53 protein-coding genes (1 of these 53 only partly in view) are annotated in these 56448 nt (G+C 72.9%); 15 read left to right on the forward strand and 38 right to left on the reverse strand.

What is annotated here, in order from left to right; all coding sequences use genetic code 11:
• Nucleotides 1-69: 69 nt before the first annotated feature.
• Nucleotides 70-1458: a sensor histidine kinase gene (locus ABZ806_RS09200; RefSeq protein ID WP_500216358.1), complete on the reverse strand. Its 1389-nt coding sequence runs from the start codon at nucleotides 1456-1458 to the stop codon at nucleotides 70-72.
• A gap of 261 nt (nucleotides 1459-1719) precedes the next feature.
• On the opposite strand from ABZ806_RS09200, the gene ABZ806_RS09205 reads away from it, so the two are divergent.
• Nucleotides 1720-2970, forward strand: coding sequence for a serine/threonine-protein kinase (locus ABZ806_RS09205; RefSeq protein WP_500216359.1), 1251 nt, complete (start codon nucleotides 1720-1722; stop codon nucleotides 2968-2970).
• Between the two features lie 25 nt (nucleotides 2971-2995).
• Here ABZ806_RS09205 and ABZ806_RS09210 read toward each other — a convergent pair whose 3' ends face one another.
• A complete protein-coding gene (locus ABZ806_RS09210) occupies nucleotides 2996-4114 on the reverse strand; it encodes a PP2C family protein-serine/threonine phosphatase (RefSeq protein WP_500216360.1) in 1119 nt (372 codons plus the stop codon).
• Nucleotides 4115-4255: 141 nt separating this feature from the next.
• Between ABZ806_RS09210 and ABZ806_RS09215 the strand changes: the two genes are divergently transcribed.
• On the forward strand, nucleotides 4256-4471 hold the full coding sequence (locus ABZ806_RS09215; protein ID WP_500216361.1) for a hypothetical protein: 216 nt from the start codon (nucleotides 4256-4258) through the stop codon (nucleotides 4469-4471).
• A 176-nt stretch (nucleotides 4472-4647) separates the two neighbouring features.
• On the opposite strand, the gene ABZ806_RS09220 is transcribed toward ABZ806_RS09215, so the two are convergent.
• From ABZ806_RS09220 to ABZ806_RS09255, 8 genes are all read right to left on the reverse strand, one after another.
• Nucleotides 4648-5124 carry a ribose-5-phosphate isomerase gene (locus ABZ806_RS09220; protein ID WP_500216362.1) on the reverse strand — a complete coding sequence of 159 codons (477 nt, stop codon included), beginning with the start codon at nucleotides 5122-5124 and terminating at the stop codon, nucleotides 4648-4650.
• Nucleotides 5125-5179: 55 nt separating this feature from the next.
• The gene (locus tag ABZ806_RS09225; RefSeq protein ID WP_500216363.1) at nucleotides 5180-6166 is read right to left on the reverse strand and encodes a hypothetical protein; all 987 of its coding nucleotides are present in this window, start codon (nucleotides 6164-6166) and stop codon (nucleotides 5180-5182) included.
• Nucleotides 6167-6211: 45 nt separating this feature from the next.
• Entirely contained in the window at nucleotides 6212-7171 is a 960-nt protein-coding gene (locus ABZ806_RS09230; RefSeq protein ID WP_500216364.1) for an ATP-binding protein, read from the reverse strand.
• A gap of 199 nt (nucleotides 7172-7370) precedes the next feature.
• Nucleotides 7371-8123, reverse strand: a complete 753-nt coding sequence (locus ABZ806_RS09235; protein ID WP_500216365.1) for an energy-coupling factor ABC transporter ATP-binding protein — start codon at nucleotides 8121-8123, stop codon at nucleotides 7371-7373.
• The gene (gene cbiQ / locus ABZ806_RS09240) at nucleotides 8120-8884 is read right to left on the reverse strand and encodes a cobalt ECF transporter T component CbiQ (protein ID WP_500216366.1); all 765 of its coding nucleotides are present in this window, start codon (nucleotides 8882-8884) and stop codon (nucleotides 8120-8122) included. Before cbiQ ends, ABZ806_RS09235 begins: the two co-directional genes overlap by 4 nt.
• Nucleotides 8884-9252, reverse strand: a complete 369-nt coding sequence (locus ABZ806_RS09245) for a PDGLE domain-containing protein (RefSeq protein WP_500216367.1) — start codon at nucleotides 9250-9252, stop codon at nucleotides 8884-8886. Before ABZ806_RS09245 ends, cbiQ begins: the two co-directional genes overlap by 1 nt.
• 13 nt (nucleotides 9253-9265) lie before the next feature.
• Nucleotides 9266-9940, reverse strand: a complete 675-nt coding sequence (locus ABZ806_RS09250) for an energy-coupling factor ABC transporter permease (protein ID WP_500216368.1) — start codon at nucleotides 9938-9940, stop codon at nucleotides 9266-9268.
• A gap of 160 nt (nucleotides 9941-10100) precedes the next feature.
• Nucleotides 10101-10715, reverse strand: coding sequence for a mycothiol-dependent nitroreductase Rv2466c family protein (locus tag ABZ806_RS09255; RefSeq protein ID WP_500216369.1), 615 nt, complete (start codon nucleotides 10713-10715; stop codon nucleotides 10101-10103).
• Nucleotides 10716-10891: 176 nt separating this feature from the next.
• Here ABZ806_RS09255 and pepN point away from each other — a divergent pair, with 176 nt between their 5' ends.
• Complete coding sequence (gene pepN, locus ABZ806_RS09260) at nucleotides 10892-13426, forward strand: aminopeptidase N (protein ID WP_500216370.1); 2535 nt, start codon at nucleotides 10892-10894, stop codon at nucleotides 13424-13426.
• A 176-nt stretch (nucleotides 13427-13602) separates the two neighbouring features.
• The gene (locus ABZ806_RS09265; protein WP_500216371.1) at nucleotides 13603-14598 is read left to right on the forward strand and encodes a hypothetical protein; all 996 of its coding nucleotides are present in this window, start codon (nucleotides 13603-13605) and stop codon (nucleotides 14596-14598) included.
• On the opposite strand, the gene malQ is transcribed toward ABZ806_RS09265, so the two are convergent.
• Nucleotides 14579-16570, reverse strand: coding sequence for a 4-alpha-glucanotransferase (malQ, locus tag ABZ806_RS09270; protein ID WP_500216372.1), 1992 nt, complete (start codon nucleotides 16568-16570; stop codon nucleotides 14579-14581). The genes ABZ806_RS09265 and malQ overlap by 20 nt on opposite strands.
• A gap of 28 nt (nucleotides 16571-16598) precedes the next feature.
• The gene (locus tag ABZ806_RS09275) at nucleotides 16599-18023 is read right to left on the reverse strand and encodes an amidase (RefSeq protein ID WP_500216373.1); all 1425 of its coding nucleotides are present in this window, start codon (nucleotides 18021-18023) and stop codon (nucleotides 16599-16601) included.
• Between the two features lie 225 nt (nucleotides 18024-18248).
• Here ABZ806_RS09275 and ABZ806_RS09280 point away from each other — a divergent pair, with 225 nt between their 5' ends.
• The 3 genes from ABZ806_RS09280 (at nucleotide 18249) to ABZ806_RS09290 (ending at nucleotide 21753) form a co-directional block, all read left to right on the forward strand.
• Nucleotides 18249-19112, forward strand: coding sequence for a nuclease-related domain-containing protein (locus ABZ806_RS09280; protein ID WP_500216374.1), 864 nt, complete (start codon nucleotides 18249-18251; stop codon nucleotides 19110-19112).
• Nucleotides 19113-19438: 326 nt separating this feature from the next.
• Nucleotides 19439-21301, forward strand: coding sequence for a dihydroxy-acid dehydratase (ilvD, locus tag ABZ806_RS09285; protein WP_500216375.1), 1863 nt, complete (start codon nucleotides 19439-19441; stop codon nucleotides 21299-21301).
• 104 nt (nucleotides 21302-21405) lie between these two features.
• Nucleotides 21406-21753: a DUF1330 domain-containing protein gene (locus ABZ806_RS09290; RefSeq protein WP_500216376.1), complete on the forward strand. Its 348-nt coding sequence runs from the start codon at nucleotides 21406-21408 to the stop codon at nucleotides 21751-21753.
• Here ABZ806_RS09290 and ABZ806_RS09295 read toward each other — a convergent pair.
• The gene (locus ABZ806_RS09295; protein ID WP_500216377.1) at nucleotides 21750-21962 is read right to left on the reverse strand and encodes an FmdB family zinc ribbon protein; all 213 of its coding nucleotides are present in this window, start codon (nucleotides 21960-21962) and stop codon (nucleotides 21750-21752) included. The genes ABZ806_RS09290 and ABZ806_RS09295 overlap by 4 nt on opposite strands.
• A gap of 81 nt (nucleotides 21963-22043) precedes the next feature.
• Entirely contained in the window at nucleotides 22044-22544 is a 501-nt protein-coding gene (locus ABZ806_RS09300) for an HNH endonuclease (RefSeq protein WP_500216378.1), read from the reverse strand.
• Between the two features lie 275 nt (nucleotides 22545-22819).
• Here ABZ806_RS09300 and ABZ806_RS09305 point away from each other — a divergent pair, with 275 nt between their 5' ends.
• Together ABZ806_RS09305 and ABZ806_RS09310 are read left to right on the forward strand one after the other, a co-directional pair.
• The gene (locus ABZ806_RS09305; RefSeq protein WP_500216379.1) at nucleotides 22820-24931 is read left to right on the forward strand and encodes a prolyl oligopeptidase family serine peptidase; all 2112 of its coding nucleotides are present in this window, start codon (nucleotides 22820-22822) and stop codon (nucleotides 24929-24931) included.
• The gene (locus tag ABZ806_RS09310; RefSeq protein ID WP_500216380.1) at nucleotides 24928-25695 is read left to right on the forward strand and encodes a class I SAM-dependent methyltransferase; all 768 of its coding nucleotides are present in this window, start codon (nucleotides 24928-24930) and stop codon (nucleotides 25693-25695) included. The genes ABZ806_RS09305 and ABZ806_RS09310 overlap by 4 nt, the downstream gene beginning before the upstream one ends.
• Nucleotides 25696-25850: 155 nt before the next feature.
• Here ABZ806_RS09310 and ABZ806_RS09315 read toward each other — a convergent pair whose 3' ends face one another.
• Together ABZ806_RS09315 and ABZ806_RS09320 are read right to left on the reverse strand one after the other, a co-directional pair.
• The gene (locus tag ABZ806_RS09315) at nucleotides 25851-26441 is read right to left on the reverse strand and encodes a GNAT family N-acetyltransferase (RefSeq protein WP_500216381.1); all 591 of its coding nucleotides are present in this window, start codon (nucleotides 26439-26441) and stop codon (nucleotides 25851-25853) included.
• 6 nt (nucleotides 26442-26447) lie between these two features.
• Nucleotides 26448-28085, reverse strand: coding sequence for an NsdA family TPR-like regulatory protein (locus tag ABZ806_RS09320; RefSeq protein WP_500216382.1), 1638 nt, complete (start codon nucleotides 28083-28085; stop codon nucleotides 26448-26450).
• Nucleotides 28086-28472: 387 nt separating this feature from the next.
• Here ABZ806_RS09320 and ABZ806_RS09325 point away from each other — a divergent pair, with 387 nt between their 5' ends.
• The 4 genes from ABZ806_RS09325 to ABZ806_RS09340 all read left to right on the forward strand — a co-directional run bounded on the left by ABZ806_RS09325 (nucleotide 28473) and on the right by ABZ806_RS09340 (nucleotide 32187).
• A complete protein-coding gene (locus ABZ806_RS09325) occupies nucleotides 28473-28772 on the forward strand; it encodes a hypothetical protein (RefSeq protein WP_500216383.1) in 300 nt (99 codons plus the stop codon).
• Between the two features lie 313 nt (nucleotides 28773-29085).
• Nucleotides 29086-30141: a mechanosensitive ion channel family protein gene (locus ABZ806_RS09330; protein WP_500216384.1), complete on the forward strand. Its 1056-nt coding sequence runs from the start codon at nucleotides 29086-29088 to the stop codon at nucleotides 30139-30141.
• 49 nt (nucleotides 30142-30190) lie between these two features.
• The gene (locus ABZ806_RS09335) at nucleotides 30191-30577 is read left to right on the forward strand and encodes a globin (RefSeq protein ID WP_500216385.1); all 387 of its coding nucleotides are present in this window, start codon (nucleotides 30191-30193) and stop codon (nucleotides 30575-30577) included.
• Between the two features lie 32 nt (nucleotides 30578-30609).
• Nucleotides 30610-32187, forward strand: coding sequence for a glycoside hydrolase family 13 protein (locus ABZ806_RS09340; RefSeq protein WP_500216386.1), 1578 nt, complete (start codon nucleotides 30610-30612; stop codon nucleotides 32185-32187).
• 90 nt (nucleotides 32188-32277) lie between these two features.
• On the opposite strand, the gene ABZ806_RS09345 is transcribed toward ABZ806_RS09340, so the two are convergent.
• The 10 genes from ABZ806_RS09345 to ABZ806_RS09390 form a co-directional block, all read right to left on the reverse strand.
• Entirely contained in the window at nucleotides 32278-33687 is a 1410-nt protein-coding gene (locus tag ABZ806_RS09345) for a S28 family serine protease (RefSeq protein WP_500216387.1), read from the reverse strand.
• A gap of 134 nt (nucleotides 33688-33821) precedes the next feature.
• Entirely contained in the window at nucleotides 33822-34415 is a 594-nt protein-coding gene (locus tag ABZ806_RS09350) for a GNAT family N-acetyltransferase (protein WP_500216388.1), read from the reverse strand.
• A complete protein-coding gene (locus tag ABZ806_RS09355) occupies nucleotides 34412-34843 on the reverse strand; it encodes an acyl-CoA thioesterase (protein WP_500216389.1) in 432 nt (143 codons plus the stop codon). The genes ABZ806_RS09350 and ABZ806_RS09355 overlap by 4 nt, the downstream gene beginning before the upstream one ends.
• Nucleotides 34844-34900: 57 nt before the next feature.
• Nucleotides 34901-36229, reverse strand: a complete 1329-nt coding sequence (locus tag ABZ806_RS09360) for an enolase C-terminal domain-like protein (RefSeq protein ID WP_500216390.1) — start codon at nucleotides 36227-36229, stop codon at nucleotides 34901-34903.
• Nucleotides 36226-37734, reverse strand: a complete 1509-nt coding sequence (locus ABZ806_RS09365; RefSeq protein ID WP_500216498.1) for an aldehyde dehydrogenase (NADP(+)) — start codon at nucleotides 37732-37734, stop codon at nucleotides 36226-36228. The genes ABZ806_RS09360 and ABZ806_RS09365 overlap by 4 nt, the downstream gene beginning before the upstream one ends.
• 108 nt (nucleotides 37735-37842) lie before the next feature.
• A complete protein-coding gene (locus ABZ806_RS09370; protein WP_500216391.1) occupies nucleotides 37843-38520 on the reverse strand; it encodes a hypothetical protein in 678 nt (225 codons plus the stop codon).
• On the reverse strand, nucleotides 38517-39047 hold the full coding sequence (locus ABZ806_RS09375; protein ID WP_500216392.1) for an RNA polymerase sigma factor: 531 nt from the start codon (nucleotides 39045-39047) through the stop codon (nucleotides 38517-38519). Before ABZ806_RS09375 ends, ABZ806_RS09370 begins: the two co-directional genes overlap by 4 nt.
• A 648-nt stretch (nucleotides 39048-39695) precedes the next feature.
• A complete protein-coding gene (locus ABZ806_RS09380; protein WP_500216393.1) occupies nucleotides 39696-39959 on the reverse strand; it encodes a DUF397 domain-containing protein in 264 nt (87 codons plus the stop codon).
• An 85-nt stretch (nucleotides 39960-40044) separates the two neighbouring features.
• Nucleotides 40045-40308 carry a DUF397 domain-containing protein gene (locus ABZ806_RS09385; protein WP_500216394.1) on the reverse strand — a complete coding sequence of 88 codons (264 nt, stop codon included), beginning with the start codon at nucleotides 40306-40308 and terminating at the stop codon, nucleotides 40045-40047.
• Between the two features lie 11 nt (nucleotides 40309-40319).
• Nucleotides 40320-41168 carry a helix-turn-helix domain-containing protein gene (locus ABZ806_RS09390; protein ID WP_500216395.1) on the reverse strand — a complete coding sequence of 283 codons (849 nt, stop codon included), beginning with the start codon at nucleotides 41166-41168 and terminating at the stop codon, nucleotides 40320-40322.
• Between the two features lie 155 nt (nucleotides 41169-41323).
• Between ABZ806_RS09390 and ABZ806_RS09395 the strand changes: the two genes are divergently transcribed.
• The gene (locus ABZ806_RS09395) at nucleotides 41324-41632 is read left to right on the forward strand and encodes a hypothetical protein (protein WP_500216396.1); all 309 of its coding nucleotides are present in this window, start codon (nucleotides 41324-41326) and stop codon (nucleotides 41630-41632) included.
• Between the two features lie 148 nt (nucleotides 41633-41780).
• Here the strand turns inward: ABZ806_RS09395 and ettA are convergent, their stop codons facing one another.
• The 12 genes from ettA to ABZ806_RS09455 form a co-directional block, all read right to left on the reverse strand.
• Entirely contained in the window at nucleotides 41781-43445 is a 1665-nt protein-coding gene (ettA, locus tag ABZ806_RS09400) for an energy-dependent translational throttle protein EttA (protein WP_500216397.1), read from the reverse strand.
• A 66-nt stretch (nucleotides 43446-43511) separates the two neighbouring features.
• Complete coding sequence (locus ABZ806_RS09405) at nucleotides 43512-44804, reverse strand: sensor domain-containing diguanylate cyclase (protein ID WP_500216398.1); 1293 nt, start codon at nucleotides 44802-44804, stop codon at nucleotides 43512-43514.
• 473 nt (nucleotides 44805-45277) lie between these two features.
• The gene (locus tag ABZ806_RS09410; protein ID WP_500216399.1) at nucleotides 45278-45739 is read right to left on the reverse strand and encodes a single-stranded DNA-binding protein; all 462 of its coding nucleotides are present in this window, start codon (nucleotides 45737-45739) and stop codon (nucleotides 45278-45280) included.
• An 84-nt stretch (nucleotides 45740-45823) separates the two neighbouring features.
• Nucleotides 45824-47527, reverse strand: a complete 1704-nt coding sequence (locus ABZ806_RS09415) for a GTPase family protein (protein WP_500216400.1) — start codon at nucleotides 47525-47527, stop codon at nucleotides 45824-45826.
• Entirely contained in the window at nucleotides 47524-49497 is a 1974-nt protein-coding gene (locus ABZ806_RS09420; RefSeq protein ID WP_500216401.1) for a GTPase family protein, read from the reverse strand. The genes ABZ806_RS09415 and ABZ806_RS09420 overlap by 4 nt, the downstream gene beginning before the upstream one ends.
• Nucleotides 49494-50732: a uroporphyrinogen-III C-methyltransferase gene (cobA, locus tag ABZ806_RS09425; protein ID WP_500216402.1), complete on the reverse strand. Its 1239-nt coding sequence runs from the start codon at nucleotides 50730-50732 to the stop codon at nucleotides 49494-49496. The genes ABZ806_RS09420 and cobA overlap by 4 nt, the downstream gene beginning before the upstream one ends.
• A 128-nt stretch (nucleotides 50733-50860) precedes the next feature.
• Nucleotides 50861-51937, reverse strand: a complete 1077-nt coding sequence (cobT, locus tag ABZ806_RS09430; RefSeq protein WP_500216403.1) for a nicotinate-nucleotide--dimethylbenzimidazole phosphoribosyltransferase — start codon at nucleotides 51935-51937, stop codon at nucleotides 50861-50863.
• 16 nt (nucleotides 51938-51953) lie between these two features.
• Nucleotides 51954-52967, reverse strand: a complete 1014-nt coding sequence (gene cobC, locus ABZ806_RS09435) for an Rv2231c family histidinol phosphate aminotransferase CobC (protein ID WP_500216404.1) — start codon at nucleotides 52965-52967, stop codon at nucleotides 51954-51956.
• Nucleotides 52964-53620: a precorrin-8X methylmutase gene (locus ABZ806_RS09440; RefSeq protein WP_500216405.1), complete on the reverse strand. Its 657-nt coding sequence runs from the start codon at nucleotides 53618-53620 to the stop codon at nucleotides 52964-52966. Before ABZ806_RS09440 ends, cobC begins: the two co-directional genes overlap by 4 nt.
• Nucleotides 53621-53673: 53 nt before the next feature.
• A complete protein-coding gene (locus ABZ806_RS09445) occupies nucleotides 53674-54906 on the reverse strand; it encodes an SAM-dependent methyltransferase (RefSeq protein ID WP_500216406.1) in 1233 nt (410 codons plus the stop codon).
• A gap of 153 nt (nucleotides 54907-55059) precedes the next feature.
• Nucleotides 55060-55545: a hypothetical protein gene (locus tag ABZ806_RS09450; RefSeq protein WP_500216407.1), complete on the reverse strand. Its 486-nt coding sequence runs from the start codon at nucleotides 55543-55545 to the stop codon at nucleotides 55060-55062.
• Nucleotides 55542-56177, reverse strand: coding sequence for a GNAT family N-acetyltransferase (locus ABZ806_RS09455; protein WP_500216408.1), 636 nt, complete (start codon nucleotides 56175-56177; stop codon nucleotides 55542-55544). Before ABZ806_RS09455 ends, ABZ806_RS09450 begins: the two co-directional genes overlap by 4 nt.
• A gap of 60 nt (nucleotides 56178-56237) precedes the next feature.
• Between ABZ806_RS09455 and ABZ806_RS09460 the strand changes: the two genes are divergently transcribed.
• Nucleotides 56238-56448, forward strand: the 5' end (the start) of a protein-coding gene (locus ABZ806_RS09460) for a TetR/AcrR family transcriptional regulator (RefSeq protein WP_500216409.1). Its footprint extends 386 nt past the window's final position; the window shows 211 of its 597 coding nt (coding positions 1-211); its start codon is at nucleotides 56238-56240; its stop codon lies off the right edge, out of view.

The raw sequence follows: 56448 nt of genomic DNA on the forward strand, positions 1-56448 counted from the left end.
GCCCCACCCCCCCGTTGTTTGTGGGTGTCTTTTTTTTTTAGCCCCGGAAAAATAAAACCCCCCCGCGCCTCAACAACGAAGAGGGGGGCGGGGGTTAGGGGGGTCGCGGGGGATGCGTAGGACGAAGCGGGCGCCTTGGGTGCTGTCGGCTGCCACGAGCGTTCCGCCGTGGGCGCGGGCTATGTCGCGGGAGATCGTCAGGCCGAGCCCGGTGCCGGAGCGGTCGCGGGCCAGGCTCTCGGGGAGCCGGTGGAAGCGCCAGAAGACGCGCTCGCGGTCCTCGGGCGCGATGCCCGCGCCGTCGTCGCGGACCTCCAGCACGGCGTCCGGCCCGTCGGCCGCCACCGTCACCCAGATCCGCGACCTCGTGTGCCGCTCGGCGTTGTCCAGGAGGTTCGTCAGGACCCGCACCAGGTGGTGCGGGGTGGCCCGCACCATGACGCCGGCGGCCGTGTCGACCTCGACGGGGACGCGCCGCGACCGCCGGCTCGCCTCCGCGCGCACCAGCTCGCCGAGGTCGACGCGCCTCCGCTCGACGTCCACGCCGGCACCGAGCCTCGCCAGGACGAGCAGGTCGCTGACGATGCCCTGCAGCCGGTCGGCGTCGCCGAGCGCCGCCCGCGCGACCGCCGGCCAGTCCTCGTCCTCCGGATGCTCCAGCGCGACCTCCAGCTGGGCGCGCAGCCCGGTCAGCGGGCTGCGCAGCTCGTGCGAGACGTCCGCGACGAAGGCGCGCTGCCGGGACAGGACGTCCGCCAGCCGGTCCAGCGTCACGTTCACCGACGTGGCCAGAACCGACACCTCGTCGTTCGGGCCCGGGACGCTGACCCGCCGGTCGGTCTCGCCGCCGGTGATGTCGGCCAGCTCGGCGCTCATCACCCGCACCGGCCGCAGCGCACGCCGCACCGACAGCGACACGATCCAGCCGACCGCGGCGGTCGCGAAGAGCGCCATCGCCAGCAGCAGGGCCATGAACCGGCCCTTGTACTGGGTGAACTCGTTGATGGGCGCACCGGCGTGCATGATCCGGACGCCGTCGCGGGTCCGCACCAGCTCCGACACGAGGTAGACCTCGGCCTTCCCTCGCACGTGCACGGTGCGGAACTCCGGCCGGCCCTCCGCCCGCGGCGCCGGCACCTTCAGCGGCCCGCGCCCGGACAGCGACTCGCTGGAGGCGAGCACGGCGCCCTTCCCGTCCACCACCTGCAGCAGCGTGAAGTCGGGATCCTGGACGTGCAGGGTCCCGCGCGGGTCCGTCTCCCGGACGATCGTGGACAGATCCGAGATGACCAGCGTCCCCTGGCCGTGCAGCCCGTCGTACACCGCGTGTCGGACTACCTGGTAGAACCCCGTGATGCCGACGGCGAGGAGCAGGCCGACGATGAGCGTCGCGGCGGCGGTCACGCGGGTCCGAACCGACCAGCGCGACGGCGACAGCGCGCCCCCGAGTCTCCGCACCCCGGCGCTCCTCCCCTTCCGGCCCGCGCGTGGCGTGTCCGGCGCCGCGATCGGGCCGCCGCACGCGCGTCCCGGCACCCGGGGGACCGGCGCAGACAAGGTTCTTCCTGGTCACGACTCCCCGAAACCTCACCGCGGGCGGGCGCCGCCGCAGCGGCGTACCGGAGGGCGTTCGCGCACTTCATCGCGGATCCCGCCCATAATCCGCCGCCGAACGGGGATGGACGGACGGGAACTGACCGAGGGAGCCAGGAACACCGCATGGACGGAGACATCAGGCCGCTCGAACCCGCCGACCCGCGCGAGGTCGCCGGGCACACGCTGCTGGGCCGGCTCGGGTCGGGCGGCATGGGGACGGTCTACCTCGGCGCCGACCCGGCGTCCGGCGGGCGCGTCGCGGTGAAGACGATCCACCCGCACCTGGCCCGCGACCCCGTCTACCGCCGCCGGTTCAAGGACGAGGCGTACCTCGCGAGCCGCGTCGCGTCGTTCTGCACCGCGCGGGTCCTCGCGCACGGCGAGGAGGGCGGCCGCCCCTACCTCGTCACCGACTACGTCGGCGGCGTCTCGCTGCACAGCCGGCTCGCCGCCGAGGGCCCGCTGCCGCCCGCCGACCTGCACGGCGTCGCCATCGGCGTCGCCTCCGCGCTCGCCGCCATCCACGCCGCGGGGCTCGTGCACCGCGACCTGAAGCCCGCCAACGTGATGCTCACGCTGTCCGGCTGCCGCGTCATCGACTTCGGCATCGCCAGCGGGCAGGACGAGACGAGCGGCGCCGACGCGTCCGGCAAGGTGCTCGGCACGCCCGGCTGGATGGCCCCCGAGGTGCTCGTCGGCGGCCCCGCGACCCCGGCCGCCGACATCTTCGCCTGGGGCTGCCTCATCGCGCACGCCGGGACGGGGCAGATGCCGATCGGCGGCGACCCCGCGACGCTCCGCATCGGGGACCCCGACCTGACCCGGCTGCCCGAATCGCTGGTGCCCGCCGTCCAGGCCGCGCTCGCACCGGACCCCGTACACCGTCCCACCGCGCCCGACCTGCTGCTCTCCCTCGTCGCGCAGCCGCCGCCGCACCGGCATATCGGCGGCTGGCCGGAGGCGGACCCGGCGCCGCGGCCGCAGCGGCCCGCCGACCCGGCGCCGTCCGCCCCGCCCCGCTGGGAGGAGACCGAGACCAGGGCGTTCACCCCGCCCGGCATGGCCATGGGCGCCATCGCGCCCACCCTCCGGACCCGGCTGCTGGCGGGCGTCGGCGCCGCCGCCGGGACGCTGCTGATCGGCGCCATCATCAGCGGCTTCACCCAGGGCAGGAGCGACTCGCCGGCGGCACCGGCCACGGCGGCGCCGGCGAGCCCCGCGGCGCCGGCCGCGCCGCCGAAGAGGACGGGCGCCGTCAGGCCGGCGGTGGCCAAGCGGCCGCCGGTGAAACCGCCCAAGCAGAAGCACCGGCCCAAGCACCAGGTCAAACAGGGCAAGCACGGCAGGCACAAGGGCGGGCACCGGCGGGGTTAGGGCGCCCGCGCGGCGGACGTGCCGGTCAGGTGCGCCAGATGAGCACGAGCGCGCAGTCGTCGTCGCGGGTCGCCGACATCGTCTCGACCAGCTCGCGCGCGCCGCTGCCGAAGCCCTGCGGGACGAGCCGCTCCGCCTCGCCGAGCAGCCGGTCGATCCCGGCGTCCAGGTCGCTGCCGGGGGACTCCACCAGCCCGTCGGTGTAGAGGAGCAGCGCGTCGCCGGGGCGCAGCTTGCCCGTCTCGGGGACGCAGTTCAGGTCGGGTACCACGCCGAGCACGACGCCCTTGGCGGAGCTGACCCGCCAGTCGCCGCCGCTCGCGTCGAACTGGACCGCCGGCGGATGCCCGGCCGACTCGACCGTGTACTCCCCCGACGCCAGGTCGACGACGACGTGCACGGCCGTGACGAACCCCTCGTCCCACCGCTGCCGCTGCAGGTAGGCGTTGCAGGCGGGCAGGAAGCGGTCGCTCTGGATCGATCCAAGAAGCCCGCCGAAGGCGCCCGACAGCATCAGCGCCCGGGTCCCCGCGTCGGTGCCCTTCCCGGAGACGTCGACGAGCGCCACCTCCAGCGTGTCGCCGTCGCAGGACGACACCACGAAGTCGCCGCCGAACGACGACCCGCCGGCCTGCAGCATCACGACCTGCGTCTCCCAGCCGTCCGGCAGCTCGGGCATCTCGCCCTGCCGCCGCAGCCGGTCGCGCAGCTCCAGCAGCATCGAGTCGCCGCGCAGGCCCTGCACGCCGAGCTGCTGCCGGGTGCGGGCCAGGGTGAGCGCGAGCACCGCCGTGATCGTCAGCGTGGCGATCATGCCGGGGCCGATCGCGGCGACCTCCTGCCAGGCGTTGTAGGCCGCCATCACGACGACGACGCCGAGCAGCGCGAGCAGGCTGCGCACCTTCAGCAGCAGCCCGCCGCCGAGCACGATCAGCACCAGCGCGCCGGACGGGGCCAGCCCGCGCGAGTCGCTGGTGGTGGCGAGCCCGATCGCGATCGCCAGTACCGCGAGGACCGCGAAGACGTTCCGCTCCCTGGTCAGCTTCCCCTGCCGGGCCAGCCGGTACAGCGCCACGAGCACCGGGATCCGGCGCAGCACGGCGCGGACCCGCGGCGGAAGGAGCTGCACCAGTCGTTGAAGCATGACTCCGGCACTGTACCGAGCAATCGGCCCCGCCGGTCGCTATCCGGGGACCCGGTGACTCCTTGCAACGGTCCAGCTCCGTTTTATATGGGTATGTGTCACCCCGGGGACAGGTGGTTCCGCGGTGAGAGGAGACGGCGCATGGTCCAGTCCGGGATGCGGATCACGGTGGACGCGGCGATGCGCGCGCGGGACGTGGCGCGTCCCCGCCCCGGCGGCGGGGAACCGCCGGCCGACGACCCCGGTCCGGGCAGGGCCGCCGAGCCCGCCCGGCGCACCAAGGCCGAGAAGAACGCGCGGCGCCGCCAGGGCAAGCGCGGCGCCGCCGCCCGCAGACCTCCCGAGAACGACCGCTGACCGCCGCCCGCGGACCCGCGGAGAACGGCCGCTGACCGCCGCCCGCAGACCTTACGAGAACAGCCGGTGACCGCCGCCCGCAGACCCGCCGGGAACGGCCCGGTGACCGCCGCCCGCGGATTTGCCGGGAACGGCCGGTGACCGCTGCTCCCGGCCCCCGGCGCCGGCGGGGGCTCTCAGCCCTCGCGCGGGAGCGGGGGGAGTTCGCCGGTGTGCTCGTAGGCGCTGAGCATCCTGATCCGGCGGGTGTGGCGCGGCTCCTTGGAGTAGTGCGTCCCGATGAACAGCTCGACGAACCGCGCCGCGGTGTCCAGGTCGTGCTGGCGGGCGCCGAGCGCGATGACGTTGGCGTCGTTGTGCTCGCGGGCGAGCCTGGCGGTGTCCTCGTTCCAGACCAGCGCGGCCCGCACGCCCTTGACCTTGTTGGCCGCGATCGCCTCGCCGTTGCCGGAACCGCCGACCACGATGCCGAGCGTGCCCGGCTCCGCGGCCGTCCGCTGGGCGGCCCGCAGGACGAACGGCGGGTAGTCGTCCACGGCGTCGTACGCGAACGCGCCGCAGTCGACGGCCTCGTGCCCGTTCTCCTTCAGCCAGGAGACCAGGTGCTCCTTCAGCTCGAAGCCGGCATGGTCGGTTCCAAGAAACACGCGCATGCGGAAAGTCTCGCAGGTCGCCGGGCGCCGCTCGCGCGGGGGTCGGGTCGCCGGGTCAGGCGTCCCCGCCGTCGCGCTTGCGGTCGATGATCGTCCGGTCGGCGAGGCCGAGTTCGTCGTCCTGCGGGGCGTCCTGCGCCGCGTCCGCGGGCGCGTCCCGCTTCGGCTCCTCCGGCGCCTCGGGGGCCTCGGAGGCCGCGGGCGGGGCCTGCTCGGGCGCCGGCGCGGACGGCTGCGGCGGCACGGGCGGCGCACCGTACTGCTGCGGCTGCGGCTGCTGGGGCTGGGCGTGCTGCGGGTACTGCGGCTGCTGGTACGGCTGCTGCTGGTACTGCTGCTGGACGGGCTGCTGGGGCATGCCGCCCCAGGGCTGCTGCGGCTGGGCCTGCTGCGGGACGTACGGGACGGCCTGCTGCTGCACCGGCTGCCCGTAGGGCTGCTGCACCGGCATGGCCGGCTGCTGCGGCGCGTACTGCCCCGGCTGCCCCGGCTGCCCCGGCTGTCCCGGCTGACCTGGCTGCTGCGCCGCCGCGCCGCGGGTCATGAAGAAGCCGAGCAGCATGCCGAGTCCCGCGAGCCAGCCGTAGGCGAAGCCGAAGCTCGCTCCGCGCGTGAGCGCCCCGAAGATGAACGGTCCGCTGCCGCTGCTGATGTCCAGCACCCAGCGCAGCATGACGCCGATCACGAACCCGGCGATTCCGCCCGCGACGACCGTGGCCCACCAGCCGGTCACGACCGCGCCGATCGCGCCGCGCCGGGGGTCGACGGCGCGGGCGCCCGCCACCGCGAGCAGGATCAGCAGGACGAAGAACAGCACGACGCCGATGTCCAGCACGGCGACGTACTTCCAGGCGTAGTGGCCGGGGGTCAGCCTCCACGAGGGGAAGAGCAGCCAGGACAGCGGCGGTGCGATGCCCTCGTCCCAGTGGAGCCCCGTGTCGTTGATCGCATCGATGACCCACTGGTTGCCCAGCAGGATCGAGATGAGGGCGATGGGAACCACCGCGCCGCCCGCCATGACCAGCATTCGCCGCATCGTCATGGCGGGCAGGGTAGTGGTGATCGCTGCCCGCCGGTAGGGCCGGGGCTACCGCGCGTAGGCGGTGCCGGCCGCGGCCGGGAAGCGGAAGTCCGGGTCGACCTGCGCTTCCAGGTCCTCGCCCGCGGCGCGGCTGGCCCAGCGCCGCGCGTTCTTCACGTGGAACTCGACGGCCTGCCGCTGGAACGTGTCCCAGTCCTTGACGCGTCCGTCGACCTCGGCGCGCATGCGGTCGAGGGCGGCGGTGTTGCCGTCCTCCAGCGCGACGCCGCCGCGGCCCTGCTCCAGCGCCCGGACGGCGGCGGACTGGCCGAGCCAGGTCAGCAGGTCGTCGCCGACGTGCTCGCGCAGGTAGGCGACGTCCTCCTCGCTCTGGACCTTGTTGCCGACGACGCGGATGGCGACGTCGTAGTCGCGGGCGTACTCGGTGTACTGCCGGTAGACGCCGACGCCCTTGCGGGTGGGCTCGGCGACCAGGAACATCAGGTCGAACCGCGTGAACAGCCCGGAGGCGAACGTGTCGGCGCCGGCGGTCATGTCGACGACGACGTACTCGCCCGGCGCGTCCACGAGGTGGTTGAGGTACAGCTCCACCGCGCCGGTCTTGGAGTGGTAGCAGGCCACGCCGAGGTCGTCGTCGTTGAACGGCCCGGTGGCGAGCAGCGTGACGCCGCCGACGTCCTCGCCCGCCTGGTGGAACGGGTCGTCGCCGCGGAACCGCAGCAGCCGCGAGCCGGCGCCGGGCGGGGTCGTCTTGGCCATCGCGGACGCGGACGAGATGCGCGGGTTGTCGCCGCGCAGGTGCTCCTTGAGCTGCGGGAGCCGGTCGCCGAGCGCGGGGACCTTCGCGGCGCGGGCCTCGTCCAGGCCGAGCGCGACGCCGAGGTGCTGGTTGATGTCGGCGTCGATGGCCACCACCGGCAGCCCGCGCCCGGCCAGGTGCCGGACGAACAGCGACGACAGCGTGGTCTTGCCGCTGCCGCCCTTGCCGACGAACGCAACCTTCACGAATGCCTCATTTCGGGTATGAAAACCGTTACCAGTGTCGAGACGTCGAGTCTTGCGAAGGCGGCGCGGGGAGGCAAGCGGAACGGCCGAAGAGGGCCCGACCGGATCGCCGTTCCTGTGGGGGGCGCCCCCCACGCCCCCCGGCAAGGGCCGCTGACCGCCGCCCTCCGCTCCGCTGGAGCTCCGCTCCAGGCGTCGGTCAGCGGACGGCGGCGGCCGGGTCGAAGCCGAACGGGAGCTCCAGCCGGTGGGCGGCCAGCAGGCCGGCATCCATGAGCAGGTCCCGGGTGGGACGGTCGGCGGTGATGACGCCGCCCGACAGGATCACCGCGCGCGGGCACAGCTCCGCCGCGTACGGGAGGTCGTGCGTGACCATCAGGACCGTCACGTCCAGGCTCAGCAGGATCTCGGCCAGCTCGCGGCGGCTCGCCGGGTCCAGGTTCGAGGACGGCTCGTCCAGCACCAGGATCTCCGGCTCCATCGCGAGGACGGTGGCGACGGCGACGCGGCGGCGCTGCCCGAAGCTGAGGTGCTGCGGCGGCCGGTCGGCGACGTCGGCCATGCCGACGCGGTCCAGGGCGTCCATGACCCGGCGGTCCAGGGCGGCGCCGCGCATGCCGAGGTTGGCGGGACCGAACGCGACGTCCTCCCGGACGGTCGGCATGAACAGCTGGTCGTCGGGGTCCTGGAAGACGATGCCGACCCGGCGGCGGATCTCCCGCAGCGCCTTCTTGTCCTTCGGGTCGACCGCGAGCCCGCCGACCCTGACCGCGCCGAGGCCGCCGTGCAGGATCCCGTTCAGGTGCAGCACCAGCGTGGTCTTCCCGGCGCCGTTCGGCCCGAGCAGCGCGACCCGCTCGCCGCGCCCGATCGTCAGGTCGACGCCGAACAGGGCCTGCGTGCCGTCCGGGTACGCGTACGCCAGGCCCTCCACCTCGAGCGACGGGGTCATGGCACCATCCAAGCAGCCAGGGCGACGAGGGCGGCGGCCGAGGGCAGGACGGCGGCGGCGGTCCACTGCGCGGCGGACGCGCCGACGTCGTGCAGCACCGGCATCCGGCCGTCGTAGCCGCGGCTCACCATCGCCAGGTGGACCCGCTCCCCGCGCTCGTAGGAGCGCAGGAACAGCGCGCCGACCGACTTGGCGAGCACGCCCGTCGCGCGGAGGTCGCGCGCCTCGAAGCCCCGGGACGCGCGCGCCACCTTCATCCGCTGCAGCTCCGCCGTGACGACGTCGCCGTAGCGCAGCATGAACGTGGCGATCTGCGTGATGAGCTGCGGCATCCGCAGCCGCTCGATGCCGAGCAGCAGCAGCCGCGGCTCGGTGGTCGCGGCCAGCAGGATCGAGGCGACGACGCCGAGCGTCCCCTTGGCGAGGATGTTCCAGGCGCCCCACAGCCCGCTCTCGCTGAGCCGCAGCCCCAGCACGGCGATCTTCTCGCCCTCGGCGACGAACGGCATGAGGAACGCGAACGCGACGAACGGCACCTCGATGACGATCCGCCGCGCCACCGTCCCGAACGGGATCCGGGCTACCGCCGCGACGGCCGCGAGCAGCAGCGCGTACACGGCGAACGCCCAGATCCGCTCGCGCGGCGTGGCGACGACCAGCAGCACGAACGCCAGGACGGCGACAAGCTTGCACTGCGGCGGCAGCCGGTGCACCGGTGAGGCGCCCGGCACGTAGAGCCGGTGCGCGTGGCCCGCGCCCATCAGCCCTTCCGCGCCGGCTCGGCCGGCGCCTTCCCGTCCTCGGACCCGCCCTCGGCCTCGGCGCCGGACCCGGCCCCGGAGCCGCGCCGCCGGACGCCCCAGAACAGCCCGCCGCCGACGAGCAGCACCAGGCCCACGCCGATCACCCCGGACAGCCCGCCGGACAGCCGGGCGTCCTCGACGCCCTTGACGCCGTAGTCGCCGAACGGGGAGTCCTTGAGCGAGTGGTCCTTCTCCTTGGCGCTGATGCCCTTGTCGGCGGCGACCTTCTCCAGCCCGTCGGGGTCGCCCGAGGCGTAGTAGCTGACGACGCCCGCGAGGACCAGCGAGACGAGCAGGAACCCGATGAAGAAGCGCTTCGTGGTCATATCGGTTCCCCTCTCAGGCGCGGGACGGCTCGGTGTCGGTGCTCTGCCCGGCGGTGCGCAGCTCCAGCGGCTTCAGCAGCCCGCGCGCCCCGTAGACGAGGTCGGGCCGGACGGCGAGCACGCTCGACACGGTCGCGGCGGTGATCAGCGCCTCGCCGATCCCGATCAGGACGTGTACGCCGATCATCGCGGTGGCGACCTTGGCGATCGACACGTCCGCGGTACCGCCGACCGCGTAGATCAGCGTGAACACGACGGCGGCGGCCGGAACCGAGACGACGGCCGCGACGAACGACGCGGCCGACACCGACGTCCTCGTCTTGGGCAGCACCCACAGCAGCAGCCGGAACAGCCCGTACCCGACCACGACCGTGGTGAGCGCCATCGTGGTCACGTTGACGCCGAGCGCGGTCAGGCCGCCGTCCGCGAACAGGAGCGCCTGCATGAGCAGGACGACCGAGACGCACAGGACGCCGGTGTACGGCCCCACGAGGATCGCGGCGAGCGTCCCGCCGAGCAGGTGCCCGCTCGTCCCGGACGCGACCGGGAAGTTGAGCATCTGCGCGGCGAACACGAAGGCGGCGGTCAGCCCGGCGAGCGGCGCGGTGCGGTCGTCCAGTTCGCGCCGGGCCCCGCGCAGCGCGATCCCGACCCCGGCCACCGCGACCGCACCGGCCGCGACGGACACCGGGGCATCGATAAAACCGTCCGGTACATGCACGTCTTCACCTTCCCTGCCCGATTGCACCAGCAGGACCAGTTTGGCGGCACATAGCTAGTAGTTGCAAGATGGTCGCAATAGCAAGCCCGATGTGACTCGCGGGCCACCCCGCGCGGAGCCGGCCGGCTCAGTCGAAGCTCGGGTCGACCGTCCGCGTGCGCTTGAGCTCGAAGAAGCCGGGCGTGGAGGCGACCGCGACGACGCCGTCCCAGAGCTTGACCGCCGCCTCGCCGCGCGGGATCGGGGTCACGACCGGGCCGAAGAACGCGCTGCCCTCGACCTCGATGACCGGGGTACCGACCTCCTGGCCGACGCGGTCGATGCCGTCCTGGTGGGACGCGCGCAGAGCCTCGTCGAAGGCGGTGGAGTCGGCGGCGTCCGCGAGCGCCGGGTCCAGGCCGGCGGCGGTCAGCGCCGCCTCGATGAGGGCGCGGTCGAGCTTCTGCTTGTCGTGGTGGCGGCGCGTCCCCATCTCGGTGTAGAGCCGTCCGAGCACCTCGGAGCCGTACTTCTGCTCGGCGGCGATGCACACGCGCACCGGACCCCAGGCTTCGGCGAGCATCTTCCGGTAGTCCTCCGGGATGTCCTTGTCCTCGTTGAGGACGGCCAGGCTCATCACGTGCCAGCGGACCTGGATCGGACGCTGCCTCTCCACTTCCAGGACCCAGCGGGACGTGATCCACGCCCAGGGGCACAGGGGATCGAACCAGAAGTCCACCGGGGTCGGTGCGTTTTCAGTCAACGTCGCCTCCTAGAGCGAAACGGCTGCCTTAGACCGACAACCGGGGTGTACCCGTTCCGATTCCCGGGACGGGAGGGCATCGAAGCCCGCACCTTAGGCCGTGGCGGGCGGACCCGAACGGCGTCCGGTTGGTAGACATGACTTCATCAAGCGAATAAGCCGACCAAGGAGTTCATGTGGCAGGCAACCTCACGCGCGACGAGGCGCGGGAACGGGCCCGGCTGCTCACCGTCGAGTCCTACACGGTCGAGCTGGACCTCACCACGGGCGCGGAGCGGTTCGGGTCGACCACCGTGGTCAGGTTCGGCAGCGCCGAGACGGGCGCGGACACGTTCATCGACCTGCACGGCGCCATCGTGCGGGAGGTGACGCTGAACGGGAAGGCCCTCGACCCCTCGTCCTATGACCCCGGGAAGGGCCGCCTCCCGCTGCCGGGCGTGGCGGCGGAGAACGAACTGCGCGTCGTGGCCGACTGCGAGTACTCGCGCTCGGGCGAGGGACTGCACAGGTTCGTCGACCCTGTCGACGACAGCGTGTACCTCTACTCGCAGTTCGAGACGGCCGACGCGCACCGCATGTACACCTGCTTCGACCAGCCCGACCTGAAGGCCACCTTCGAGTTCACCGTGAAGGCGCCGCAGGACTGGGAGGTCGTCACCAACGAGCCGGCCGAGTCCGCCGAGGGCGGGACGTGGCACTTCCTGCCGACGCCGCAGATCTCGACCTACATCACGGCGCTCATCGCCGGGCCGTACCACGTCGTCCGGGACGAGTACCGCCGCGCGGACGGCACCGTCATCCCGCTCGGCGTGTACTGCCGCGCCTCGCTCGCCGACCACCTCGACACCCCCGCGATCGTGGACGTGACCCGGCAGGGGTTCGGCTACTTCGAGAAGGTCTTCGGCCGCCCCTACCCGTTCACCAAGTACGACCAGCTGTTCGTCCCCGAGTTCAACGCGGGCGCGATGGAGAACGCGGGCGCCGTCACGTTCCTGGAGGACTACGTCTTCCGGTCGCGCGTCACCGACGCCGCCTACGAGCGGCGCGCCGAGACGATCCTGCACGAGATGGCGCACATGTGGTTCGGCGACCTCGTCACCATGCGCTGGTGGGACGACCTGTGGCTGAACGAGTCGTTCGCCACCTACATGAGCGTCCTGTGCCAGGCCGAGGCCACCAAGTGGACGGGCTCGTGGACGACGTTCGCGAACCTGGAGAAGGCGTGGGCGTACCGGCAGGACCAGCTGCCGTCCACGCACCCGATCTCCGCCGACATCCCCGACATCCGCGCGGTCGAGGTGAACTTCGACGGGATCACCTACGCCAAGGGCGCGTCCGTCCTGAAGCAGCTCGTCGCCTACGTCGGCCTCGACAACTTCCTGGAGGGCGTGCGGCGCTACTTCGACCGGCACGCGTGGGGCAACACCGTCCTGGCGGACCTGCTGGGCGCGCTGGAGGAGACGTCCGGCCGCGACCTGGCGTCGTGGTCGAAGGAGTGGCTGGAGACCGCCGGCGTCAACACGATGCGGCCCGAGTACCAGGTGGACGGCGACGGGAACTTCACGTCGTTCACGGTCCTGCAGGAGGCCAAGGCCGACTACCCGACGCTGCGCTCGCACCGCCTGGCGATCGGGCTGTACGACCTGACGGCGGAAGGGCTGGTCCGGCGTGAGCGGGTCGAGCTGGACGTCGTCGGCGCCCGCACCGACGTCCCGCAGCTCGTCGGGAAGAAGCGGCCCGACCTCGTCCTGGTCAACGACGACGACCTGACCTACGCCAAGATCCGGCTGGACGAGCACTCGCAGCGGACGCTCATCGAGCACATCGGCGACATCCGGGAGAGCCTGCCGCGCGCACTGTGCTGGTCGGCGGCGTGGGACATGACCCGCGACGCCGAGATGGCCACCCGCGACTACGTCCGGCTCGTCGCGAAGGGCATCCGCGGCGTCACCGACATCTCGGTCACGCAGACGCTGCTGCGGCAGGCGCGCACCGCCGTCCAGCAGTACGCGGACCCGGCGTGGCGCACCGACGGCCTCGCCCTGCTCGCCGGCACGCTGGCGGAACTGGCGCGCGAGGCCGAGCCCGGCTCGGACTTCCAGCTCGCCTACACGCAGGCGTTCGCCGCGTCGGCCGTGTCCGGCGAGCACCTGGCGTTCGTCCAGGGCCTGCTGGACGGCTCGCAGGTGCTCGACGGCCTCACCGTCGACACCGACCTGCGCTGGACGCTGCTGCGCCGCCTCGTCGTCACCGGCCGCGCGGGCGAGGCCGAGATCGACGCCGAGCACGAGCGGGACCGCACCGCCGCCGGCGAGCGGCACGCCGCCGCCTGCAAGGCCGCGATCCCGACCGCGGCGGCGAAGGCCGCCGCGTGGGAGCGGGTCGTGTCCGGCGACCTGCCGAACGCCGTCTACCGGTCGACGCTCGGCGGCTTCGTGGAGCCCGACCAGGTCGAGCTGCTGCTCCCCTACACCGACCGGTACTTCGCCGAGGTCGGCCGCGTGTGGAAGGAGTGGACGAGCGACATGTCGCAGACGTTCGCCGAGGTCGCCTACCCGTTCCTGGTGATCGAGCAGTCCACGGTCGACCGCACCGAGTCCTACATCGCCGAGCAGCACCCGCCGGCGGCGCTGGCCCGGCTGCTGTCGGAGGGCCGCGACGGCGTCGCCCGCGCGCTGCGCGCCCGCGCCAAGGACGCCGCCTCCGCCTGACACCCGCCCACGAACCCCGTGACCATGCAACCATCGCATGGTCACGGGGCCGGGCTGGAGGACGGTCGCCGAGCGGAGCTCGTCCGTTGGATGGCGGCGGGTGGGGGCTGGAGGACGGTCGCCGAGCGGAGCTCGTCCGTTTGAATGGCGGCGGGTGGGGGCTGGAGGACGGTGGTATGGAGACCGCACATGACGTGCTGACGGCGCTCGCGCGACGGTACGCGTTCGGCGACCTGGAGGCGCTGATCACGCAGGGCACGCTCGCCGCCGACGGCCGCCGGGCGGCGGTCGCGGCGCTGTGCGCGTTCGGGCAGCGCGTCCTCGACCTGGACGCCGAGGACTTCGGCATGCCGGAGGCCGTCGGCGAGGTCCCGCGCGACCTGCTCGACCGGGCCCGCGCCAGCCGGATGCCGCAGGCGGCCCGGGAGCGCCCGCGCGGCGCCCTGGCGAGCCTGCGGCCCGCCTACGCGCTGCTGCTGGAGGTCATCGCGATCCGCTGGTACCGGCGCGACATGGCCGCGCTGGTGGCGGCCGTCCACATCGCGAGCGAGTACCTGCCGATGCTGGCCTGGGAGCCCGTCCTCGGGCACGCCGGCGACCCGGCCCTCATCGGCGCGTCGGTGACCGGCGCGGGCAGCCGGTTCGGCGTGCCCGTCGAGCCGGGCTCGCCGCGGATGTGCGACCACACCCGCCCGGAGCGGTCCGCCTGCGAGCGGACGCTCCGCGTCGCGAAGGAGCCGGGCCCCGGCTGGCGCGCCTACCTCGACCGGCAGCACAGCCAGGTCGCGTCCGCGCTGGGCGACTGCGCCGCGCGCTGCCGCACGCCCTGCACGGTCGTGACCCGGCTGGACGACGCGGTGCGCGCCGATCTCACCGAGCGGTGCAGGCTGGCCGCCGACTTCACCGACGGCGCCCTCGTCAAGCTGCGGCACGCGGCGCCGGTCGGGCACGGGTTCGGCGTCCCGTCTCCGGAGGAGGTCCAGACGGCGTGGACCCGCGCCCGCAAGTCGCTGTCCCACCAGCCGCTCGGCCGCAAGGCACTGGCGGACGCCGACGGCTCCTACCCGCTGCCCGGCCTGCCCGCGCTCTTCTCGGCGATCGCGGACGCCGACCTGCGTCCGGACACGCTGCTGCACGACGTGACCGAGCGGATCACCGCCACGCTGACCTGATCGCGTCCGGGAGGTCCTCCAGAAGGACGGGCATCCCGGCCGAGTCGGCCAGGGGGACGCGCCAGTTGGGGTACTCGTCGGTGGTGCCCGGTTGGTTCTGGGTGCGGCGCTCGCCGACCGCGTCGGCGAGGGAGATGCCCGTCAGGCGGGCGGGGGTCCGGTCGAGGAACGCGTGCAGGGCGGCGACGATCTGCTCGTCGTGAACGGTGGAGCCGTCGGCCAGGGCCCGCATGACCTCGGCGGGCGGGGCGGGCAGCAGGTCCTCCTCGTGGAGCAGCACCAGCCAGTCGTTCAGCCGACGGCGGTGGTCGTCCTCCTCGTCCTCGCGGGGACGGGTGAGCAGGCCCAGCCGGTCGCGGAGCGCGATGTGGTCGCCGTGGACGAAGCCGACGATGGGCGGCATGTCATGCGTGCCGACCGTGGCCAGGGACAGTTCGCGCCACTCGTCCGGAGGCTTGGGGCGCCCCCCGGCGTCGCGTTCGAACCAGAGCAGGGACGTGCCGAGGATGCCGCGGTCGGACAGGCCGTCCCGGAGTTCGGGTTCGACGGTGCCGAGGTCCTCGCCGACCACGACGGCGCCGGCGCGCTCGGCCTCCCAGGCGAGGCAGCCGAGGAGCGCGTCCCGGTCGTAGCGGACGTAGGTGCCGTCGGCCGGCGAGCCGCCCTCGGGCACCCACCACAGCCGCGACACCTGCATGGCGTGGTCGAGGCGCAGCCCGCCGCCGCGCCGGAACGCGGCCGCGAGCATCTCCCGGAACGGGACGTAGGCGGCGCCGGCGAGGCGGTGCGGATGCCAGGGAGGCTGGCCCCAGTCCTGGCCGCGCTGGTTGAACTCGTCCGGCGGCGCGCCGACGCTCATGCCGGGCGCGAACAGGTCCCGGTAGATCCAGGAGTCGGCGCTGCCGTGCGCGACCCCGACCGCCAGGTCGTGGACGATCCCGACCGGCATCCCCGCGTCCCGGGCCGCCCGCTGCGCGGCCGCCAGCTGGCCGTCCAGGCGCCACTGGAGCCAGGTGTGGAAGTCGACGCGGCCGGCGAGGCGAGCGGCCTCGGCGGCGACGGCGGCGCCGCCGGCGTCGTGCAGCCCGGCGGGCCAGCGGCGCCAGTCCGGGCCGTGCTCCTCGGTGAGCGCGCACCAGGTCGCGAACGCGGTCAGCGCCGTCCCCTCCCGGGCGCGGAACGCCTCGTAGTCGCGCTGCGCCTCGGTGCCGCGCGGGAGGCGGTGCAGGGGTTCGAGCGCCTGGAGCTTGGCCGTCCAGACCGCGTCCCGGTCGATGGTGCCGCCGGGGATGCGCAGCGGTTCGGCGAGCGCGGCCAGGCGGTCGCGGTCTCCGGGCGGCAGCGCCGCGTACTCGGGGAGGTCCTCGACGCGCAGGTAGATCGGGGCGGCGAAGCGGCGGCTCATCGGCGAGTACGGCGACGGGCCGACCGGCGGGACGGGCTCGGCGGCGTGCAGCGGGTTGATCAGCGTGAACCCGGCGCCCAGCGCGCGGGCGCTCCACGACGCGAGGTCGGCCAGGTCGCGCAGGTCGCCGATCCCCCAGGACGCGCGGGACCGCACCGAGTACAGCTGCACGGTGAACCCGCGCAGCCGGCCGGGCACCGCCAGCCTGCGCGGGGCGACCAGCAGCGGCGCGCTCTCGGCGCCCGCGCGCAGGCGGTGCCACCCGAGCGGCAGGGCCTCCGTCGCCGGGACGGTCTCGCCGGTCGCCAGCTCGACGGCCGCGTCCGGGTATCCCGGCAGGCCGTCGCCGTCGCGGACGACGACGACCGGCGGCAGGCCGCGCGCGGTGCCGGCGGCCCGCTCCAGCTCCGTCCGGACGGCGCCCGGCGCCGACGCGTCGACCCCGAGTGCCGCCAGGACCGCGACGAGCGTGTCCGGCGCGACCGCCGCCTCCCGGCCGCGCCAGTCGGTGTAGCGGGTCGCGACCCCGTGCCGTCCGGCCAGCCTGATCAGTTCGTCGTCGCCCACGCCTGCAGCATGCCCGGGGCGGGCGGCCTCACGCCGTCCAGATCTCCGGCCTGCGGCCGATCCACGGGCGGGCCTCCTCCAGCTGCGCGGACAGCGAGATGAGCGTGCCCTCGCCGCCGAGCCGCCCGGCCAGCATGATCCCGATCGGCAGGCCCGCGTCGTTCCAGTGCAGCGGGACGTTCACCGCGGGCTGCCCGGACACGTTGTAGACGGCCGTGAACGGGGTGAAGTGGGTCTGCCGCCGGAAGTTCTCCGCCGGCTCCTGGTCGTGGAAGTGGCCGATCGGCACGGGCGGCGACGCGAGCGTCGGGTGCAGGATCGCGTCGAACTGGTCGGTGACCGGGAACGCGGCCCGCAGCGCCCCCTGCAGCGCGGCGTGCGACTGCATCAGCTGCGGCGCGGTGGCGGCCTCCCCGAGCCCGCGGAGCCAGCGGGTCAGCGGCTGCAGCAGGTGCTCGCCCTCCTCCGGGACGGGCGTCATCGTCGCCATCACGCCCCACAGCGTCGCGAAGTGCGGCAGCAGGTCGGCGCCGAGCACCTCGGGCAGGTCCACGACCTCGTGGCCCAGCTCCGCCAGCAGCTCCGAGGCGGCCTCGTAGGCGGCGGCGCAGTCCGGGTGGACCTCGACGCCCGGCACCGGCGGCCGCATGCTCCGCGCGATGCGCAGCCGGCCCGGCGCCCGGTCGGCGTGCGCGAGGAACGGCCCGTCCGCCGCGGGCGCCCGGTACAGGTCGCCGGGCATGTGGCCGGCCATCACGTCCAGCAGCAGGGCCGCGTCGCGGACGGTCCGGGCGATCGGCCCGTTCGTCGACAGCCCGAACAGGTCGGGGATGACCGGTCCGGCGGAGACCCGGCCGCGGGTCGGCTTGATCCCGAAGAGCCCGCACGCGCTGCTCGGGATCCGGATCGAGCCGCCGCCGTCGCTGCCCTGCGCGACCGGCGCCAGCCCGGACGCGACCGCCGCCGCGGCGCCGCCGCTGGAACCGCCCGCCGACCTGGTGAGATCCCAGGGCGTGCGGGCCGGGGGCGCGACGTCACCCTCCGTGTAGCAGGGCAGCCCGAACTCGGGCGTCGTCGTCTTGCCCAGCAGCACGGACCCCGCTTGCGCCAGCTTGGTCACCACATGGTCGTCGGCGAATCCGGTCAGCTCGGTGTAGGCGGCCGAGCCGAAGGTCATCCGGACCCCGTCGACCATGTTCAGGTCCTTGATCGGGACCGGGACGCCGTGCAGCGGCGGCAGGTCCGCCGGGTCCGCCGCGTCCAGCACCGCCTTCTCGGCCCGCCGCGCCTCCTCGCGGGCCCGCTCGGCGGTGACCGTCACATAGGCGCCCACCTGGGCGTTCAGCCGTTCGATGCGGTCCAGGTAGTGGTCGGTGAGCTCGACCGGAGACAGGTCCCGGGCGCGGACGGCCGCTGCCATCCGGGTGGCGCTGAGGTCATGTGTTTGTGTCACGAACCGGAACGCTAGACGCCGTGTGCGCGGGCATCAAAGAGGGCAGGGACGATAAGGCGAGGAAAGGTGGAGAGTGTCGGCGTACCCCTCCGCCGCGTAAGTTACTCACTGACCGGAGGGCGACAAAACTATTAACCCCCGATGACTAGTCGCCGACCGGCCGGATGATTACTCTGCGCTCGGAGGATCATGCCCCCGAGGGGAAAGGAACACGGAGCGTCACTCATGGCGATCATGGAGCGGGGCAACACGCAGGGAGCCAGGGGCCAGCCCCCGGCCGGAGCCGAGGCGGAGGAGGCACGTACGGAGGAGACGCGTGAGCACCACCACCAGGCTCCGGTGAAGGAGAGTCCCGACGGGCAGTCCGAGGAGCGCGCCGCCGAGCGCACCGCCGCGGTCCTGCTCGACGACCCCAAGATCCGCCGCTGGGCGTGGCGGGCCGGCGCGGCCGTCCTCGTGGGCGCCGCCGCCGCGGTCCTTTCGGGCTGGCGGCTCGGCATCGCCGTCGCGGTCCTGGTGGTCGTCGGCGACGTGGTCCGCAGCTCGCGCAAGAGCTCGTCCGTCGCCGCCTGGCAGAAGTCGTCGGCCGCCGAGCGGCGCACCGAGCGGCAGCTGAAGGCCCTGCAGCGCAGCGGCTACCTCGTGCTGCACGCGCGGGCCGTGCCGCGCGACGACGACGGCGTCAGCGACGGGCGGATCGACCACCTGGTGATCGGGCCGAGCGGCGTCTACGCCATCGACTCCGAGAAGTGGGACAAGCGCCTCCCCGTGCGCACCATGTCCCACATGAAGCTCTTCCACGGGCCCTTCAACAAGAAGGACCGGCTGGACGAGGCCCGCTGGGAGGCCCAGATGGCCAGCAGCATCCTCGCCGAGCGGGTGGGCTTCGAGGTGCCGGTGCAGCCGTCCGTGGCGATCTACGGGCCGTCCATCCCGTGGAAGGTCATGCGGGTGCGCGACGTCGACGTCTACGCGGGCAACCGGGCCCGCGCCTACCTGCGGCGGCGCCCGAAGATCCTCACCGACGGCGACGTGCGGCGCATCTTCCAGGCGGCGGAGAAGGCCCTGCCGCCCAAGTATCCCGACTGAGTCCGGCCGGCACGTCCGGCCGGTAGGGCCGAGGGCGGCCTGCTTCCCCGGGCCGCCCGCCCCGCACGGGCTCAACGGCGAGCCCCGCCGGGATCCCGCCGTGCCGGGCACCATCCACGCCGGGACGACCGTTCCCACCCGGGCCGACGCCCGCCGGGACGGCCGCGTCCCGGCTTTTCTCATGCCCGCCCGCCGGTTGGTAGCATCGAAGTCGTCACAGGCCGGCCCGCGCGACCTCCGCTGAGCCGGCCGCAGCGCCGCGATCCGCCGCTGCGGGCACGCTCCCGGAAGTTCGGCTCGGCACGTCACAGGTTGGAGAGGTCCCCATGCCACCGCTCAGGTCACGCACGGTCACGCACGGCAGGAACATGGCGGGCGCCCGCGCCCTCATGCGCGCCAGCGGCGTCGAACGCGAGGACTTCGGCAAACCGATCGTCGCGGTGGCCAACAGCTTCACCCAGTTCGTCCCCGGCCACGTCCACCTGGACGAGGTCGGCAAGGTCGTCGCGGGCGCCGTCCGCGAGGCCGGCGGCGTGCCCCGCGAGTTCAACACCATCGCCGTCGACGACGGCATCGCGATGGGCCACGACGGCATGCTGTACTCGCTGCCGTCCCGCGAGATCATCGCCGACGCGATCGAGTACATGGTCAACGCGCACTGCGCCGACGCCCTCGTCTGCGTCTCCAACTGCGACAAGATCACCCCGGGCATGCTGCTGGCCGCGCTGCGGCTGAACATCCCGACCGTGTTCGTCTCCGGCGGCCCGATGGAGGCCGGCAAGCCGGTCGAGGGCGTCATGGACGGCAACAAGCTCGACCTGATCGACCCGATCATCGCCTCGGCGGACGGCTCGATCGCCGAGGACAAGCTCCTGGAGATGGAGGAGAGCGCCTGCCCGACCTGCGGGTCCTGCTCCGGCATGTTCACCGCCAACTCGATGAACTGCCTCACCGAGGCGATCGGGCTGGCGCTGCCCGGCAACGGCACCGTCCTCGCCACCCACACCGCCCGCCGCCGCCTCTACCAGGACGCCGGCCGCACCGTCGTCGAGGTCGCCAAGCGCTACTACGACGGCGACGACGAGTCCGTCCTGCCGCTGAACATCGCCACCCGCGAGGCGTTCGAGAACGCCATGGTGCTGGACGTCGCCATGGGCGGCTCCACCAACACGATCCTGCACCTGCTCGCCGCCGCGACCGAGGCCGGCGCCGACTTCGGGCTGACCGAGATCGACGCGGTGTCCCGCCGCGTCCCGTGCGTCTGCAAGCTGGCCCCCGCGACCGGCAAGTACCACGTCGAGGACTGCCACCGCGCCGGCGGCATCCCCGCCCTGCTCGGCGAGCTGAACCGGGGCGGGCTGCTGCACAGCTCCGCGCACTCGATCCACTCCGCGTCGATGGACGAGTTCGTCGCCAAGTGGGACGTCCGATCCCCCGGCGTCCTGCCCGAGGCCGTCGAGATGTTCCACGCGGCGCCCGGCGGCGTCCGCAGCACCTCGGCGTTCTCGCAGAGCGCCCGCTGGGAGTCGCTCGACCTGGACCGCGAGAACGGCTGCATCCGCTCGGTCGAGCACGCCTACACCGCCGACGGCGGCCTCGCCGTCCTGCGCGGCAACATCGCCCCCGACGGCGCGATCGTGAAGACCGCCGGCGTCGAGGAGGAGCTGTGGACCTTCACCGGCCCCGCCGTCGTCTTCGAGTCGCAGGACGACGCCGTCGAGGGCATCCTCAGCGGCAGGATCAAGGCCGGTGACGTCGTCGTGATCCGCTACGAGGGCCCGAAGGGCGGCCCCGGCATGCAGGAGATGCTGTACCCGACGAGCTTCCTCAAGGGACGCGGGCTCGGCAAGGCGTGCGCGCTGGTCACCGACGGCCGGTTCTCCGGCGGCACCTCGGGCCTGTCCATCGGGCACGCCTCCCCGGAGGCGGCGGGCGGCGGCGTCATCGCCCTCGTCGAGGACGGCGACCGCGTCGTGATCGACATCCCGAACCGCGTCCTCGAACTGGACGTCCCGGCCGACGAGCTGGAGATCCGCCGCGAGAAGCTGCTCGCCGACCTCGGCGGCTACCGCCCCCGCGACCGCCACCGCCCGGTCAGCGCCGCCCTCCGCGCCTACGCCGCGATGGCGACCTCCGCCTCCACCGGCGCGGCCCGCGACGTCTCCCAGGTGGAGCGCCTCAACGGCTGAGCGACGGGCATTACCCCCGAGGTAATCGCCTCCATTCCCCGTGCAGGGCAGAGTGGTGGTTGCCAGGCGAACAGCCCGGCAGCCACCACTCGAAGGATTTCGCGATGACCGCCTACGCACTCGCCCACCTGCGCCCCCAGCCGCCGCTCCACGACGACGTGTTCGTCTACATCGAGCGCATCCAGGACACCATGGACCCGTTCGGCGGCCGCTTCCTCGTCCACGCGACCGACACCGAGGTGATCGAGGGCCCGGTGGAGGGGGGCTACGTCCTCATCGAGTTCCCCGACATGGACAAGGCCCGCGCCTGGTACCGGTCGGACGCCTACCGGGAGATCCTCCCCATGCGCACCGACAACATGGAGGGCACGGTCGTCCTGCTGCAGGGCGTCCCGCCGAACTACGACGCGGCGGCCACCGGCAGGGCGATGCGCGCGGCCCAGAACGGCTAGGAGCAGCAGCCCCCGCCGCAGCAGCCGCCGACGGGCTTCGGCGCCGGCGCGGCCCCCCGCGACGTGCCGGTGACGGCGACCGTGGACAGCAGCTTCACCGTGTCGCCATGCCCCTCCGGGCACGGCGCCGGGTCGGAAGCGTTGATCATCGGACGAGAGACCTCAAAGGTCGACCCGCAAGCCCGGCAACGATAGTCATAACGAGGCACGCCACCAGGATAAGCCCCAACCACCGGTCACGGGCAGGCACGCGGAGGGCGCCCCAGCGCCCGGAGCGGGTCGCCCCCGGGTTATGCGGCCACGTAGGGGGCCCATTGGGGGTCGCCGTCGTGGACGAGGCCGATGAGGCGCCAGTGGGCGCCGCGGGGGACGGCGGGGGTGATGGTGAGCGTCCAGCCGAGTTCGGACAGGAGGCGGTCGGCCTTGCGGTGGTTGCAGGTCATGCAGGAGGCGACGCAGTTCTCCCAGGCGTGCTTGCCGCCGCGGCTGCGCGGGTGGACGTGGTCGATGGTCTCGGCGCGGCGGCCGCAGTAGACGCAGCGGAAGCTGTCGCGGCGCATCAGCGCGGCGCGGGTCAGCGGGACGCGGGTACGGAACGGGATGCGGACGTAGCGGCGCAGCCGGATGACGGACGGCACCTCCACCGTCATCGTCGCGGAGTGCAGCACCGCGCCCGAGGTGTCGTGGTGGACGATCTCGGCCTTCTCCCGGAGCACGAGGCAGACCGCCCGCCGCAGCGGGAGCGTGGTGAGTGGTTCGTACGTCGCGTTCAGGAGGAGGACCTGCCGCATCAGACGGCCTCCGCCGGTTTCCGCTGTGCGTCTGCCTCGGCGGGCGCGGGCGACCGCGCCTCGAACCGAGGCCCGGTTATTGTCTCCGGTTCCTGCGCACTCGCCATGAGGACCTCCCCAAGGGGCGAACCGACCTTCATCAGTGTGGCGTCTGTTGGAGCCCGTTCGCTACCCCAATAATCCCCCGTCGGCGGCCGGATCGAACGCGGGGGCCGGTTCGCGGCGAGTCGGAGTGTGCGGGACGGGTTGCCCGGAACGGCCAATACAGTGCATACATGACGCCGTATCCGCCCGCGCACCGCCAGGACATCGTCGAGGACATCCACGGTCACCGGGTCGCGGACCCGTACCGGTGGCTGGAGGACGCCGACGCCGGCGACACCGCGGAGTGGCTCGCCGCGCAGGACCGGCTCTTCCACAAGGTCGTGGACGCGCTGCCGGGGCGGGACCGGCTGCGCGAGCGGCTCGGCGAACTGCTCGGCGCGGGCAGCGTCGGCTCCCCCGTGTGGCGGGGCGAGCGGCGGTTCTTCACCCGGCGCGCCGCCGACCAGGAGCATCCCGTCCTCTACACGGTGGACCCGGACGGCTCCGAACGGGTCCTGGTCGACCCGATGGCCCTCGACGAGGGCGGGACGACGACGCTGGACGGCTGGCAGCCCGACAAGGAGGGGCGCCGCCTCGCCTACAAGGTCTCGACCGGCGGGGACGAGGAGTCCCTGCTGTACGTGATGAACGTCGCGACCGGCGAGCGGATCGAGGGGCCGATCGACCGGGCGCGCTACTCGTCGGTGGCGTGGCTGCCGGGCGGGGAGGCGTACTACTACGCGCGGCGGCTGCCCGCGCGGGAGGTCCCGGCGGGCGAGGAGCAGTACCACCGGCGCGTCTACCTGCACCGGGTCGGCACCGAGCCCGACACCGACGACGTGCTGATCTTCGGTGCGGGGATGGACAAGACCAACTACTACGGGGTCGGTGTCAGCCGGGACGGGCGCTGGCTGACGGTGTCGTCGTCGCAGGGCACGGCGCCGCGCAACGACCTGTGGATCGCGGACCTGTCCGCGTCGCCGCTGGAGGCGCCGGTGCTGCGGGCCGTCCAGGAGGGCGTGGACGCCGGCACCGGCCTGCACGTCGGGCGGGACGGCCGCGCCTACATCTTCACCGACCGGGACGCGCCGCGGTCCCGGCTGTGCGTCGCCGACCCGGCCGACCCGTCCTACGAGCGGTGGCGGGACCTCGTCCCGCAGGACCCGGAGGCCGTCCTCACCGACTTCGCCGTCCTGGACGGCCTGGAGCGTCCCGTCCTGCTGGCCGGGTGGACGCGGCACGCGATCAGCGAGATCACCGTCCACGACCTGGAGACGGGTGAGCGGATCGGGAGCGTGCCGACGCCGGGCCTCGGCTCGATCGGCGGGATCATCGAGCGGCCCGAGGGCGGCCACGAGGCGTGGTTCGGCTACACCGACAACGTCACGCCGTCGTCGGTGCTGCGCTATGACGCCCGCACCGGCGAGACCACGCCGTGGGCGTCGGCGCCGGGCACGGTCGCCGTGCCCGAGATCGAGACGCGCCAGGTCGTCTACACCTCGCGCGACGGGACGCGGGTGCGGATGCTGGTCGCGTCCCGCCCCGGCCTGTCCGGCCCGCGGCCGGCGATCCTGTACGGCTACGGCGGCTTCAACATCTCGCTCACGCCGTCCTACTCGGCGAGCATCCTGGCGTGGGTGGAGGCGGGCGGCGTCTACGCGATCGCGAACCTGCGCGGCGGGTCCGAGGAGGGCGAGGAGTGGCACCGCGCGGGCATGCGGGACCGCAAGCAGAACGTGTTCGACGACTTCCACGCCGCCGCGGAGAAGCTGGTCGCGGACGGCCTGACCACGCCCGCGCAACTGGCGATCTCGGGCGGTTCCAACGGCGGCCTGCTCGTCGGCGCGGCCCTCACCCAGCGCCCCGACCTGTACCGGGCGGTGGTCTGCTCGGCGCCCCTCCTCGACATGGTGCGCTACGAGCGGTTCGGGCTCGGCCAGACCTGGAACGACGAGTACGGGACGGCCGACGACCCCGAGGAGTTCGGCTGGCTCGTCGGCTACTCCCCGTACCACAACGTCCACGCCGGGACCGCGTACCCGGCCGTCCTGTTCACGACGTTCGGCAGCGACACCCGGGTGGATCCGCTGCACGCGCGCAAGCTGTGCGCCGCCCTCCAGCACGCGACCGCGTCCGACGCCCCGATCCTGCTGCGCAACGAGGCCGAGGTCGGCCACGCCGCCCGCTCGGTGAGCCGCTCGGCCGATCTGATGACCGACACGCTCACGTTCTTGGCCGCGCGGACCGGGCTGGACCTCCCGGCCGGTTCGGACGAATTGACTCGTGGTCTAATAGCGGGATGAGCACGGTGACGCCGCCGACCACCGCGGACCGGGTCCTCGACCTGCTCCGCGAGCCGCCCGAGGCACCCGCCCCGGCCGCGGGCTACCTCGACCTGCTCGGGCCGCCGGCGAAGCCGTCCCTCGCCCAGTCGGCGATGGAGTCGGCGTTCCTGCCGCGGATCTACGAGAAGGTCTGGCGCCCCATCGGCTTCAACGTCGCCAAGGGCTGGCCGTTCGGCCCCGGCACCGCCGCCGAGCACGCGATGGCCCGCGACTGGCTCGGCCTCGCCGCCGACCGGCCCGCGACGGTGCTGGACGTCGCCTGCGGCCCCGGCAACGTCACCCGCGCCCTCGCGGAGGGCGTCGCGCCGGGCGGCCTCGTCGTCGGCCTGGACGCCTCCGAGACCATGCTCGCCCAGGCCGTCCGCGACCCGCGGGGGAACGTCGGCTATGTCCGCGGCGACGCCGTCGACCTCCCGTTCCGCGACGGCGTGTTCGACGCCGTCTGCTGCTTCGGCGCCCTCTACCTGTTCGACGACCCGTGGGGGGCCGTGGACGGCATGACCCGCGTCCTCAAGCCCGGCGGGCGGCTCATCATCCTCACCTCGCGCCGGCCCTCCCCGCTGCCCAGCGCCCGCATCGGCGGCGAGTTGCTCCGCCGCGCCACCGGCTTCACCTTCTTCGGCGACCGCGAGGTCACCCGCGCGCTCGCCGCGCGCGGCTTCACCGGCATCCGGCGGCACCGCTACCCCCTGATGCAGGTGGTGGGAGGCCGCCGCACCTGAAGGTTTCCTGAACCCCCGCCCTAGGACGCACTCGGGGATCGCGCTACGCTTTCACAAGAACACGCACGGAACACCCGTGCGACACAGCGACCCCCTCCTGGGGTTGGGAAGCCTCCAGGAGGGGGTTGTGCCCTGTTCATGGTTTTTCTCCTCCGTCAGCGGAGGAGTTTCTCTAGGTAGATGTTGACGATGCCGCCGATGGTCTCCCGCCGGGTCTCCCGCCAGCCGAACGTGCGGTAGAGCGCCAGCGCCGGGGCCTGGAGCTCGGTGGTGTCGGCGCGCAGGACGCGGTAGCCGTACTCGGCGGCCCGCTCCTCCAGGGCACGGACGACCGCGGCCCCGTAGCCGCGGCGCTGGACGGCGGGCAGCACGCGCAGGCGGACCATCTCCACGGCGTCCAGGGTGGGGGAACCTGGGGCGTAGCCGCCGAACGCGCGGGCGTGCCCGCCGGGGATGAGGTCGGCGCGCCGCAGGCCGCCCATCGCGACGATGCGGCCGCCGAGTTCGCCGACGAGGAACTCGCCGTCGTTGCGCAGGTAGATGTCCTCCATGCGGAAGAAGTCGTGGTCGTAGTAGACGCCGTCGCCGGGGCGGAGGCCGACCTGGGCCAGGCCCTCGCGGTGCAGGGCCAGGACGGTGCCGTGGTCGGCGGCGTGGTAGCGGCGGATCCAGAGGTCGCCGAAACTCCATACGGGGGGCTCGTCCTGCCGCCGGACGAGGTGGCCTTGCGAGGAGGTGCTGCCCATGCGAGGTCAGACCTGCTCGGCCGGGGGGACGGAGGCCGGGCTCTGCACCGAGGGGCCGGCGAGCGCCTCGTAGAAGTCCTTCAACGCGGGGATCTCGCCGTGCTTGGCCGACACGGCCGCGCCGATCTGGCGGGCCCGGTGCACGAGGATGTCGGACCGGTGGGCGGTCGGCAGGTCGAGGATGGCCTCCCGGCCCGCGTTGAGCGCGGCGTCGGGATGGCCCGCGTGGAGCTTGCACATCGCGCGGTCGAGGCGCACCAGCGTCAGGTCGACGCGGTCGGTGGGCGAATAGAGGGTGAGGGCGTGGCTGAGCACCTCGTCGCCGTGCCGGTGGTCGCCGAGGTTGGTGAAGGTGTCGCCCTCGTAGAAGGCCATCTGCCGGTCGGTGAACCCGAACACCAGGTCGCCGGTGTCGGTCGTGGAGAGCTGGTCGAACACCGAGCGGCCGCGGACGAGGGCCCGGCGGGCGCTCGGCGCGGCGTCGCCGCGCCCGCGCAGCGCGAGCATGCCGAGCGCGCGGGCCTCCACGGCCGGGGCCATCGCGGCGGCGACGCCGGGCGTCCGGCCGGCGAGGTCCTGGGCCTTGCGGGCCAGGTGCAGCGCCTCGCGCGGATCGCCGTAGTACATCGGCACCAGGGACTCGCGGACGGTCACCCAGGCGCGCAGCTGCCGGTCGCCGGTCTCGTCGGCGGCGGTGCGCGCGGTCCGGAAGAACGAGCGGGCCAGCCGGTGGTCGCCCAGGTTGATCATGATCAGCCCGGACAACCCGGACAGCTGCGCCGCGATCCGGCACAGCCGCTCCTGGAGTTCGACCGGCTGCCGCTTGTCGCACATCCGGCGCACCTCGCTGAAGTCCAGCAGGACGTCGCAGAGCATCCGGAGGGACGGGGTCGCCTGGTACTGCCGGCCGTAGCCGTAGGTCGTCTCCTCCCACTGGTCCAGCATGGTCGGCGAGACGGTCGCGCCGACCAGGGTGTCGTCCATCTTGCGGCGCAGGTTGTCGACGGCCCCAAGGAACTGGCCGTCGAGCGCCACGCCCGCTCCGGCCAGCAGTTGCAGAAGGGTCCTACGAAGCACGATGTCCTCCTCTCCCACATCAATGGTCAGGGGGCCCTCGGCGCGGTCGGGGCCCCGTAAGTCGTTAACGGTGATCCAGGGGCGTTCCTCGCCCCTCGGGACGATGGCGCCGACGAGCGCGTCGGCGGCCGGTGCCGCCGGGCGCCGCTCGGCGGCGCGCGGCGGGGGGACGCCGGGGGCGCCCGTGCGGGCCGCGTGGCCGCGGCCGCAGATGCAGGGACTCTGGTAGTCGAGCGCGTCGGGCTCGACCCGGTAGACGGCGCAGATGTAGTGCAGGTACTCGGGACCGGGTCGCTTGTACCCGCTCTCGTAGGCCGACAGCAGCGTCTCCCCGAGCCGGGGCGCCGGCTTGCCGTCCACCTCGTAGAGCGCCTTGACCTGCGCCACGATGTCGGACAGTGCCACGCCGTGGGCGAGGCGGTGCGCCTTGACCCGGCTGGTGCCGAACAGCGGCCCGCACTGCTCGTGGATCTCCTGCGCGATCTGGACCGGGCCCTGCCCCCGGGCCAGAGCGTGCGCGCGGATCCGGCGAGCCACTTCGGTCTCTTTCCGGGGGGGATCCGACATCGACTCCGGCCTCCTCACGTCGTGCCGGGACGCCGTTCCCCTGGGGAGGGCGATCGTCCCTGCCACGGCGACCGGTCGCTAGATGGCCACGACAGATAATCTCTCGCGCACGCAGCGTAACCCCCGCCACGGGGGCCGCCAAGCGGTTTCGCAGAAGAGGGCGGGGGTCGGAGGCATCCCATCCTCCGTGGGTAGAGATTCTTCCTCCGCGGGAGGAGAGCCTTCCTCTGAAGTGGGGTAATCCGGTACTTCGGCGGACGGCCGGTCTCTTGACCCGCCAGTGTGAGAGTTGCAATTCTCGCCCCGAGTGACCGGACGGATTCACAGAGTCGATCATCCGGCCGGTCCGGTCAGCGCCCGGTCCTCGCCCATGGAGGGGGTGTCACGGTGGTCAGCGACAGACGCGTCGGCTACCTGGAAGAGCTGGAGCACGAACTCGACACGCGGGGGCTCGTCGCCCGCGTCGTCCGGACCCGTTCGGGGCCCGCCTTCCTGCGGGTCGTGAACCCGGAGGCCGCGAGTCTGGCGGAGGACGTCACCTGCGCGCCGGCTCCCGAGACGAAGGACCACTACTTCTGGTGGTCGTGGGGAGAGCGCATGCACCACGTGGACGACGTGGGGGGCGCCGCCATGAAGCTGGCGCGCGTGCTCCAGCCGCTCCACCGCGGGGCGGGCGGCCGCCGCTGAGCCTGCGCCCGTCCGAGGCCCGGCCCCCCACGACCGGCTCCCTCGACGACCGGCTCCCCATGATCGGCACCCGGCCCCCCCAGACCGGGCGTGTCCCGCGGACCGCGGCGGGAAAGGCGCGGCAGCCGCCGGCCCGCGGGACACGCTCGCCGGACAGCCCCTCCCCGGCCGCGCCGCGCCGCCGCACCCGGCACCGCACGCCCCGGCACCGTACGAATCGGTCGTTTTCGTCCCCTACGATCGGGCTCGTACGGCGCCGGGGGTCCACGGTCGAGGTGGCGAGGCACCACAATGGCCGGGGAGGGTCTGCACCATGTCGCTCGCTGGGTCCGCGCTCGCCGCGTCGCTCACCACGTCTCTCACGGGGTCCGCTCCGGCGCTCGCCGGGCCGTCCGTGCTGCCCTGGGCCGACAAGGGCTCCCCGGAGTCGGCCTGCGGCGACCCGAAGCCGACCACGGCGTGCCGGCTGGTCTGGAACGTCTCGCACGACACCGGCTTCACCAAGTTCTTCGCGACCTGGCTCGACCGGCCCCTCACCACCCTGCTGCTGATCATCCTCACCTTCGTGATCGCGCTGGTCGTGAAGAACATCGCGCACCGCATGATCACCAAGATCACGCTGCGGATGGCCGAGGGCACGATGTCGGAGCGGTCCCGCGAGCGGTCCCGGGCGGTCTTCGAGGGCAGCCCCGTGCTGCTGAACCGGCGGCGGGCCCAGCGGGCGCAGACGCTCGGCTCGGTGCTGCGCTCGATCGCGTCCGTCCTGATCATGGGGACGGCGCTGTTCAGCATCCTCGGCTCGCTCGGCCTCAACCTCGCGCCCATCCTGGCCAGCGCGAGCGTCATCGGCGTCGCGGTCGGGTTCGGCGCGCAGAACATCGTCAAGGACCTGCTCGCCGGGCTGTTCATGCTGCTGGAGGACCAGTACGGCGTCGGCGACTACATCGACGTGGGCAGCGCGAAGGGCACGGTCGAGGCCGTCACGCTGCGGGTCACCCGGATGCGGGACGTCGACGGCGTCGTCTGGTACGTCCCGAACGGCGAGATCAAGAAGGTCGGGAACGAGTCGCAGAACTGGGGCCGGGCCGTCCTCGACATCCCCGTGGACATCCACGAGGACACCGAGAAGGTCAAGGAGATCCTGCAGACCACCGCCGACGGGATGGCCGGCGAGGCGGCCTGGAAGGACCTCGTCCTGGAGCAGCCGTCGGTGTGGGGCGTGCAGGCCCTCGCCGGCGACGCCATCGTGATCCGGGTGGTGCTGAAGACCGCGCCGGGCAAGCAGGGCGACATCGCCCGCGAGCTGCGCGAACGCGTCAAGCGCTCGTTCGATGAGGCGGGCGTCACGGTGGCCACCGCGGCGCCGTGAGCGATCAAGGTGAGGATCGGGACGCATCTCACATATGGTGGGGAGCGCTATGGCTGAACAGGTGACTTTCTACGAGGCGGTCGGCGGTGCGGAGACCTTCCATCGGCTGGTGCACCGCTTCTACCAGGGCGTCGCGGAAGATCCCGATCTGCGCCCCATGTACCCCGAGGAGGACCTCGGTCCCGCCGAGGAGCGGCTGCGGCTGTTCCTGATCCAGTACTGGGGCGGCCCGAACACCTACAGCCAGCGGCGCGGGCACCCGCGGCTGCGGATGCGGCACGTGCCGTTCGTCATCGACGAGGCGCAGCACGACCGGTGGCTGAAGCACATGCGGGACGCGGTGGAGGAGCTCGACCTGCCCGAGCCGCTGGAGAAGCAGCTCTGGGACTACTTCACGATGGCGGCGCGGAGCATGGTGAACGCCCCGGGAGCGTGACCGCCGCGGACTGATCGGGTAGATCGGCGTGTATGACGCGAATCCCGTGGTGGCGCAACGCCGTCGTGTACGAAATCTACGTCCGCAGCTTCGCCGACTCCGACGGGAACGGTGAGGGCGACCTCCAGGGGATCCGGTCCCGGCTCGGCCACCTGCGCGACCTCGGTGTGGACGCGCTGTGGCTCACCCCCTTCTACCCGTCCCCGCTGGCGGACGGCGGCTATGACGTGGCCGACTACCGCGACGTCGACCCCCGGTTCGGCACGCTGGACGACTTCGACGCCCTCGTCGCGGACGTCCACGCGCACGGGCTGCGGCTGATCGTCGACATCGTCCCGAACCATTCGTCCGACCGGCACCGCTGGTTCCGGGAGGCGCTGGCCTCGCCGCCGGGCTCGGCCGAGCGTTCGCGCTACATCTTCCGTCCCGGGAGGCCGGGGGAACGTCCCGGCGAGGAGGACCCGCCGAACGACTGGCCGTCCGCGTTCGGCGGCCCGGCGTGGACGCGCGTGGACGACGGCGAGTGGTACCTGCACCTGTACGCGCGCGAGCAGCCGGACTTCAACTGGCGCGACCCGGAGATCGGGCGGGAGTTCGAGGAGATCCTGCGGTTCTGGCTCGACCGCGGCGTGGACGGCTTCCGCATCGACGTCGCCGCCGGCCTGTTCAAGGACGCGTCGTTCCGCGACCTCGGGCCGGACGACCGCCGCGTCCTGACCGGCCCCATCTACAGCCGTCCGGAAGTCCACGAGGTGTACCGCGGGTGGCGGCGGATCCTGGAGGAGTACGACGGCGACCGCATGGCCATCGGCGAAGTGTGGACGGACGGCCCCGAAGACCTCGCGCTCTATCTGCGTCCTGACGAACTGCACCAGGTCTTCCAGTTCGACCTGCAACTGGCCTCGTGGTCGGCGACGGCGTTCCACGACGTGATCGTCGCCGCGCTGAAGGCCGTCGCGCCCACCGGCGCCGCGCCGACATGGGTGCTGTCCAGCCACGACTCCGTCCGCCACGTGACGCGTTACGAGCAGGCCGAGAGCTTCCCCGGGACCGGACGTGCCAGAGCGAGGGCGGCACTGCTGCTGCTGTTGGCGCTCCCCGGCTCGGCGTACCTGTACCAGGGCGAGGAACTCGGCCTGCCCGAGGTGACGGACCTCCCGGACGAGGCCCGCCAGGACCCGATCTTCGCGCGCACGAACGGGGAACTCGCCGGGCGGGACGGCTGCCGCGTCCCGCTGCCGTGGTCGGGCGATGCCGAACCGTACGGGTTCTCCGCCGCCGGCGTCCGGCCGTGGCTGCCGATGCCGCGGGACTGGGCGTCCCTGACCGCGCAGGCGCAGGCGTCCGACCCGTCGTCCATGCTGGCCTGGTACCGCGACGCGCTGGCGCAGCGCCGCCGCCTGACGGACGGCGGCCTGCCGCAGGACGTGGCGTGGCTCGACTCCCCCGGCACGGCCCTGTTCTTCCGGCGCGGCCCGCTCACCTGCGCCCTGAACTGCGGCGAGAACCCGGTGCGCCTCCCGCCGGGCGCCCCGCTGCTGACCAGCGCCCCGCTCTACGGCGACCTGCTCCCCGGCAACACGGCCGCCTGGCTCGCCTCCCCCGAGTAGCCGCGCCGCCGGAGACGGCGGTGCGCCGGGCTGTGCCAGGGGTCAGCGCACAGCCGGCGCACCGCGAGCCTTCGCCGGGGGGACGTCCTGCTACAGCGGCGGGCGCTGGAGCTGGAGCGGGTCGTCGGCGCGCGGGGCCGGCCCGAAGGTCTGGACGCCGGTCTCGGCGCCCGCCCAGCGCTGGACGTCCGCGATCGCCTTGGCCTGCTCGTCGGCGGGCAGCCTGGCGATGAGGCGGGCGCTGTGGTTCATGCCGGGCGCCACGTACACGGCCGAGTCGCGGGCACCGCGGCCGAGGGTGAACGGCTCGGCGCCCCACGGGTCGTTGGCGCCGTACAGGAACAGCATGTGGTTCGAGTTGTGGCGCACCCAGCGGTCGATGTCGCGCATGGCGCGGCCGTGGTCGAACCGCATCGCGATGTCACGCGGGACGTAGGTGCGCGGCTGGTAGCTGCTCTCGTAGCGCAGCAGCGGCCGCAGGTTCTTGAACTTCGGCGCCGGCCAGCCGAGCTGCGTGCCCGCCTGGTAGTAGTACGGGATGTACGGCGCGAGCCCCTGGTCGCTGTAGAAAGACAGCCCGGAGATGGTGTCGAGCGTCTGGTAGATCTCGTCGTCGGATGCGTCGACCGACGGGAGCGACGCGCAGTCGGACTGCAGGCTGTACTGCCAGAACGCCCACTCGTAGTCCATCACGGAGTTCTCGAACGCGCGGTCCTGCGTGCGCAGGATGGTGAAGGTCAGGCCCTGCTCGTCGGCGGCGGCCTTGAAGCGCTTGAGCATCGCGGGGCGGCGCTTCAGGAACTCGCGGGCGAGCCCCTTGACGTGGGCGCGGCATTCGGGGTCGTCGCCGACGGTCGTGAAGAACTTGTCGTAGGCGCGGTCGTCGTTGTTGTTGACGTCGTTGGGCGCGACGTACACGACGCTGCCGTCGACGTCGTTCGGGTAGAAGCGCTTGTGGTAGACGGCCGTCATGCCGCCCTTGCTCGCGCCGGTCGAGATCCACTTGCCCTTGTAGATGGTCTTGAGCGCGCGGATGAGCCGGTGCTCGTCGGTGGCGGCCTGCCAGATGTTGTCCTTGGACCAGTCGGTCGGCTCGGGACGGGACGGGGTGAAGTAGCGGTACTCCACCGAGATCTGGTTGCCGCCGACCAGGGCCGTCGGCTCGGAGGTGAACATCACCTCGGGCGTGTCGTAGCCGCTGGTGTAGAGCACCATGGGCTTGTCCGACGCCTTGTGCTGCAGCATGATGCGCTGCTCGAACCACTGCCCCCAGGGCTTGCGGTGGTCGACCGGCTGCCGGTACTCCAGCCAGAACCAGCGGTAGCCGGGAATCGTCGAGGTCTTCTCCGTCACCTGCATTCCGGGAATGGCCTTGAGCTGGGCGAGAATGTCGCCCGCCTGGGCCGCACCGGCCTGTGCCGCACCGGCCTGCGTGGTGATCGCCGCCTGGGCGGCCGTTGCGCCCGCCCCGGTCATTCCGGCGGCGAGCAGCAGTGCCATCGCTCCTCGTGAGACGCGCCGCATTGTGCCCCTTTCACGTGGGTTCTCCACATTCGCGTCGCGACACTAGAGGGAGAAGAGGGCGGAAAACGGATTGCTGTAACGCTTGTTACCTATCCGTGACAGCTCGGTTGTCACGCCGGCGGGGTCGGCGCCACTCCGTCGTCCCACGGGGCGAGGCATTCGAAAAGGCGCTCGTCGTGCCAGCGTCCGTCCAGGTGAATGTGGCGGCGGGCCGTCCCGACGGCCCTGAAGCCGTTGTTCAGCAGGACGCGCTGGGAGGCGTGGTTGTCGAGCCGCGTGAACGCCTCGACGCGGTGCAGGCGCATGCCGCCGAACGCCACGTCCAGCGCCTGCCCGAGCGCCTCCGTGGCGACACCGCGGCCGGCGTGCGCGCGCGCCACCCAGTAGCCGACGAAGCAGCTCTGCAGGGGGCCGCGCAGGACGTTGTTGAGCGTGATCCGCCCGGCGATCTCACCGTCGACCAGGACGGCGCCCGGCCACATCTCGCCGGTCGCGTACGCCTCGACGAGGTCGTGCAGGTTGTCGCGCTGGCCGTCCACCGTGAAGTACGGCTCGTCCCGCTCCGGTTCCCAGGGGCGCAGGTACTCGCGGTTCTCCCGGACCAGCGCGGCGAGGGCCTCCGCGTCCGCCACCTGGACGACGCGGAGCCGCACACCGGGCCGCGGCCCGTCCAGCACGGGCGGCGGCCCGGCCAGCGTGGTCATGCGCGGGGCACCACGTAGCGTCCGATGAACTCGCGCTCCTCCGGCGTCCAGCGGCGCAGCCGGTTCGACTCCACGTCGAAGGCGACGAGCGTCGAGGTCGCCTGCGCGTACACGTGCTCGTCGTCCCGCACCTCGTAGGCGAGCTTGACCGAGGCGGCGCGGGCCTCGGTCACCCACGTCTCCACCCGGATCGGGTACACGGTCGGCAGCAGCGGCAGCCGGTAGTCGATCTCGTGCCGCGAGATCACCATGCCGCGGACGGGCTGCTCGCCCTTGCGCACCGGGTCGCCGTGGAACATCTCCAGCCGCGCGTCCTCCAGGTAGCCGAGGAACTTGACGTTGTTCACGTGGCCCTGGGAGTCGATGTCGCCGAACCGGATGCTGAACTCGTAGACGTGCCGGTACTCGGCCGGAGGCGTCCGCTGCATGTCCTCGCCTGGGAGATAGGGGGAACCGGGGTCGGCCCGATGTTACCCGCAGCGGTCTCAGTCGCGGACGAGCGAGGGTCGCTTGCGATCGAACGTCCAGCCCGGGACGAGGTACCGCATCGCCGCCTCGTCGTCGCGGTCGCCGAGCCCGTGCCGCTCGTAGAGCCGGTTAGCCTCCGCCAGCCGCTCCTCGTCGATGTCGATGCCGAGGCCGGGTTCGTCGGGGAGGGCGATCCTCCCGTCCACGATCCGCAGCGGGTCCTTGGTGAGGCGCTGGCCGTCCTGCCAGATCCAGTGCGTGTCGATCGCGGTGATCTCACCGGGCGCGGCGGCGGCGACGTGCGTGAACATCGCCAGCGACACGTCGAAGTGGTTGTTGGAGTGCGAGCCCCAGGTCAGGCCCCACGCCTCGCACAGCTGCGCCACCCGGACCGAGCCGCGCATCGTCCAGAAGTGCGGGTCGGCGAGCGGGATGTCGACCGCGTCCAGCCGGATCGCGTGGCCGAGCTCCCGCCAGTCGATCGCGATCATGTTGGTGGCGGTGCGCAGGCCGGTCGCGCGGCGGAACTCCGCCATCGTCTCCCGTCCGGAATAGCCCAGTTCGGCGCCGCACGGGTCCTCGGCGTAGGCGAGGACGTCCTTGAGCGCGGTCCCGATGCGGATCGCCTCGTCCAGCGACCACGCGCCGTTCGGGTCGAGGTTGATGCGGGCGTCCGGGAACCGCGCGGCGAGCGCCCGCACCGCCTCGGCCTCCTCCTCGCCCCGCAGCACGCCGCCCTTGAGCTTGAAGTCGGCGAACCCGTACCGCTCCCGCGCGGCCTCCGCCTGCCGGACGATCGCGTCCGGCGTCAGCGCCTCCTCGCGCCGCACCCGGAACCAGCCGTCCGCGTCCTTCGGGGGCGCTTCATACGGAAGGTCAGTCCTGTTCCGGTCGCCGATATAGAACAGGTAGCCGAGCATCGGGATCGCGCGGCGCTGGACGCCGTCGCCGAGCAGCGCCGCGACCGGCACGCCGAGGAACCGCCCCATCAGGTCGAGCAGCGCCGACTCGATCGCGGTGAGCGCGTGGACGGTGATCCGCGTGTCGTGGGTGAGCGGGCCGCGCCCGCCCGCGTCCAGGTGGCCGAACGCGGCGCGGACGGAGTTCAGGATCTCGTCCGACCGCCCGATGGGCCTGCCGACGATCAGGCCGCGGGCGTCCTCCAGCGTCCTGCGGATGCCCTCGCCGCCCGGCACCTCGCCGACGCCCGTGCCGCCGGACGAGTCGGTGAGCAGCAGCACGTTCCGGGTGAAGAACGGGCCGTGCGCGCCGCCCAGGTTGAGCAGCATGCTGTCGTGCCCGGCGACGGGCACGACCCGCATCCCGGTGACGACCGGCGTGCTCATCGGGGCACCCCCTGGTAGGCGATCGGCCGCTGGAAACGCTCGATGGCGAGGCTCCCCACGGACGTCGTGCGCGCGTCGGACGTGGCCGGGAACGGGCCGCCGTGGACCATCGCGTGCCCGACCCGCACACCGGTGGGCCAGCCGTCCCACAGGATCCGGCCGGCCAGGCGCTCCAGGACGGGCAGCAGCCGCGCCGCGTCGTCGCCCCTGCCGTGGATCGTCGCGGTCAGCTGGCCCTCCAGGCCGCGCGCCACGTCGATGGCCTGGTCGAGGTCGTCGCAGCGGACCACGAGCGAGCAGGCGCCGAAGATCTCCTGCTCCAGGTCGGGGCCGAAGTCGGCGGCGTCCACGACCGCGAGCGCGGCCCGGCAGCCGGCCGCCGCGTCGGGTTCCCTCCCGCGCGCGATGATCTCCACGCCGGGGCGGCCTTCGAGCCGCCGGACGCCCTCCGCGTAGGCGCTCGCGATGCCCGGCGTGAGCATCGGCGCGCCGGGGTCGGCTTCGATCCCCTTGGCGGCCGCGTCCAGGAACGCGTCGAGGTGCGGGCCCCCGACCGCGAAGACGAGCCCGGGGTTGGTGCAGAACTGCCCGGCGCCGAGCGTCACCGAACCGACGAACCCCTCGGCCAGTTCGGCGCCGCGCGCCGCGAGGGCGTCCGGGAGCAGGAAGACCGGGTTGACGCTGCTCATCTCCGCGTAGACCGGGATCGGCCGCGGCCGGTCCGCCGCCGCCCGCGCGATCGCGAGGCCCGCCTTGCGCGACCCGGTGAACCCGACGGCCTGGATGCGCGGGTCGGTGACGAGCGCGATGCCGAGCGTCGGGCCGTCCCCGTACAGCATCGAGAACACGCCTTCGGGCAGGCCCGCGACCTGGACGGCCTCCGACACCGCCTGCCCGACCAGCTCGCAGGTCCCCGGGTGGGCGTCGTGCGCCTTCACGACGACCGGGCAGCCCGCCGCCAGCGCCGACGCGGTGTCCCCGCCTGCCACCGAGAACGCGAACGGGAAGTTGCTCGCGCCGAACACCGCGACCGGGCCGAGCGGCACCCGGCCCTGCCGGATCTCGGGCCCGCCGTCGTTCGCGGGGTCGGTGCTCAGGACCGGCCGGTCGCCGTCGCGGAGGCCGTCCAGTGAACCGGGCGCGGCGGTGGCGCGGACGTCGGCGGCGAAGAGCCGGAGCTGCCCGGTGGTGCGGCCGACCTCGCCGGTCAGCCGCGCCTCGGGCAGGCCCGTCTCGGCCATCGCGCGCTGGACGAGGTCGTCGGCGAGGGCGTCCAGCTTGCCGGCGATCACTTCGAGGAACGCGGCCCGCTGCTCGGCGGTCGTCGCCCGGTAGGCGTCGAACGCCGCCTCCGCCAGGGCGCAGGCGCGTGCCACGTCGCCCTCGTCGCCGTAGCGGTACGCGGGGTCGAGGCTCGCACCGGTGCGGGGATCGACGGCGGTGATCGCCCTCCCCGTGCCGGCGACGCGGTCGAAGCCGATCACCATGCGTCCGGTGAGCTGCACCAAGGTCCGTCCTCCGTCCGTCCGGCAGAGTGGTTCGGAACGGACGATAGGAGACGGGAACGATACCTGTCCAACACGAAAAACGCATTGTTCGATGCGCGGGAGGTATCAGTCCTTTGAGGCGAACGGATCGGTCACCGGACCCGACGGCAGCGCGGCCGAGACGCTGTTCAGCAGGCCCGCGAACTCCGCCAGGCAGGTGGTGCACCGCGCGGCGTGCCGGCTCAGCTCCCGGATCCGCTCCTCGCTGAGCACCTGGTCCGCGCGGACGTCGCGGACGCGGCGGCAGCGGGCCCGCGGCTCCGGCCGGACACCGGCGAGCATCGCGTCGATCCGGTCGGCGGCCTCCGGATGGCCCGCCGCGTAAGCCTCCGCGTACGCCTGCGCCGCCTCGGTGACCAGGGGCAGATCCGCGCGGCCGCGCGAACCGGCGAGCCGGTCGAGCGTCCGGCCGAGGCGCAGCGCGGCGTCCGCGTGGTCGTTGCCGGCCGCGATCCGGTACCAGCGGGCGGCCTCCCCCAGGTTCCCGTCCGCCTCGTGGCGGCGCGCCAGCTCGTAGGCGGCCCGGTCCAGTTCGAGCGACGCGACGAACGACGCGTGCCTGGCCCGCACGATGTCGTCGCGCTGCCGCCGCCGGAACTCCTCCTCCACGTCGCCGAGCCCGACGGCGAACTCCTCCTCGGGCATGGACGCGATGGCCGACGCGGCATCGGCGAGGACACCGTCCAGGCCCGCACGGGACGGCGTCCGCACGGCCCGCACGGCGCCGTCACGAGGACCGCTCACCGCGCCTCGCCCTTCCCCGCGCCGACGAGCCCGTCCAGCCGCCCGCGCGCCCGCTCCACATGCGTCGCGGCGGCGTCCTCGCTCACGCCGAGGATGCGCGCGACGTCCGGCACGGGGAACTCCAGCAGGCAGTGCAGCGCGACGGCCTCCCGCTGCCGGCGCGGCAGCCCGCGGACCGCCGCCAGCACGTCGAGCCGCCCCCCGGCCTCGCCCGCGACCATCTCGTCCAGCGACGTGCACTGCTCGCGCGCCTTGGCCTGCCAGCGCCGCAGCAGGGTGGTCGCGACGCGGAACAGCCAGACGCCCGGCCGCTCGCAGGTGACCAGTTCGTCCCAGCCGCACCGCGCGGCGAGCAGGCTCTCCCGCGTGACGGCCTCGACCCAGCGCCCGTCGGCCGTCTGGGCCCGCAGATACCCGGTGAGCCGCGGCGTCCAGTGCCGGTGGAACGCCGGGAACGACGCCAGCGTCTCCCGGTCCCCGCTCACCGCGCCGCCCGGCCCGGGAAATGCCCGCCGCAGAAGATCCACCTCAGCGACTCCACCACAAAGCTCCTCCGCAGTCGCACGAACGACTTTCACCCCAGTCTTACGCATATGACCGCCGCCAGAGCTCACATTCACCAACATCCCCCGCGCCCCAGCAATGATCAAAATCACCAATGACCGCCAGGTCACCGAAAACCTCTGCCAACCTGCCCTGATGCCCCCAGTCAAGATCGCCAGAGAATTGGAAAACACCCACCAAACCCGACATTCGCCCAACAACACCACGAACCAAATTCCACCCACCGCGCCCTGTACGATCCCCCATTTCACACCCCACCGGCCGGCCAATCCAAGCCACAACGACGACCGTCCACGAAGTGACCCACCGCCCACCCGGCGGGCCGCCCGGCCCGCAACCACGAACCCGACGTCCCCGCCCGTCACCTCAGACCGAAGACCCAGAGCTTCGTCAGCGCGTGGAAGGCGGCGGATTCGCGCCGCCCGTGATCGCGCAAGGCCCTGCGCATGAAGCACGTGAAGACGCGGGGCAGCACCTCGACCGCCTCCCTGCGCACCAGGCCGCGCAGCGCATCCCGCCGCCGAACGTCAGGTGCGGCAAAGGGTCACGCCCCAACTCCGTCGCAGCCGCCGCAGCCGTCGCGGCGGTGCCATCCTCGGGGACGGTTGCCTTCAGGCCGGGTCGAGGCTGCCAATCTTGATGGTGCGGAGGAGCGCCACCCACTCGGCGCCGTCGAGCATCAGCACGCAGCTGTCAGGGTTCTTGGAGTCACGGACGGCCACCCCACCCACCCCTGAGGCGACTTCGACGCAGTTCGCATTGGAGCCGCTGTGAGTGCTCACACGCCAGACGGCCCCAACCTCGACACAGTTGGCGTTAGTGCCACTACGGCTGCTCTTCCGCCACCGGACGCCCACTAGATCTGACGTGGTCATCCCCGTCCCTCACTCTCCGTCATGATCTCGCAACGAAATCCACCGACTCCGCAGGACTCAGCGCCATCCACCCGGATGGATGCCTTCAGGCCGGGTCGAGGCTGCCGATCTTGATCGTGCGGAGGAGCGCCGCCCACTCGGCGCCGTCGAGCATCAGCACGCAGCCGCCAGGGTTCTTGGAGTCACGAACGGCCACCTCACCCACCCCCGAGGCGACTTCGACGCAGTTCGAATTGGAGCCACTGTGAGTGCTCACACGCCAGACGGGAGCTACCTCGACGCAGTCCGAATTGGAGCCGCTGTGCGTGCTCTTCTGCCATCGAGCGCCTGCCAACTCCGGCCCACTCATCACCGCGTCCCTCACTCTCCAGCGTGCTCTCGTGCGAGGCGCGCAACAAGATCCACCGACTCCGCTGGACTCAGCGCGACCTCCATGAGCCTATCCGCCTGATGCCGGAAAAACGCGACCTGCGCTGGTTCCTCCAAGAAGAGACCCGAGATCTTGTGCTCCAGGTGGACTACGGGCTTGGCATGAGCGAAGTCCATCACGATGAAGGAACCGTCCAGCCCAGGGTGCCCACCGAGCGCGAAGGGCAACACCTGCAGAGTGACGTTCGGCTCTTCAGCCGCCTCGATAAGGCGGCGCAGTTGACGCGCCATGGTGCGCGGACTGCCCAGGACTCGATGCAATGCCATCTCATCGACGATCGTGTACAGATTGGGTGGCTCGTCCTTGTTGAGGATGGCCTGCCTCCCCATCCGCGCGACTACGCGGACTTCGACCTCCGACTCTGGGACATCACAGCTCTTCATAACCGCGCGCGTGTACTCAGGTATCTGTAGGAGCCCCGGGACGACCAACGCCTGGAACGCGGTGATCTCAGACGCGTCGGCTTCGAGCTGGATCAGTACCCGCGACTCTTTCGACAGCCCGCCGCTGGTCTCCCACCAGCCCGGCTTGCTCGCACGCTCGGCCATGGTCAGCAGCCGAGTACGTTCTGTCCCGGTGACCCCGTAGACGACAAGCAGCGAGGCGAGGTCCTCGGCCTTGATTCCCTGCTTGCCGGTCTCAATGCGCGAGATCTTCGACGCTTGCCAGCCGAGCTGATCGGCGACCTTCCTGCAACTCTGTTGCTTGTTGATGCGCAACGCACGCAGCTCGCTTCCAAGACCCCTGACAGCTACGGTCGCCTGCTTCAAGTTGGACATCGCTCTCCCCGGATCGCCGCTGACGTGATCCAAACACGTCCATCATGCCAACTGCTCACACCGGATGTAGTCACATCGGTAGCGGCGATCGCTACTCTATGTTCTACTTCGAACACGGAGCAACGTTGCTATGTTGCTCAAACAAGGGAGCGCACATGCACATCGGTGAGGGGCCTGCGGGTCTGGACATGTCGGCGGTCTTCGGCGACGAGCGGGCGCTCATGGCGGAGCTCACGGAGCTGTCCGTGGAGTTCGCGCCCCGGCGGTTCTCGCTGTGCGAGGTGTGGGCGGACGACGAGGACGCCGGAATCGTCGGCTGGGGGATGGCCTTCGACGACGAGACCCTGCTCTACCTGCCGCAGAACGGCATGGTGGGCAGGCTGTCCTCCGCGCAGCGGGCCCTCAAGGCGTACACGCGAGGCGGAGACCGGCGGCTCATCTGGATCGACGGGCGCGACGGCTGAGGGTGTCCCGTGGCAGGCGGGAGCCCCGTGATGACGGGCAACAGGCCCCGCGAGCGGACGGACTGGCGGCCGCGCGATGGTCGAGTCAGTCGCGCGGCCGTCCCGTCCGGGTGGCCGCAGGTCGAGCAGCGGCCGGGGTGTGGTGCGGTCAGTCGCGGGTGAGCTTGCGGTGCGTCACCCGGTGCGGGCGGGCGGCGTCGGCGCCCAGTCGCTCGATCTTGTTCTTCTCGTAGTCGGCGTAGTTGCCCTCGAACCAGAACCAGTTCGAGCCCTCCTCCCACGCGAGGATGTGGGTGGCGATGCGGTCCAGGAACCACCGGTCGTGCGAGGTGATCACGGCGCAGCCGGGGAATTCGAGGAGCGCGTTCTCCAGGCTGGACAGGGTCTCGGTGTCCAGGTCGTTGGTCGGCTCGTCCAGCAGCAGGACGTTGCCGCCCAGCTTGAGGGTCAGCGCCAGGTTGAGCCGGTTGCGCTCGCCTCCGGAGAGGACGCCGGCGGGCTTCTGCTGGTCGGGGCCCTTGAACCCGAACGCGGCGACGTAGGCGCGGGACGGCATCTCGACCTGGCCGACGTTGATGTGGTCGAGCCCGTCCGAGACGACCTGCCACACCGTCTTCTTCGGGTCGATGCCGCCGCGACCCTGGTCGACGTAGGAGACCTTGACGGTCTCGCCGACCCGCAGTTCACCGGAGTCCGGCTGCTCCTCGCCGACGATCATGCGGAAGAGCGTGGTCTTGCCGACGCCGTTCGGGCCGATGACGCCGACGATGCCGTTCGGGGGCAGGTTGAACGACAGGTCGTCCATCAGGACGCGGTCGTCGAAGCCCTTCGTGAGCTTGTCGGCGACGATCACCGTGTTGCCGAGGCGGGGGCCCGGCGGGATCTGGATCTCCTCGAAGTCCAGCTTGCGGGTCTTGGCGGCCTCGGCGGCCATCTCCTCGTAGCGCTCCAGGCGGGCCTTGCTCTTGGTCTGCCGCGCCTTCGGGTTGGACCGGACCCACTCCAGCTCGTCCTCCAGGCGCTTCTTGCGCTTGGCGTCCTTGTTGCCCTCGACCTTGAGGCGCTCGGCCTTCTTCTCCAGGTAGAGGGAGTAGTTGCCCTCATAGGGGTAGCAGCGGCCGCGGTCGAGCTCCAGGATCCAGGTCGCGACGTTGTCGAGGAAGTACCGGTCGTGGGTGACGGCCAGGACGGTGCCCTCGTACTTGGCGAGGAACTGCTCCAGCCACTGGACGCTCTCGGCGTCCAGGTGGTTGGTGGGCTCGTCCAGCAGCAGCAGGTCGGGCGCTTCGAGCAGGAGCTTGCACAGCGCGACGCGCCGGCGCTCACCACCCGACAGCTTCGTGACGTCGGCGTCCGGCGGCGGGCAGCGGAGCGCGTCCATCGCCTGCTCCAGCTGGCTGTCGAGGTCCCAGGCGTTGCGATGGTCGAGCTGCTCCTGCAGCTTGCCCATCTCCTCCATCAGCGCGTCGGAGTAGTCCGTCGCCATCTTCTCGGCGATCTCGTTGAACCGGTCGACCATCGCCTTGGTCTCGGCGACGCCCTCCTGCACGTTCCCGAGGACGGTCTTCTCCTCGTTCAGCGGGGGCTCCTGCTGGAGCATGCCCACGGTGAACCCCGGCATGAGGCGCGCGTCGCCGTTGGACGGCTGTTCCAGACCGGCCATCATCCGCAGCAGCGTCGACTTGCCGGTGCCGTTCGGCCCCAGGACTCCGATCTTCGCGCCCGGCAGGAAATGCAGGGTGACGTCGTCCAGGACGACCTTGTCGCCATGCGCCTTGCGAACACGCTGCATCGTGTAGATGTACTCGGCCATATCCACAAGCCTAGAGGGTCCCGAGCACCGCTTCGTCGCCCCCGCAAATCCCCTCCCGGTGCGGGGTCAGGTGCCGCCGGAGGTCTTGGGGCCCTCCAGTGCCGGTAGGCAGACTCGGTCGCGGCCGGAGGACTTGGCGCGGTAGAGGGCCAGGTCGGCGGCGGCCAGCAGTTCCAGCAGGTCCTGGCCGTGGGTGCGGAAGAGCGCGACCCCGACCGACACCGTGACCGTGACCGTCCCCTCCTCGGCCGGCACCGCGAGTTTGCGGACCCGGCCGCGGAGCCGTTCGGCCACCCGGCACGCCTCCACGGTGTCGGCGCCCGGCAGCAGCACCACGAACTCCTCGCCGCCGAACCGGCCCACCACGTCGTAGTCGCGCAGCTGGTGGCACAGCGTGCTGGCCACCCCCACGAGGACCTGGTCGCCGATCAGGTGGCCGTGGGTGTCGTTGACCCGCTTGAAGTGGTCGATGTCGATCAGGAGCAGGGCGACCGCGTCATGGGTGCGCTGTGCCCGGGACAGCTCCGTGTCGGCCTCCCGCTGCCAGGCCGCCGCGTTCAGCAGGCCCGTCTTGGCGTCGGTCCGGGCGGCGGCCTGCAGCTGCTGGTGCATCAGGCTGCGCTGCAGCAGCATCACGGGGGGCAGCGCCAGGAACAGCAGGCCCAGCGACAGGGCGCTGATGATCGCCACGATGATGCCGACGCACAGCTCCACCAGGTCCAGCAGCAGGCTCTCGCGGGTCCACAGGACGTCCCGCCAGCGGCTCTCGGGGCTCGCCGCGTGCGCCGCGACCGCGACGAGCGCCGCGTTCACCACCGTGAACAGCGCCGCGCACCCGACGGCGGCCGGGATGCCCGGATACGCCTCGACCACCCACTGCGGCGCCCCCTCCAGCGGCTCGGGCACCACCAGATGGAACACCGCGGAGGCGCACGCACCGGCGATCCCGACCGCGGCGGCGACCACCGCCCGCCGGTAGACCAGCGTCCGCCGCACCCGGAACTGGAGCAGTGCCTGCACCGGTACCGGGATCAGCAGCGCGTAGACCGGCGGCAGCAGCAGCGCGACCGGCAGCCACCAGGCCGACAGCAGGTCGCGGGCGACGCCGGCCGGCATGCCGAGCCGCCGGGTCGCCTCGATGCACACCGCCGCGGAGGCCAGCAGCGCCGCGAACGTCATCAGGTCGTCGCCCCAGAACGGGGTCTCCACCAGCCCCGCGACGGTGAGCGCCAGATGTACGGCGACGAGCACCGGCACGTAGATCACGAGCAGGGACGGACGCCCCAGCCGCACCCGGCGCCCGGGCGTGCGGGCCAATTCCCCACCACGGTCCTCGGCGGACGACTGCACTGCCGTCATCCTTCCCCCTTACGCGAATCACGTTGTGTAACACGATAGTTGCAACGTGTGCGGAACGGGCGTGAAACAGGTACGTTCGGGAAGGCACATGCGGGTGACCGTCCCGGCCACCCGCATCGGGGCCCGCGGGATCGCGGTGCTCAGCACATCCTGAGGGGGATATCGCCATGCGCGGCATTTCCTGGATCTGACCAGGCCGCAGAAAATACCCCTAGGCGCGGGGGCGCGCCCGGTACCCACAACACCGGCCCGCCCCCGCTCCCCCTCGAACGAACCCACCCCCCGAACGCCCCGAACACCACCCCCGCCGCCAAGGGGCCGGCCAGCCGTCACCCGTCACTAGCAGGCTTGACTGCTAAGGCGAGTGCCTTTCTGGTGTTGGCGAGCCGGGTATCACGCGGCGGGTGCCTCCGCTCATCGGCGGCGGGGTGGCCGGTTGAGGCGGTCGGCTTTCCCGGCGGCGGGTATGCGCGTCAGGCGGCTTTGGGCTCTTCTTCGGCGGGGGCGGTCAGGGCCCATTGGTCGGCGGTGTCGCGGGCCAGCCGGCGGTCTTCGTCGGTCAGCGGGCCGCTGCGCTGGGCGGGGCGGAAGTCGACGGTGCCCCGGTTCAGGTCGGGGCCCAGGGTCATGGCCTCGACCTCGGCGGAGAAGCGCCACTGGTCGTCGCGTTCGTACTGGCGGATGCGCAGCCGGCCGGTGAGGACGACGGGCGTGCCGCGCTGGAGTTCGGACGCGTTGACGTTCTCGGCGAGGTTGCGCCAGCAGTTGACCGTGACGTGGAGGGGCTCGTCGTCCTGCCACTGGTTGGTCTGGCGGTCGAAGCGGCGGGGCGTGCAGCCCACCCGCAGGGAGAGGAACGGGGTTCCGTTGGACGTTACGGCGTAGCGGGGCTCCGCGGCGACCCAGCCGGTGATGGTGATGTGCGCCTCGTTCACTGTGACCTCCGTCGTCTCGGTTGTGAGGTCAACGGTGGCCCGGCGGGAGGTCGGGCGGCAGGGGGTCGGGGAATTGTGGATAACTCAGCCGAGGGCCAGGTCGACGTCCTCGCGGAAGCGGGCGTAGATCTCCAGGTCGTCCTCGATGGGCTCGACGACCTTCTCGAAGGCGACGCGCTCGATGCCGAGCCGCATGTGGTGCTCCATCTTCTCGCCGTGTTTGGCCGACGACAGCGCGACCAGGTTGCGGCAGGCGGAGGCGGTGAGCCAGCCCATGCCCAGGGTGCAGACCACCAGCACCGCCACGTAGGGGATCAGGCCCGCCTGGCCGATGAGGCCGCCCGGGTCGTCGCCGCCGACGCCGAGGAGGCCGTAGGCGACGAGGAAGCCGATCCACACGACGCTGAGGACGGCGACCAGGACGAGGAAGTACTGCCAGGTCTTCACCAGCCACCACCAGCGCGGCACCGCGTTGAAGGTGGGCAGCGCCTCCTTCAGCGACTCGCCGAGCGCCTCGGGGATCTCGGTGGCGTGGGAGCGGGCCGCCGCGCGGACCGAGCGCCCCCAGTGGGTGGGCAGGTCCGGGGTCAGGCCCTCGGTGACGCCCTGGAGCGCGTTGTCGACGTCGCCCTGCTGGGCGCCGATCGGGCCGGTGAAGGCGTTGCGGAGCTCCTCGCGCAGTTCGGTCAGGCGCATCCGGCGGAGGGGGTCCGAGCGGAGCCGGTTGATGATGGCGGTGACGGGCCAGCCGACGAAGTCGGCGGCGCGCAGCTCGTAGGCGCTCTCCATGGCCTCGGCGACGGCGGGCGCGCCCGCGGCGTCGGTCAGGGCCTGGATCAGCTCGGCGCGGCGGCCGTCGTCGACGGTGGTGGGCGGCTCGGCGTCGAAGCGGTAGGCGGTGAAGCCCTCGGCGACCCGGTCGACGTCGGCGGACAGGCGCTCGGTGCGGGCGCGGCGGGCGGCGACGGTGTCGATGAGGACGTCGCGGAAGCCGTGCACGCCGTCCTCGGCGACGGCGGAGGTGGTCACGATCCGCGGGTCGGCGAGGCCCTCGGCCTCCAGCAGGCGGCGCAGGTCGGCGACGCAGTCGTCGATCTCGTGCGGGGCGAGCCGGTCGACCTGGTTGAGGACGATCAGGGTGACGCCGGTGTGCCGGGCGAACGGGACGATGTAGTTGCGGTGCAGGGCGGCGTCGGCGTACTTCTGCGGGTCGACGACCCAGACGAGGAGGTCGGCGATGGTGACGAACCGGTCGACCTCGGCGCGGTGCACGGCCTGGATGGAGTCGTGGTCGGGCAGGTCGATGAGGACGAGGCCCTGCAGGCCGGCGTCGGCGCGCTCCAGGTCGAGGGCGCTGGCGCGGGCGTAGCGGTGCCGCTTGTCGACGTCGAGCCAGTCGAGCAGCGGCCCGGCGCCGTCCAGCCCCCAGACGCAGGAGTGGGCCTTGGACGTCATCGGGCGGCGCATCCCGGTCGGCGACAGCTCCAGCCCGCAGATCGCGTTGAACAGGGACGACTTGCCGCTGCCGGTGCCGCCGGCGAGGGTGACGACGGTGTGGTCGCCGGACAGCCGCAGCCGCTGGCCGGCCCGGTCGAGCAGTGCCCCGGCGTCGTCCAGGACGGGCTGCTCGAGCCGCCCGTACCCGGTCTGCACGAGCCGGTCGAGGGCGCCCAGCCGGTCGACCAGCCCCGGCGGGCCGGTGGGCACGGCCGCGGGCGCGGCCTCGCCGAGCGTCGGGATCCCGCCGGTCGCCGCCGGCGAGTTCGCGGGGAGGGCCGAGGTGGTCATCGGGCGACCTCGAGGTTGTAGGTGGCCTGGTACAGCTGGACGGGGACGGTCTCGTCCGGGATGCCGGCCGAGTCGAGCACCTGCCCGAACCGGATGGCCTCCTCGTCGAACAGCATGCCGATGCGGCTGCGCAGGTCGGCGCGGGCCTTGGCGCCCATGCCGCGCAGCGACTCGGCGCCGAACAGCGCCTTCAGCAGCCGCTGCGGGACGGCGCTGTTGCCGCCCTCGACGGCCACGTCGGACGTGCCGTAGCCGAGCAGGCCGATCGTCAGGACGAGGGAGACCGCCTCGGTGTCGAACGAGACCAGCTTCGCGACCGAGCGCTTGGTGACGCCCTCGGTGCGGATCAGCTCCTGGACGTGGTCCTGCCAGGAGCTGACGGCCCGGGTGACGCGGCGCGACAGCTCCGGGGAGACGTGCGCGAGGTCGGCGTCCACCCCGGCGAGGACCTGCCGCCCGGACGGGTGGTCGCGCCAGCGCGCGATGACCTGCTCGGCGCCGTGCTCCGCGGACGCCATGATCAGTGATTCGAGCCCGCTGCGCAGCGCCGCCTTCAGCGCGCGCACCCGGGCGGGGCTGCGGCGGCCGGCCCGGCGCCCGGCGCCCCGGCCGCGCCGGGACCGCTGCACGTGCAGCGCCTTGAGCAGGTCGCCGGTGCCGGCGAAGTCCTGCCAGCGGGCCAGGACCTCGCCGCGCAGCAGCGAGCCGTTGCGGGTGGCCTCGTCGAGTTCGGCGAGGGCGGTGCCGTACCCGGCCTCGACCTCGCGGGCCAGTTCGGCACGCTGCTCGACCTGCGCCTCGACCTGCCGGGCGACCTCGGGGACGCGGGTGCGCAGGCTGTCCAGGACGGCGGCGAGGGTGTCGCTGATGACGATCTCGCGGTCCTCGGCGTCCTCGGCGACGCCGATCAGCCATTCGCGGATGTCCTCGGCGGTCTCCTCGGGGAGCCGGCTGTTCTCGATGCGGGTCTCGGGGATGGTGAAGCGCTGCGCGTCGCCGACCCGGTGCTCGTCGAGCATCTCGCCGAAGTGCTCGACGACCTCGGCGCCGTCGGGGACGCGGGACAGGACGACGCCGATCGTGGCGCCGTTCTCCTTGGCGCGCTGCAGCATCTGCCACACCTGCGCGTCGGCGTACCGGGCGGCGGTGGTGACGCACAGCCACAGGTCGGCGGCCGCCATCAGCTTGGTGGCGAACTCGTAGTGGTCCTCGAAGACGGAGTCGAAGTCGGGGCTGTCGAGCAGCGCGAGGCCGGGCGGCAGCACGTCGCTGCCGATGATGACCAGCTGGTCACCGGCGATGGCGTCGGGCGCGGGGCCGCGGACGCGGCCCATGCCGGGCAGCATCGGCCCGTTCATGAACCACTCGGTGTGGTCGGGGTGGCAGACCAGGATGGGGCTGCTGGTGGTGGGGCGCAGCACGCCGGTGGCGCTCACCCGGGCGCCGACGAGGGTGTTGACCAGCGTGGACTTGCCCGCGCCGGTCGATCCGCCGAGCACCACGAGCAGCGGCGCGCCGGCGGCCTGGATGCGCGGGAGGACGTAGTCCTCCAGCTGGCCGCGCAGTTCGGCGCGGGCCTCGCGGGCCTCCTGCACGCCGGGGACGTCCAGCAGCAGGTCGAACGCGCCGAGCTGCTCGCGCAGCGCGGTGAGCGCCCGGATCAGCTCGCCCTGGCGGACCGTCCCGCCGCCGGTCGCGACGCCCGTCCGGGGGGCGCGGCGCCGTCCGCCCCTGGCCCGGCCCCCGCCCTTGGCGGACGGGGCGGCCTTCTTCGGCGCGCCGGAGCTCTCGGGGGGTTCGGAATCGGCAGGGGTCTCGGGGGCTTCGGAGGTCTCGGGGCTGTCCTTGTCAGGCACGGCGTCCTTCTCGGGCACGGCGGCCGGACCGGGCGCCGCGGAGTCGTCGATCCCGCGTTCCCGGCCGGCGGCCTCCTCGTCGTGGACCGCGCTTCGCTCTGCCGGGGGTGTCACGGATCCCGTCCCATGTCCGCTCGAATCATGTCGATCTCTCGTGCCACGGTCACCACGTCGCCGACGACCACGATCGCCGGGGGCCGGACGCCGGCGGCGGACATCTCGTCGGCCACCGTGCCCAGCGTCGCCGTCAGCACGCGCTGGCCGGGGAGCGTGCCGTCCTGTACGACGGCCACCGGCGTGTCGGACGATCGACCATAGCGCATGAGCGCCGGTGCGATGAGCGCCATCCGCTCCACCGCCATGAGCAGGACGATCGTGCCGTTCGCGCGGCCCAGCGCCGGCCAGTCGACGGTCGAGCCAGGGTGGCCGGGCGGGACGTGCGCGGAGACCACGTGGAACTCCTGCGACACCCCCCGGTGGGTGACCGGGATGCCCGCGGCGGACGGCACGGCGACCGCGCTGGTGATCCCGGGGACGACCGTGACCGGGACGCCGTGCCGGGCGCAGTAGAGGGCCTCCTCGCCGCCCCGGCCGAACACGAACGGGTCGCCGCCCTTGAGCCGGACCACGAAGCGCCCGGCCTTCGCGTGCTCGACCAGGTACTCGTTGATGCGGTCCTGGGTGACGGTGCGCCCGTAGGGGATCTTGGCGGCGTCGATCACCTCGACGTCGGCGGCCAGCTCGTCCAGCAGCCCGCCGGGGGCGAGCCGGTCGGTGACGACGACGTCGGCCATGGCGAGCAGCTGCCGCCCGCGCACGGTGATCAGGCCGGGGTCTCCGGGGCCGCCGCCGACGAGCGCGACCCCCGCGGGCTTACGCCGGGAGTGCCGGGATTCGAGCGCGCCGTCGCGCAGCCCCTCGACCACGGCGTCGCGGATGCCGGCGGCGCGGCGCGGGTCGCCGCCGAGCAGGACGCCGACGGTCGCGTCGCCCGCGTGCCCGCTCGCGGGCGTCCAGGCGGGGGACGCCGCGGCGTCGTCGGCCCGGACGGCCCAGATCCGCGCGGCGTCGGCCTCGGCGACCACGTCCGCGTTGACGCCGGCGTCGTCGGTGACGGCCTGCACGAGCCAGGCGCCCCGGCAGTCGCCGCGCTTGTAGGGGCGCTGGTGCCAGGTGATCCGGCCGCCGCCGGCGAGGCCCTCCAGGGTCGCGGTGACGGCGGGCGAGACGAGGACGACGTCGGCGCCCGCGTCCAGGAGCGCGGGGACCCGGCGCTGGGCGACCCGGCCCCCGCCGACGACGAGGACGCGTCGCCCGGCGAGTCGCAGGCCAAGCAGGTACGGGGGCACGTGGTGGTTCTCTCGACGACGGTGACCGGCAGTGTCTTCGTGGAACAAAGGTACTCGGGATGTCGAGTCCGTGGAGAGGGGCTCCGCCCGTTCGATAGCCGAGCGTGACTCAACCCGTGATCATGCCGTTACGGCAGCCCGGCGTCCTTCCCGCTGACGCCGGCCGAGTCGAACGTGGCGACCTCGTGCAGGACCCGCACCGCGCCCTGGACCAGCGGCAACGCCAGCAGCGCGCCGGTCCCCTCGCCGAGCCGGAGCTCCAGGTCGACCAGCGGCCGCAGGCCGAGCGCCGCGACGGCGGCGGCGTGGCCGGGCTCGGCCGAGCGGTGCCCGGCCACGCATCCGCCGAGGACGTCCGGGCACAGCGCGGCGGCGGCCAGCGCGGCGGCGCCGGCGATCACCCCGTCCAGGACGACCGGGACGCGCAGCGCGGCCGCGCCGAGGACGAACCCGGCGATCGCGGCGTGCTCCAGCCCGCCGACCGCCGCGAGGACCTCCAGCGGCGGCCTCCCCCGCTCCGGGAGCCCGTGCCGGGTGAGGGCCGCGCGGACGACCTCGACCTTGTGCGCGTGGGTGGCGTCGTCGATGCCCGTGCCGCGGCCGGTGACCCGCTCGGGCGGCAGCCCGGTGAACGCGGCGATCAGCGCGGCGGACGCGGTGGTGTTGGCGATCCCCATGTCCCCGGTGAGCAGGCACCGCGCGCCGTGGTCCACCAGTTCGCGGGCCACCTCGATGCCCGTCTCGACGGCGCGGCGCGCCTCGGCGGCGGTCATCGCGGGCCCGGCCGTCATGTCCGCGGTGCCGGGCGCGATCTTGCGCCGGAGCAGGCCGGGGGCGGCGTCGAGTTCGGTGGCGACGCCAACGTCGACCACGCTGACGCCCGCGCCGACCTGCGCGGCGAACGCGTTGACCACGGCGCCGCCGGCCAGGAAGTTGGCCACCATCTGCGCGGTGACCTCCTGCGGCCACGGGGTGACGCCCTGCGCGTGGACGCCGTGGTCGGCGGCGAACACGGCCACGGCGGCGGGCTCGGGCAGCGGCGGCGGGCACTGCCCGGCCAGCCCGGCGAGCCTGACCGACACCTCCTCCAGGGCGCCGAGCGACCCGGGCGGCTTGGTGAGCCTCGCCTGGTGGTCGCGGGCGTCCCGCATGGCCGCCTCGTCCAGCGGGCCGATGGCGGCGATGGTCGCGTCGATCAGGTTCACAGCGTCCCTTCCGGGATCAGATACCGAGGTCACCGAGCACTTCCAGCAGCCGGTCATTGGACGGACGGTCGCGCACGGCGATCCGCAGCCAGTCGGACCCGAGCCCCGGGAACGTGTCGCCGCGCCTGACGGCGTACCCGCGCTGCCTCAGCAAGGCCCTGATTCCGAGGGCGTCCGGCACGCACAGGCACAGGAACGACGCCCGCGCCTCGGGGACGACGTACAGGCCGCGTCCGGTGAGTTCCGCCGCCAGCCGGTCGCGTTCCTCGCCGAGTTCGACGGCCCACGCCTCGGCCTCGGCGACGGCCTCCGGTGAGGAGCACACCTCGACGGCCACGAGCGCGGGCGTCGACACGGCCCAGAGGGGCTGCGCCTCTGCGAGCCGTCCCACCAGGTGGGGATCGGCCAGGACGTACCCTGCGCGGAGCCCGGCGAGCCCCCACGTCTTGGTGAGGGACCTGATGACCGCGACGCCGGTGGGAAGCCGGCTGGCGAGGGACTCGGGTTCGCCCGGGACGACGTCCATGAACGCCTCGTCGACGACGACCGTCCGGCCGGGCCTGGCGAGGGCCGCGACGGCCTCGGACGGGTGCAGCACCGACGTGGGGTTGGTCGGGTTGCCGACCACGACGAGGTCGGCGTCCTCCGGCACGAGGCCCGGATCGAGGGTGAAGTCCTTGCTGAGGACCACCCGCTCCACCTCGTGCCCGGCGGCCCGCAGCGCGGCCTCGGGCTCGGTGAACTGCGGATGCACCACCACCGCCCGGCGCGGCGCGAGGACCCGCGCGAGCAGCACGAACGCCTCCGCGGCGCCGGCGGTCAGCAGCACCTCCTCGACGGACCTGCCGTGCCGCCGCGCGACGGCCCGGCGGGCCGGGCGCGGGTCGGGGTAGGCGGCGAGGTCGGCGACGGACGCCCGGATCCGCTCGGCCAGCCACTGCGGCGGCATGCCCGTCCGGACGTTGACGGCGAAGTCGGCGAGCCCGCCGCCGACCTCCGCGTCCCCGTGGTGGCGCAGGTCGACGTTCATGGGCGGCCCGCCTCGTGGTGCCCTGCCCGGTGCTGCCCCGCCTCGGAGAACCCGGCCTCGGGCTGCCCCGTTTCCAGGTACAGCAGCGCGTTGACGGCCGCGGCGGCGACGGCGGAGCCGCCCTTCTCCGAGACGTTGCTGAGCTGCGGCAGCCCGCTGGCGCGCAGCGCCTCCTTGGCCTCGCGGGCGCCGACGAAGCCGACCGGCATGCCGACGACGAGGGCGGGGGCGACCCGGCGCTGGATGATCTCGAAGATCGCCTCGGGTGCGGAGCCGACCACCCAGACCGCGCCCGGCCCGACCTCCGAGTACGACAGCCGCACGGCCGCCGCGGACCGGGTGATGCCGGCGGCGCGCGCCATCCGGGCGGCGGCCGGGTCGGCGGCGTGGCAGATCGGCTCGCGCGCGGTGATCCCGGCGGCGACCATGCCCTCGTCGGTGACGACCGGCGCCCCGGCCCGCAGCGCGGCCCAGCCCTGCTGGAGGTGCTCCTCCCTGGTCAGCAGGTCCACCGCGTACTCCAGGTCGGCGGTGGCGTGGATCACCCGCTCGGCGACAGCGCGCCACAGCGGCGGCATCGGCGACAGGTCGACGCGGGACCGCAGGATCTCATACGACCGGACCTCGATCGGGTGGGGCTGACGGACGGTCAACTGCGCTCCTCCAGTGCTCCGGATCCGTGCTTCCGGACGGACCTACCAGGGTTTCACGCCTTGCGGGGCGGTATGTCCGAACCGGCCGCGGCCGGGCGGCCCGGCCCGGCAGGCTTGGCCAGCTCGGCCGGCTCGCCGGGCGGCGCCGGGATCGTCTCGACCGGACGGTCCGTCCGGGACGGCCGCCGCGCCGGGGTCCCGGCGTCCCGCTCACCCCAGACGACGATCACCGGGTCTCCGGGCTCCTCCGGTGGGGTCAGCCGGGTCGCCTGGAGTTGGACGGCGCCGGGGGTGAAGCCCTGCTCGTCCAGGATGTCCAGTATGACCCGAACATCGGCGGGCGTGGAGAGGGCGACGAGCCGGGACGGCCCGAGCCCGGCGCACACCCGGACGGCCGGCGGCCCGCCGCGGCCGACGAAGACCGCGTCGGGCGCGGGCAGATGGCCGGCGGCGGACCGGACGTCCCCGGACGCCATCGCGACCTTGGCCCCGTGCAGCCGGACGTTCTCCCTGATCCGCCTGCACGCCGCGTAGTCGCGGTCGATCGCGACCACGGCGGCGCCGAAGCGCGCGCACTCGATGCCCACCGAGCCGTCGCCGGACTCCACGTCCCACACCATGTCGCCGATCCCCGGGCCGAGCCTGGCCAGCACGAAGGCGCGGACGTCCGGACGCATGCCGGCGTCGTCGCCGAACGCGTCCGCCGGCAGCGCCCATCCGGCGGGAGCACGCCGGGGCCCCGCGAACCAGCCCGCTTCACCCAGGGCGTGGCGGTTGTCCAGGACGAGCACCACATCGGGGTCGTTCCACGGACGAGTGGTCGCCTCCGCCGGACGGACGTACACGACCCGTTCTCCAGGCCCGCCCAAGTCCTCGCAGACCACGAACGAACGCGGAGTGACGGGGAACAGCGCGCGCGCCAGTTCGGCGGGCCCCGCGCCGGGCCCGGTCAGCACGGCCACCTTCGGATGGGCGCGGCACGCGTTCACCGCCTGCCGCAGATGCCCGTCCCTGGCGGAGACGACGAGGGCGTCCTCCCAGGGCAGGCCCGCCTGGGCGAAGGCCCGCGCCACCAGGGGCGTCGCGGGGATCGCCTCCGGCGCGTGGCCTTGTTCGAGCAGCTCCCGGACGATCCCGAAGTAGCCGGGGTCGCCATCTACGACGACCACGACGTCCTGTTCGGTGACATCGACGCCCTGCAGGGCCTCCACCACGTCCGTCGCGGCGACCTTGCCGACGCCCGGCGACAACGGCAGGCCCTTCAGCAGCGCGGGCGCTCCCACCACCAGCGCAGCACTCCCCAGCGCCGCCTCGGCCGCCCCGGAAAGCGGCGAACCATCACAGCCGACGACCGTAAGCATCGCCCCGCCCTACCCATCAGCTTGCATCAAGACATCCCCCACCCGACCGTGGTCGGCTGCGGTCCGCGCGGGGGGTGGTCACCGGGCCATGCGGCCGTACATGCCGACCATGCGCTCGCCGGCCGCGTCGAGCAGCACGACCTGGGCGGCGAGCGGGCCGGCCGGCGCACCGGCGGCCTCGGCGGCGAGGCGCTCCAGTTCGCCGGCCGTCCGCCGGCACAGCTCCCGGCCGCACGGCCCGAGCCGGCCCGCCGCCTCCCACAGCGCGTAGGCGTCCTCGGCCGCCGCCGCCCGCGAGACCTCCCCGGCCAGCGCGACGCCGCAGTCCATGTCGAGCGTGATCGACTCCAGCAGGCCCGCCGCCCCGCCGAGCACGGCGACCTGCTCGCCGATGCCCGCGACCAGGATGATCTGCGCGGTCCCGTCCTTGACCGCGGTCGCGACCGCCTCGCGGACCGCATCCGCCGGGACGAAGCACGCGTCCGGCAGGTCCGGCAGCATCCGCCGGGCGGCGTCGCGCGCGCCGTCCCCGTACATCACGAGCGTCCGATCCGTTGCGGTCACTGGTACCGTCCCTCCTCATCGTCGGCGACGAGCCTCGCGGAGGCGCCGTCCGCATGCGGACGCGGCGCGCCGGGCAGCGGCGGATCGGTCCCGATCCGGCTGAAGACGATCATGTCGCGGCTGACGCCGTCCGCGTCGCGCTCGGCCCCCCGCGCGACGCCCTCCCGCAGGTAGCCGGCCTTCTCGGCGACGCGGATCGAGGCGTGGTTGGTGACCATCGCGCGCAGTTCCACGCGGAACAGCCCGCGGTCGCGCAGCGCCCAGTCGGAGAGCAGCCCGAGCGCCTCGGTGGCGTGGCCGCGCCCGCGCGCGCCCGGCCGCATCCCGTAACCGACCTCGCACGTCAGATGCGACCAGTCCACCTTGAACAGCCCGATGGTCCCGATAAAGTCGCCCGTGTAACGCTCTGTCACCGCGAGATGGATACCCAGACCGAAATGCTGAACCTTGTGGACGCCCTCCTGCAGGAACCAGGCGATGGGCTCGGCTTCCAGCGCGGCCGGGAAGTTGGGCGGCAGGAAGTCCTCCCCGGCCCGGATGACCTCGATCAGCGCGGCGGCGTCGTCCAGGCCGAACGGGCGGAGGACGAGCCGCTCGCCCACCAGGCGCACGGTCCCCTCGAAGGCGTTCACCCGCGCTCCCCTCACGCCGCCCGCACAGCGCGGGCCGCCCGCACAGAATAGGCTGTCGCGGTGAGCTACCAGCGGCTGTCCCCGGACGAACGGCGCGCCCAGATCCTCGCCGTCGCCCGGCGGATGTTCACCGAGCTGCCGTACTCGGAGGTGTCCACGGCCGCGATCGCCCGGGAGACCGGCGTGCAGCGCGGCCTGATCCACTACTACTTCGGGACGAAGCGGGAGCTGTTCCTCAAGGTGGTCCACGGGCTGACGGCGTCCGCGGCGA

Source organism: Spirillospora sp. NPDC047418 (assembly GCF_040643275.1).
In the GTDB taxonomy this organism is placed as follows: Bacteria; Actinomycetota; Actinomycetes; order Streptosporangiales; family Streptosporangiaceae; genus Spirillospora.

Bases quoted from the DNA above. Each gene is read 5' to 3' on its own strand.
- ABZ806_RS09380 (WP_500216393.1), bottom strand. From the start codon at position 39,959: ATGACCACGTCAGATCTAGTGGGCGTCCGGTGGCGGAAGAGCAGCCGT.
- ABZ806_RS09320 (WP_500216382.1), bottom strand. From the start codon at position 28,085: ATGTCGGATCCCCCCCGGAAAGAGACCGAAGTGGCTCGCCGGATCCGC.
- ABZ806_RS09340 (WP_500216386.1), top strand. From the start codon at position 30,610: ATGACGCGAATCCCGTGGTGGCGCAACGCCGTCGTGTACGAAATCTAC.
- ABZ806_RS09220 (WP_500216362.1), bottom strand. From the start codon at position 5,124: ATGCGCGTGTTTCTTGGAACCGACCATGCCGGCTTCGAGCTGAAGGAG.
- ABZ806_RS09225 (WP_500216363.1), bottom strand. From the start codon at position 6,166: ATGACGATGCGGCGAATGCTGGTCATGGCGGGCGGCGCGGTGGTTCCC.
- ABZ806_RS09415 (WP_500216400.1), bottom strand. From the start codon at position 47,527: ATGACCACCTCGGCCCTCCCCGCGAACTCGCCGGCGGCGACCGGCGGG.
- ABZ806_RS09245 (WP_500216367.1), bottom strand. From the start codon at position 9,252: ATGACCACGAAGCGCTTCTTCATCGGGTTCCTGCTCGTCTCGCTGGTC.
- ABZ806_RS09280 (WP_500216374.1), top strand. From the start codon at position 18,249: ATGGCGATCATGGAGCGGGGCAACACGCAGGGAGCCAGGGGCCAGCCC.
- cbiQ (WP_500216366.1), bottom strand. From the start codon at position 8,884: ATGGGCGCGGGCCACGCGCACCGGCTCTACGTGCCGGGCGCCTCACCG.
- ABZ806_RS09385 (WP_500216394.1), bottom strand. From the start codon at position 40,308: ATGAGTGGGCCGGAGTTGGCAGGCGCTCGATGGCAGAAGAGCACGCAC.
- ABZ806_RS09215 (WP_500216361.1), top strand. From the start codon at position 4,256: ATGGTCCAGTCCGGGATGCGGATCACGGTGGACGCGGCGATGCGCGCG.
- ABZ806_RS09210 (WP_500216360.1), bottom strand. From the start codon at position 4,114: ATGCTTCAACGACTGGTGCAGCTCCTTCCGCCGCGGGTCCGCGCCGTG.
- cobC (WP_500216404.1), bottom strand. From the start codon at position 52,967: ATGAACGTCGACCTGCGCCACCACGGGGACGCGGAGGTCGGCGGCGGG.
- ABZ806_RS09265 (WP_500216371.1), top strand. From the start codon at position 13,603: ATGGAGACCGCACATGACGTGCTGACGGCGCTCGCGCGACGGTACGCG.
- ilvD (WP_500216375.1), top strand. From the start codon at position 19,439: ATGCCACCGCTCAGGTCACGCACGGTCACGCACGGCAGGAACATGGCG.
- ABZ806_RS09310 (WP_500216380.1), top strand. From the start codon at position 24,928: ATGAGCACGGTGACGCCGCCGACCACCGCGGACCGGGTCCTCGACCTG.
- ABZ806_RS09405 (WP_500216398.1), bottom strand. From the start codon at position 44,804: ATGACGGCAGTGCAGTCGTCCGCCGAGGACCGTGGTGGGGAATTGGCC.
- ABZ806_RS09390 (WP_500216395.1), bottom strand. From the start codon at position 41,168: ATGTCCAACTTGAAGCAGGCGACCGTAGCTGTCAGGGGTCTTGGAAGC.
- ABZ806_RS09360 (WP_500216390.1), bottom strand. From the start codon at position 36,229: ATGAGCACGCCGGTCGTCACCGGGATGCGGGTCGTGCCCGTCGCCGGG.
- ABZ806_RS09355 (WP_500216389.1), bottom strand. From the start codon at position 34,843: ATGCAGCGGACGCCTCCGGCCGAGTACCGGCACGTCTACGAGTTCAGC.
- ABZ806_RS09395 (WP_500216396.1), top strand. From the start codon at position 41,324: ATGCACATCGGTGAGGGGCCTGCGGGTCTGGACATGTCGGCGGTCTTC.
- ABZ806_RS09345 (WP_500216387.1), bottom strand. From the start codon at position 33,687: ATGGCACTGCTGCTCGCCGCCGGAATGACCGGGGCGGGCGCAACGGCC.
- ABZ806_RS09290 (WP_500216376.1), top strand. From the start codon at position 21,406: ATGACCGCCTACGCACTCGCCCACCTGCGCCCCCAGCCGCCGCTCCAC.
- ABZ806_RS09350 (WP_500216388.1), bottom strand. From the start codon at position 34,415: ATGACCACGCTGGCCGGGCCGCCGCCCGTGCTGGACGGGCCGCGGCCC.
- ABZ806_RS09235 (WP_500216365.1), bottom strand. From the start codon at position 8,123: ATGACCCCGTCGCTCGAGGTGGAGGGCCTGGCGTACGCGTACCCGGAC.
- ABZ806_RS09315 (WP_500216381.1), bottom strand. From the start codon at position 26,441: ATGGGCAGCACCTCCTCGCAAGGCCACCTCGTCCGGCGGCAGGACGAG.
- ABZ806_RS09335 (WP_500216385.1), top strand. From the start codon at position 30,191: ATGGCTGAACAGGTGACTTTCTACGAGGCGGTCGGCGGTGCGGAGACC.
- ABZ806_RS09330 (WP_500216384.1), top strand. From the start codon at position 29,086: ATGTCGCTCGCTGGGTCCGCGCTCGCCGCGTCGCTCACCACGTCTCTC.
- ABZ806_RS09205 (WP_500216359.1), top strand. From the start codon at position 1,720: ATGGACGGAGACATCAGGCCGCTCGAACCCGCCGACCCGCGCGAGGTC.
- ettA (WP_500216397.1), bottom strand. From the start codon at position 43,445: ATGGCCGAGTACATCTACACGATGCAGCGTGTTCGCAAGGCGCATGGC.
- ABZ806_RS09305 (WP_500216379.1), top strand. From the start codon at position 22,820: ATGACGCCGTATCCGCCCGCGCACCGCCAGGACATCGTCGAGGACATC.
- ABZ806_RS09300 (WP_500216378.1), bottom strand. From the start codon at position 22,544: ATGCGGCAGGTCCTCCTCCTGAACGCGACGTACGAACCACTCACCACG.